Genomic DNA, 56,965 nt, shown 5'->3' on the forward strand with positions numbered 1-56,965 from the left:
CGCCTTTCTCTCGCCTTTCTCTGCCGTTGCATCGATGGCGACGTTCGTTTGGAGCGGGGAGCGCGCCCCTTGCCAATCTCCCCCCTTGAGGGGGAGATGTCCCGCAGGACRGAGGGGGGTATCCCGCAYGCCAGCGCCTTGCGACAACGCCTTGCGCACCCTGACCCGCTCGAAAATCTCATTCTCATTGCTGGGATCATCAGCCCAGCCAATGCCGCGCTCAACCAGATAATCCCGAATCTCCTGACGCCCTACCCCCAAAAACGGCCGCAAAACCCACACGTGGCGATCATAAAGCACCGCATCCGAAATCCCCGCCTCCGCCTGCGGATTGCGCATCCGCCGCATGGCCATTGTCTCGGCCTGGTCATCATCTGTGTGCGCCGTCACGATCAGATCGGCGCCGATCTCCTGCGCCAAATCCCCAAGCAGCCGATACCGCGCCTCGCGCGCAGCGGCCTGGACGCCGGATTGCGGCTTGCCACCCTGCCAGGTCAGTACATGATGAGGAATGGAAAGTTTTTCGCACAACACACCGGCGGCATGCGCTTCTTCCGTCGAGCCAGGTCTCAAGCGGTGATCGACGGTGGCGGCGATCAGCGAGACACCCGGTTCGGCCTTCGCCACGGCGGCAAGGGCCGCGAGCAGGCCGGTGGAATCACCGCCGCCGGAATAGGCGACGAGCAGGCGGCAGGGCCTTTTCAGGCCGTCCAGAAATTCGCGCGCCGCCTCGACAGGCAGGGCCTTGCTCGACGCGGATTGCGGAGCAGGCCGGCCGGGAAGCGGCTCGGCCATGTCAGCAGGCAAGCCGCTTCTGCTCGCTCGCAACCTTGGTGATGATCGACCGCGAGGCTTTCGGATAGGCTTTCGGCACTTCGCGCAGGGTCGCGCAGGCGGTGTCCTTGCTGTCGAGCTTGGCAAGCGACATGGCGAGCTTCAGCAGCATATCCGGCGCCTTGGGCGATTTTCCGTAGGCCTTGTAGCCTTCCAGGAACGTCTTGGCGGCATCGGTGAACTTGCCCTGGGAATATTGCGCCTCACCGAGCCAGAAATGCGCGTCCGACGCCTTCTTGGCATCCGGATGCGCCTGGATATAGGCCGCAAAGCTGCTTTCCGCACCGGCATAGTCACCAGACAGGATCTGCTGGTAGGCGGCATTGTAGTCCGGGTCATTGCCGGTTTCGAGTGACGCCGTCTGATTGTCAGCATTGGTGTCGGGCGGCGGCAGGTTGGTCGTGTTGACGCTGTCCGGGTTCTGGTTCTTGTCGGCGCCGACGAGATTGCCGCTCTTGTCGATCTTCAGATCGCCGAGATCGACAGGCGGATTGCCGGTGCCGTTGTCCGCCGTATTGTTGTTGTCGGCCGGCTGGTCGAGCGTCGCGGTATCATCGCTCTGGCCATTGTTCTTGTCTGCTCCCGGCGTTTGGTCGCCGGAAGCATTGGCTGTGTCACTGTTCTGGTTGGTCGGCTGGATTTCCGCCTTTTTCTTGCCGCCCTTTTCGAGCTGCTGGAAGCGGAATTCGTTGTCTTCCTGTGCCTTGCGCAGCTGTTCCTGCATCTGCAGCAGCTGGTAGCTCATATCCTCGATCTTGCCGTTGAGCGCCCGCACCTGCTCTTGCAATTGCTGCACCTGCATTTCGGCATCGCTCGACTGCGCCAACACAATCGGCGCCTGTTGCTTGACATGCTTGCCGGTCAGAAAGTCGAGCGTGAACGCACCCGACGGAGACGCCCACAGCGCAGTGCCGGCGAGCGCGAGCATGCCGACCATGACCTTTGTTCTCATTGATCCCATCCATTCATCCAAGAAATTTGCGCGAAGCGGCGCAACACGGCACTCATTTCAATTTTGCGGCAAAAAAGCAACAGAGTCAGGCCAAAGTAAGGTGCCGGAGGGACGGCAGGCCGCAGTGGGGAGAAAAAGCTGGGGGTGCATGAGAGGAAATGCGCTGCAAGCCCCAAAACAGCAAAGCAGCCTGCGATCCCCTCGCAGGCTGCTTTGAATCGTCCCCGATCTCAGATCGGCAATCAGCCGGCCGGGCCGCCGCGCAGCACGGTCACGCCGCGGCGGTTCTGCGACCAGCAGGAATCCTCGTCGCAGGTGGCGACCGGCTTTTCCTTGCCGTAGGAGATCGTCTTCATGCGGTTGCTCGGGACACCCTGGGCGGCGAGATAGTCGCGGGTGGCTTCGGCGCGGCGGGCGCCGAGCGCCAGGTTATATTCGCGCGTGCCGCGTTCGTCGGAATGGCCTTCGACGGTGATCGCATAGTTCGGATATTTGCCGAGCCACTGCGCCTGCTTGGCGAGCGTCTGGGCCGCATCGGCACGGATCGAAGAGGAATCGGTGTCGAAGAAGATGCGGTCGCCGACATTGATGGTGAAATCCTGCGGCGAGCCCGGCGTCGCGCCATTGGTGTTGAGGCCGAGATCGCTCGGATCGTTCAGCTTCTTGTTCTTGGCGCAGCTTGCCAGCGCAAGGCCCGCGACGAGCGCGATCACGAAGGGATTGCGCGCAATCTTTGCCATACGGCCGGGCTGGTAAGTTGTTGTATGGCTCATGGCCTGCTCCTAGTTCTTAATATTTACGGTTTCCAGACTCTAACCCGATGGGGTTAACCCTGATTCAACATTCATGGTTAACAAACCGGAAATCGCACCGAATCGGCACAATTTCCGGCGTCGCCGCTACTCCAGAAGTGGCGACCAGGCCGGGTCCGAGGCGAAAGCCGGGGTCGGGATCCGCTGTTCGTTATAGCCCGTCAGATCGATCGAGAAGAGCGACGGGCCGCCTGAACCAGCCGCCTGGCGGAAGAACATGATGACGCGGCCATTGGGCGCCCAGGTCGGGCCTTCATTGTGAAAGCCGGTGGTGAGCAGGCGTTCGCCGGAGCCATCGGGCTTCATCACGCCGATCGAGAACTTGCCGCCCGCCTGCTTGGTAAAGGCGATCGTATCGCCCTTCGGCGACCAGACCGGCGTCGAATAGGAACCGTCGCCGAAGGAGATGCGGTGCTGGTTGGAGCCATCGGCATTCATCACATAGAGCTGCTGGCGGCCGCCGCGGTCGCTTTCGAAGACGATCTGCGTGCCGTCAGGCGAATAGGAGGGCGAGGTGTCGATCGCTTGCGTCGCGGTGAGCCGCGTCGTGGTGCGCGAGCGCAGGTCCATTGTATAGATATTGGCATTGCCCTTTTCCTGCAGGCTCATGATCACCCGCTGGCCATCGGGTGAAAAACGCGGCGAAAAGGTCATGCCGGGGAAATTGCCCACGACTTCGCGCTGCCCGGTTTCGAGCTGCAGCAGATAGACACGCGGATTGTCGCCCTCAAACGACATATAGGTGATTTCCTGCTGGTTCGGCGAAAACCGCGGCGTCAGCACGATCGCCTTGGACTTGGTCAGGATGCGGACATTGGCGCCGTCCTGGTCCATGATCGCCAGTTGGCGGACACGGTCGGTCTTCGGGCCGTTTTCCGAGACGAAGACGACGCGGGTGTCGAAATAGCCCTTTTCGCCGGTCAGCTTCTCATAGACGGCGTCGGCGATGATATGGGCGACGCGGCGCCAGTTTTCCGGCCGGGTGAAGAACTGCTGGCCGATCAGCTGCTTGCCGCCATAGGTGTCCCACAGGCGGAACTCGGCGCGCAGGCGGCCGTCACCTTCCTGGGTCACGCGGCCGGTGATCAGCGCCTGCGCCTTGATCGACTTCCAGTCGTCGAAGCGCGGCACGGCATTGGGATCGGTGATCTTCTGGATGAAGGCCTGCTTGTCGATCGTCTTGAACAGCCCAGAATGCTGCAGGTCGGCGGTGATCACCTGCGACACTTGCTGGCCGAGCTGGCCGCTCGATTGCAGGTCTGTGATGGCGATCGGCAAGGGTTCGACATTGCCTTTGCGGATATCGATTGTCACGTCGGCGCGCGCCGGCATCGCGGCGACGGCTAGAAGGCCGGCCATCACGATCAATGCCTTGAGAATCGGGTGTTTCATCATCCTCTATCAGCCTTTCAGCCTACTTGTTCTGGTTTTTTGCGGGTGACATCCCCGCTAGGGTGTGATTCCGGTCACATCATGTCACTGGGTGTGAAATTGACGGTAACGACCTTCCACGTGTCGTACTTGTCCTTGGGCAGTTGGTCGAAGGGCGCGGACCGCATCACCGCGCGCACGGCACCGCCTTCAAGCACCTGCAACGAATCTGCATCGCCGCCAGTGCCCTTGACCTCGGGATCGCCGACGACCTGGCCGTTTTCGTCGAGGTGAAACTTGACGGTGATCATCACGCCATTGGTCTCGGTGCCCGGCATGATCGACCAGTTCTTCTCGATCATGCCCTTGAGCGCATCCATCTCGCTCGGCGACAGTTTTGCCGCTGTACTATTGGTGGTCTCCGCACCCAGCGCCTTGTCCTTGGTGCTGCGGCGCGCGCCGCCCGGATTGTTGTCGACCTTGTTGAGAAGCTCGGCGATCTCGGTTTCCTTGGACTTGAAGTCGGCGTCCTTGTTGGTCGTCGTCTTCTTGGCCTTCTTGTTTTCCTTGTCCTTCTTCGCCTTCTTGTCCTTGTCGGACTTGGCCTCGGTGACCTCTTTCTTCTCCTGCTTCTTTTCCTCGGTCTTCTTCGGCTCGTCCTTCTTCTCTTCGGTCTTCTTTTCCTCGACCTTCGGGCGTTCCACCGGCACCGGCACGTCGTCCGGCGTCGGCTCCAGCTTGGCCTCCTCGACCGGCTTGTCCTCTGCCTTCTTCACATCCGGGCGCGGCTCGGGCGTGACATCGGCGGCCGGCGTGCTGTCGGCAGTGTCGTCGGTGCTGGGATCGACGGCCGTGTCTTCCTTGACGTTATCGGTGGATTTCTGTTCCTCGGTGTCGTGCTGGGCGACATCGTCGGTCTTTTCGGCCGCCGCCGCCTTCTCGACATTGGAGGGCTTGTCCATCGGCGTCGGCACGCTCTTCAGGTCGAAGTCATTGTCGCCGCTGTTGAGCGCGTTTTCGACCTTGGCCTCGCGTGTCGTCTTTTCCTTGGACGCCTCTTCCTTCTTCGGCGCCTGCTTGTCGCCCTGCTGCAGCTGGCTCGTATCGGTGACCAGTTCGACAGGCAGCGCTTCGCCGGCGGTCACCTCCAATGGGGTGGCCGCGCCGAGCGAGATCAGCAGCCAGGCAAGCACAAGCCCGTGCAGCACGATCGATGTGATAACGCTACCCTTCATCGCCTTCTCTACTCAGAGCCTACTTTTCCGGCTGGGTGACAAGCCCGATATTCTTGTAACCAGCGTGCTGGATGCGACCCATGACATTCATGACAGCGCCGTATTCGGTGCCGGCATCGGCACGCACGAAAATCCGCTGATCGGCGCCGGCCTTGGCGATCGCTGTCAGCTTGGGCTCAAGCTCTTCGATCGGCACCGCCGCCTCGGTCTCGTCGCCCATATAGATCTCACCGGTCTTCTTGATGGAAACGGTGATCGGCTTGGTGTCCGAGTTCAATTCCTTGGCCTTGGTCTCGGGCAAATCGATCGGCACGCCCGTGGTCATCAAGGGTGCCGCGACCATGAAGATGATCAGCAGCACCAGCATGACGTCGACCATCGGCGTGACGTTGATCTCGCTCATCGGTGCACGCTTGCTGCCGCCCCTGCGCCGGCCACGTCCGCCGCCTGACCCTGCCTGTGCCCCTGCCGACATACCCATCTCAAACGCCCCCTGCTCTTACTGTGCCGCCTGGCGTGGCTGCAGTCTCTCATCAATCTGGCGCGAGAGTATGGCGGAGAATTCGTCCGCGAAGGCTTCCATGCGGGCGACCAGCTTGCCGGCATCGCCGGAAAACTTGTTGTAGGCGATAACCGCCGGGATAGCGGCAACGAGGCCGATGGCGGTGGCGAGCAGCGCTTCGGCAATACCGGGTGCGACGACCGCGAGATTGGTGGATTTCGACGCGGCAATGCCCTGGAACGACGTCATGATACCGATGACGGTGCCGAAGAGACCGATGAACGGGGCCGCCGAACCGATCGTCGCCAGCGAGGCAAGCCGCGCTTCGAGCGTTTCCGATTCACGCGCCAGCGACACATCCATGGCGCGGTCGATGCGCATCTGCAGGCCGATCGGCGAACGGGCGCCGCGCTCGAAGGATTTCTTCCATTCGCGCATGGCCGAAACGAAGATTGCCGCCATGCCGGTTGTCTGGCGTTCGGAGAGCGTCCGGTAGAGCTCCTCCAGCGACTGGCCGGACCAGAAAATCTGTTCGAAACTGTCGAACTGCTTGCGGGCGCGGGCATAGGAGACGACCTTGTCGACCACCATGGCCCAGGTCCATACGGAAGCACCGATCAGGCCCAGCATGACCAGCTTGACGACGATACTCGCCTGCAAGAACAGCGACAGCAGGCTCACATCCGCACTCGCGGCGGGCAGGTCCGTGACCTGCGTTGCCGCCTGCGCGAACATCGACCAGAGGCCGGTGTCGGAGGCAGCCACAGTCAGATTGGCAAATTCCATATTGTCCTAGTCCCCGAATCCAAACACCCGCCTTGATCGCAACCAAGCCGGGCGGCGTTCATTTTAGTCCGTCGCTAATCAGCTGGTTTTGCAGCCTTTGGCCTCGACCGATCGTAAAAGCTCCAATAACAAGCCTTCTTTACGCCAAATTTGGTGAAACGAAGGCGTGCAGTGCACAAAATCTGAGTGAAACCAGTAAGACTCTATTATGGTTAAAAGAGTGTTGACGAAACTTAGAACTTCTGCGGTTTGGGCGGGAAAGATTGCCTGAAATTACAGTAGAGCGTTCGGGGATGATCCTTCGAGGCCGACGCCGCTTCGCGGCATTGGGAACTCAGGATGAGGGGGAGATTGGAGCGCCGCGGATGCCACAAACTCCCCTCACCCTGAGGCATTTTTCGACGTAGTCGGAAAAGCCTCGAAGGATCCTTCGTCCCCCCCTGCATTAGGACCACTAGCCGCCGAGCCTTGTTCTCGACATCGAGCTTCACATAGATTTGCCCAGGATGCTTGTTTACAGTCCGCGCGTATCGGGAGCTTCGAAATTCTGCTCGAAAATTGGCGCCGTCAGATCGAACCCGTTTGGGATAATCACCGATCCACGCATGAAGCCATGGATATTTCGGATCGCATCTTCCCGACTCTCAGGCGGCATGAGCACAGCGACCGGCCTGCCCCGCTTGGTGACCACCAGGCGACCAATCTCGTTTCGCTCAAGACGATCGAGAATGTCGAAATACTTGGCGCGGAATTCGGAAGCAGTGATCGTTTGCATGTCCATAAGCGCCCCCGGCGGCTCTTTGAAGAACGGTTATAGCACGACTGATGCCGAAGACCCACAGATCACTTTTCATAGTGAAACCGACACTGGATTACCTCAAGCTGCTGCGCGGCCCCAGCCCCCGAAACGCGGTAAACGAGCCTGTGGTCACCCGTGATACGCCGGGACCAAAACCCAGCGAGGTCGCCTTTCAACGGTTCAGGTTTGCCCAATCCGACAAAAGGCGCTCTTTTCGCGTTTCTGATCAGGTCGTTGATCTTTGCGACCATGTTCATGTCGTTCTGTTGCCAGAACTCGTATTCTTCCCAGGCGTTTGGAGTCCACACCAACTTCATGTCAGAGCGTTGGGTCTTTTTCTATCAATTCCCCCTGGCGAAGCTGATCAAGGCTTTCACGGAGCCGGCGCGCATTAGCGGGAGTAGAGAGCAGATGCAGTGTTTCCTGCATGCTTTCGAACTCCTCTTCGGCTATGACCACCACAGACTCCGCACCCTGGCGTGTCACATGCAAAGGAGCGCGCGATTCTATGACGGCATCGTAATAGGTCGCGATATTCTGCCGAAACTCCGTCAAACGGACATGGGCCATCTAAATACCTCCTCGCGCCAGAACGTACGGATTTATGTACGTTACTCTGTCAAAAAATCAAGTATTTTTTTTCGGTGGAAGCCTGTCCGTCAGCCAACGCGTGCGGTTTATCCCTGCATCAACACATTCGCCGCCTTCACCGCCGCCGAGGCGCGGTTCTCCACCCCGAGCTTCACATAGATCTGCTCGAGATGTTTGTTGACCGTCCGCGCCGAGAGCCCAAGAATCTCGCCGATGTCGCGGTTGGATTTACCCTTGGCGATCCAGAGCAGCACGTCGGCCTCCCGCGCCGTCAGGCCAAAATGCTGGCGCAGCCGTTCGCCGTCGCTCGCCTGCGTCTGGCTGGTGAGGCGAAACAGGTGCTCGTCCTGGCCGATCGAGCCGAGGAAGGAGAGCGCGAGAGTCGCCTCGCCGCCGGTGTCGACAGTGAAGCCCGGATCGCGCGGGCCGGCGCCGGTCTTATGCTCGCCCATCCAGGCGAGGATGCGCCCCGCCACGAGGTCAAGGCCCTCGTCGCTGCCGGTGGCGGCATTGATCAGCCGCGTCGCCTGCGGTGTCGACCACAGGATCTTGCCATTGCCGCGCACCGCAAGCAGATGCCGGCCGGCGGCGTCGAGCGCCACGCGGGCACTCTGCGCCGAGCGCGCATTGGAAAGGTGCACGCGGATGCGCGCCCGAAGCTCGTCGACATTGATCGGCTTGGTCAGATAGTCGACACCGCCCGATTCCAGCGCCCGCACAACATGTTCGGTCTCGGTCAGCCCGGTCATGAAGATCACCGGCACCTGCGCCACACCCGCCGATGCCTTGAGCCGCTGGCAGGTTTCGAAACCGTCCATCGCCGGCATCACCGCGTCGAGCAGGATGAGGTCGGGCGTGATCCGGTCGACGATGGAAAGCGCCGAGGCGCCGGACGTGGCGATCAGCACCGAATAGCCGGATTGCTCCAGCGCATCGGTGAGGAAGGAAAGCGAATCCGGGCTGTCATCGACCAGGAGGATGATGTCGCGCGGTTCCTGCTGGGCGGCGTTCATGACAGGCTCTCCTCGCGTTCGAGCTTGCGCAGGTCGGCCAGATAGGCGTCGATATTGAAGGCTTTGATATGGGCTGTCATCACCTCGGTGAAATGCCGGTTTTCGCCTTCTTTCGCAAGGGCGCTAAGCTTGGCTTCGATACCACGCACATAGCCGATCTCGCCGAGCCGGATGAGTTCCTGCAGATGGCTGCCGCCGGGGCTTCTCATCTCCGGTGCGGCCTTGACACCATTTTCCGGCACAGCCAGGGCATAGACCCAGTCGAGCCCCAGCCATGAAGCAAGCCTGTCATGCAATTGGCGGAAATCCACCGGCTTGGCAATCAGGTCGTTATGGTCGCCGCCGGCCGGAATGCCGGCCGCGCCGTCGCCGATATTGGCCGACAGCATCAGGATCGGCGCCGTCTGGCCAATCTCGCGCAGCTTGGCCGTCAGCTCCCAGCCGTTCATCACAGGCATGGAAATGTCGACGAGATAGATGTCGGGCCTGATACCTTCGATCAGCGCCAGGCATTCCGGACCGGACGTGGCGGTCAGGACGACAAAATCCAGTGGCGCCAGCGCCTCGCGCATCAGTTCGCGATGTTCCTCGTTGTCGTCGACCACCATGATCGTCCGGCGCGAGCCGGTATAGGTGAGAATCTTGCGATCGGTCGCCGCCGCCGGCCGATGCAGCCGGTAGAGCATCAGCCGCACGCGAAACGTTGTCCCCTCGCCCGGTGTGCTTTCCACCGTGATCTCACCGCCGAGCGTCTGGGTGAGCAGCCGGGTGATGGTAAGCCCGAGGCCAAGACCCGGCGCCAGTTTCGACTGTTCGCCGGAGCCGCGCTGGAACGGCTCGAAAATCACCGGCAAGTCGTCGGCCGGAATGCCGGAGCCGGTGTCGCGGATGGTGAAGGTCGCGACCTGGTTGCGGTAGCCGATCTCCACTTCGACATGTCCCTCTGACGTGTATTTCACTGCGTTGGAGAGCAGGTTGACGAGGATCTGCTTGAGCCGCCGCTCGTCGGTGCGGACATAGGCCGGCAGCGCCGGGTCGCGCGACAGGGTGAAGCTCAGACCCTTGGCTTCGGCCTGCGGCCGGATCATCCCGCTGATCTGGTCGAGGAAATCCACCATGTTGATCTCGTTCGAATAGACCTGTAGCCGCCCCGCCTCGATGCGGGAAATGTCGAGCAGGCCGTCGATCAGGCCCGACAAGTGGTCGGCACTGCGCTTGATCACCTTGATCGCCGAGCGCTTGGCGTCTGGGATCGCCTCGTCGCGTTCGAGCAGTTGCGCATAGCCGAGCACGGCGTTGAGCGGTGTTCTCAGTTCATGCGTCAGCCCGACGACATAGCGGCTCTTGGCGCGGTTGGCGGCCTCGGCCGTCTCCTTGGCGTGCTGCAGCGCCGCATCCGTCTTCTTGTGGGCAGCGATTTCCTTGAGCAGTAGCGTGTTCTGCCGCGAGCTTTCCTCTTCGGCAACGACACGGCTGTCATGCGCCAGCACGAAGAACCATGTGGCGATACCGGTCATCACGGCGAAGACGAAGAACACCAGCAGCGCCGTGGCGTTGACCACTGACGCCGTCTGCGGCGAGGCATGGCCGGCCCTCAGCGCGATCATCCAGAGAATGGCGCCGATGCTGAACAGCGCGCCGGTGGTGATCATCGCATAGCGGCCAATGCGTGTGCCGAGCTTTTCGATCACCGCCTCCGGCATGAAGGTGCGGGCCACTTCGGTCGCCTGGTATTGCAGCCGGGCCTTGGGTTTGCAGAGATCGTGGCAGCGGCTGTCGAGCGAACAGCAAAGCGAGCAGATCGGCGCCGCATAGGCAGGGCACCAGGCCATGTCCTCCGGCTCGAACGGGTGCTCGCAGATCGAGCAAGTGATCGAGGCAAGGGTCTTCCACTGATGCCGCGGCTTGCGGGCTAGGTAGAATTTGCCTTTCGTCGCCCAGGCCAGTGTTGGCACCGTGGTGAAGGCAAGGATCGGCACCAGATAGATGGCGAGCGATGCGGCATAGTCGCCGAACAGGCCGAAATGCGCCGAAAGCGCCACCGCCGCGGTGAGCGCCATGCCGCCGAAACCAACCGGGTTGATGTCGTAGAGATGGGCGCGCTTGAACTCGATGCCGGGTGGCGCCAGCCCCAGCGGCTTGTTGATGAAGAGGTCGGCGGAGACGGCGCAGAGCCAGGCAGAAGCGACGATCGAGAACACGCCAAGCGTCTCCTCCAGCAGCTTGTAGATGCCGAGCTCCATCAAGAGCAGCGCGATCGCCACGTTGAAGAACAGCCAGACGACGCGGCCCGGATGGCTATGCGTCAGCCGCGAGAAGAAATTCGACCAGGCAAGCGACCCAGCATAGGCGTTCATCACATTGATCTTGAGCTGCGAGACGACGACGAAGGCCGCTGTCAGCACCAGCGCCAGCGTCCGGTTCGGCACCATATAGCCGAAGGCGGTGACATACATATGTGCCGGATCGGCTGCCTGGCTTACCGGGATGCCGGAGCTCAGCGCCAGCACGACGAGGAAGGAGCCGGCCAGCAGTTTCGGTGCCCCGACCACCACCCAGCCGGGGCCAGCGAGGAAGCGCGCCAACCGCTGCCACCCGTTCGCCGGCTTATGGTCGGCCGGCAGGAAGCGCAGGAAGTCGACCTGCTCGCCGATCTGCGCCATCAGCGCGAGAATCACCGCAGAGGCGGCGCCGAACATGGCAAGATCGAAGGGCGCGATCGTGCCGAGCTCGCCCGACTGGTGCCCCCGGCCGGCAAAGCTGAGCCAGAACTGGATTTTCGACCAGTCGGACGTGGCGATGAAGATGAACGGCAAGACATTGAGCACGATCCAGACCGGCTGGGTGATCAGCTGGAAGCGCGAGATCATCCTCACTCCATAGGTCACCAGCGGGATCACCGCTACGGCGCTGACGATATAACCGATCCAGAGCGGGATGCCGAACACCAGCTCCAGCGCCCCGGTCATGATTGACGCCTCGATGGCAAAGAGAATGAAGGTGAAGCTCGCATAGATCAGCGACGTCACCGTCGAGCCGAGATAACCAAAGCCGGCGCCCCGCGTCAGCAGATCGATGTCGACGCCGTGACGGATGGCGTAGCGGCTGATCGGAATACCGATCAGGAGCAAGAGGATCGAGGCGGCGATGATGGCGAAAATGGCATTGGTGGTGCCATAGGAGAGCGTGATCGCCCCACCGACGGCTTCCAGCGCCAGGAACGAGATGGCCCCGATTGCCGTCTGCGAAATCCGCGACGGCGAATATTGCCGTGCGCTCTTGGCGGTGAAGCGCAGCGCATAATCCTCGAGCGTCTGGTTGGCGACCCAGCGGTTATAGTCGCGGCGGACGGGAATGATGCGCTGGCGTGCGGTCATCGGCGCTGCACCTTCACAGCGCAAATGCTCAAAAATGCACCAATCATAGAACTTGAGTAAAAAACGTTCATAGTGCATCAAAAGCACGGATTGGCAGGTGCTCGCAAGTCCATTTACAAAGGCAGATGCGGCCAACTTCTCGTGGAAAGTTTACGGCGCTTGCGATAGGAGTTTCCCGTCATGACGGTTTCACGAAGAGCAGCCCGTGCCCAATCCATCAGCCAATGATCAACTCGCCGGCAAAACCGGAGACGTCTGGTTCGTCTATGATGGCGATTGCCCAATCTGCTCCGTTGCAGCGCGAGGCCTGAGAATCCGCAAAGCGGTCGGCAGTCTCAACCTGGTCGATGCGCGGACAGAGACCGATCACCCGATCCTGCAGGAAGTGCGGGATAAAAAACTCGATCTCGATCAAGGCATGGTGATCAAGTTCGGCGACACCTGCTACCATGGCGCGGACGCCTTGCAGGTCATGGCACTGCTCGGCACCGGCCAGGGCTGGTTCAATCGGATGAACGCGCTGCTGTTCCGCTCGAAGTCTCTGTCGCGGATCTGCTACCCATCAATGCGGGCGACGCGCAATTTACTGATCCGCCTGCGAGGCGTGGACAAGATCGACAATCTCGGAAAGACGGGCTGAAAGTCGCTTTAGCCTATATGCGCTCGGTATTTCGCGAGGATGCTAGCAACATGCTCATCGCTCGCGAATTCGCCACGATCCGCCTCCGCCAGTCCGGCCTCGATTTCAGCCAGTTGCCATTCTTCGCGTGCAACGAAATCCTCGATCGCCCGCTCCGCAAGATCCGATTTGGAGCAATCAAGCTTCTGCGCCAGGCGATCGAGGCGAGCATCGATCTCTTCGGAAACACGTACTGTGATGGCGGCCATCAAAGTTCTCCTGACGCACGCGCGAAACGCGAAGCAATTGTCATCATAGGCTGCTCGTCCGTCAACCATAGCGGTTCGCGTCTGTAGTCTTCTTGCACCGCTATACTCTTGAGCAGGAACAAACGCACCCGTTCGTCTCGTGCACCATCCTTCCCCCTTTCCCCCTGCCCGGTACGTCATATGACGTATGTCGCAGTGCACAATCTCGCACGATAGTTCCCGCCAGACAACGGCTTTAACCCAATCTTAACCCGTTGCCTCACGCTCAAAAGAGAGGGGAACAAGATGAAACTCAAGAACATGATCACCAGTGCATTGCTGGCAGGCGCCATGTCGCTTTCGGCCGTGCATGCCTTCGCTGAGGATACGATCAAGGTCGGCATCCTGCATTCGCTGTCCGGCACCATGGCGATTTCCGAGTCGACGCTCAAGGACGTCATGCTGATGCTCATCGACGAGCAGAACAAGAAGGGCGGCCTTCTCGGCAAGAAGCTCGAAGCCGTCGTCGTCGATCCGGCTTCGGACTGGCCGTTGTTTGCCGAAAAGGCCCGCGAGCTGATCCAGAAGGACCATGTCGCCGCCGTGTTCGGCTGCTGGACCTCGTCGTCGCGCAAGTCGGTTCTGCCGGTCTTCGAAGAGACCAACTCGATCCTCTTCTACCCGGTCCAATATGAAGGCGAAGAATCCTCGCGCAACATCTTCTACACCGGTGCCGCTCCGAACCAGCAGGCGATCCCGGCTGTCGACTACCTGCTCAACAATGAGAAGGTGAAGCGCTTCGTGCTCGAAGGCACGGACTATGTCTATCCGCGCACCACCAACAAGATCCTCGAGGCCTACCTGATTTCCAAGGGTATCCCCAAGGAAGACATCATGATCAACTACACGCCGTTCGGCTTCTCCGACTGGCAGACGGAAGTGGCCAAGATCAAGGATTTCGGCTCGGCCGGCAAGAAGACCGCCGTGGTCTCGACCATCAACGGCGATGCCAACGTGCCGTTCTACAAGGAACTGGGCAACAAGGGCATCAAGGCCACCGATATCCCGGTCGTCGCCTTCTCGGTCGGCGAAGAGGAACTTGCCGGCCTCGACACCAAGCCGCTGGTCGGCCATCTCGCCGCCTGGAACTACTTTGAATCGGTCGAAAGCCCGGCCAACAAGAAATTCATCAAGGAGTGGCACGCCTATACCAAGGACAAGAAGCGGGTGACCAATGACCCGATGGAAGCCGCCTATATCGGCTTCAACGCCTGGGTCAAGGCCGTGCAGGCCGCCGGCACGACCGACACCGACAAGGTGCTCGACTCGATCATCGGCGTGACCGTTCCCAACCTCTCCGGCGGCTATGCCACCGTGATGCCGAACCATCACATCACCAAACCCGTCCTGATCGGCGAAATCCAGGCCGACGGACAGTTCACCATCGTCCAGCAGACGCCGGAAGTTGTCGGCGACGAATGGTCGGACTTCCTGCCGGACTCCAAGGACCTGATCTCCGATTGGCGCAAGCCCCTCAACTGCGGCAACTTCAATGTGAAGTCCGGCAAGTGCGGCGGCAAGGGTTCCTGATATCGGTCTAAAACATCTCCTGGTGTGAAACCCCAACAACACACCAAGATCACTTCCGTCCGGGCTTGCCCGGGCGGAAGCCCGGTTGAACCAGCGCTGCGAGGCGCTGCGCCGATCGCAAGATTGCGGTGATCGGCGGTGAATGAGGCGAAAAGCCGATGAATCGCGCCCTCAAGATTGTTTTCATTGCTTTTTGCCTGATGGTTTCGGCACTCGCCAGCACCGTTCGCGCCCAGGAAGACGACAAGATCCATACGCTGGTCAATGCGCTCGGCGTCGGCGGATTCCCCGAACGCGAGGCTGCCATCAAGGCGCTCGCCGCCTCCAGAGACCCGCATGTCGCAAAACTCCTCGACGCGTTGAGCAATGGCCTGCTCTATGTCAGCGAGGATGGCGGCCCGGTGCTGCTGCAGCAGGGCGACGATGACAATCCATCCTTCGTCGACCCGATCACGGGCACGCCCGTGGCTGATGTCGATCCCGACACGATGAGCAAGGTCAAGATCAACAATTCCGTGCGCGCGGTGATTGACGATGTCAGCGCCCAGATGACGTTGCTGTCGCCCGACCGCAGTGCCCGCCTTGCCGCCGCCCAGGGCATGCTGAAAGACGCCGACCCATCCAACCTCGATCTCCTCAACTCCGCCCTCAAGCAGGAGCAGGACGGCGAGGTCAAGGGCGTCATGGAAGCTGCCCGCGCCGTCATCATCCTGAAATCCGACGCCAAGGCCGACGACAAAAAGGCGGCCATCGACCTGATCGCCGCGCATGGCGACCGTGACGCGCTGACCATCCTTTCCATGGCGATGCAGACCGCGCCGGCCGATCTCAAGCCGATCATCCAGTCCGATATCGACGGCATCAATCATTCACTGGCGCTCTGGGATGTCGCCCAGAATGTTTCCTACGGCGTTTCGCTCGGCTCGATCCTGCTGCTCGCCGCCATCGGGCTCGCCATCACCTTTGGCGTCATGGGCGTGATCAACATGGCGCATGGCGAAATGGTCATGATCGGTGCCTACACCACCTACGTGGTACAGCAGGCGATCGGCGCCTGGGCGCCGGAGCTCGCCGATTATTCACTCGCGATCGCCGTCCCGTCCGCCTTCCTCTTCACCGGCTTCGTCGGCCTGGTGATCGAACGGCTGGTGATCCGCTTCCTGTATGGCCGGCCGCTCGAAACCCTGCTCGCCACCTGGGGCATATCGCTCATTCTGCAGCAGGGCGTGCGCACCATTTTCGGCCCAACCAACCGCGAAGTCACCAATCCGTCCTGGATGTCCGGCTCCTTCGATGTCGGTGGCCTGACATTTACCTGGAACCGCACCTGGATCATCGTCTTCGCGCTCGCCGTTTTCGCCGCCCTGCTGTTCATCCTCAAGCAGACGCCGATGGGGCTACAGATGCGCGCCGTCACCCAGAACCGCCGCATGGCCTCGTCGATGGGCATTCGCACGCCCTGGGTCGATGCGGCCACTTTTGCGCTCGGCTCCGGCATTGCCGGCATTGCCGGCGTGGCGCTCAGCCAGATCGACAATGTCTCACCCAATCTCGGCCAGGGCTACATCATCGACAGCTTCATGGTCGTGGTGTTCGGCGGCGTCGGCAATCTCTGGGGCACGCTGGTCGGCGCGTTTTCGCTCGGCATCCTCAACAAGTTCCTCGAACCCTATGCTGGCGCTGTTCTCGGCAAGATCCTGGTTCTCGTCCTCATCATCCTCTTCATCCAGAAGCGGCCACGCGGCCTGTTCGCCCTCAAAGGAAGGTCGGTGGAAGCATGATAACCGCTTTTCTCCTGCGCTCGCTGGACCGCAAGATCGTCGTCGCCGTGCTCGTGCTGCTGGCGCTGGCGGTGCTGGTGCCGGTCCTCAACCTGATGACCGGCCCAGACAGCGCGCTGCATGTTCCGACCTATATCATGTCGCTGTTCGGCAAATATCTCACCTATGCCATGCTGGCACTGGCGCTCGACCTCGTCTGGGGCTTCTGCGGCATTCTCTCGCTTGGTCACGGCGCCTTCTTCGCACTCGGCGGCTATGCGATGGGCATGTATCTGATGCGCCAGATCGGCTCGCGCGGCGTCTATGGCAATCCGCTGCTGCCGGACTTCATGGTCTTCCTCAACTGGAAAGACCTGCCCTGGTTCTGGCATGGCTTCGACATGTTCTGGTTTGCCGCACTGATGGTGCTTGTGGTGCCTGGCCTGCTCGCCTTCATTTTCGGCTGGTTCGCCTTCCGCAGCCGCGTCAACGGCGTTTACCTGTCGATCATCACCCAGGCGATGACCTATGCGCTGCTGCTCGCCTTCTTCCGCAATGACATGGGGTTCGGCGGCAACAATGGCATGACCGATTTCAAGGACATCCTCGGTTTCAACATCCAGGCCGACGGCACTCGCGCCGCTCTCTTCGCCGCCACCGCGATCTTGCTCGCCATTGCATTGCTGCTCGCCTCGGCAATCGTCCGCTCGAAATACGGCAAGGTGCTGATTGGCGTGCGCGATGCCGAAAGCCGGGTGCGCTTCCTCGGCTTCCGCGTCGAGAACATGAAACTCTTCACCTTCGTCGTCTCGGCGATGATGGCCGGCATCGCCGGCGCGCTCTACGTGCCGCAGGTCGGCATCATCAATCCCGGCGAATTCGCTCCGGCCAACTCGATCGAAGTCGTCATCTGGACGGCAGTCGGCGGCCGCTCGACGCTGATCGGGCCGATCATCGGCGCGATCCTGGTCAATGGCGGCAAGACCATCTTCACCGGCCTTTTCCCCGATTACTGGCTGTTTGCACTGGGCGGCCTCTTCGTGCTCACCACGCTCCTCCTGCCCAAGGGTATCGTCGGCACCATCCAGCAGTCGATCAAGACCCGGCAATCCTACCGTATGGCGGCAGCCCGCGAAAAGGCGGCCATGATCCCCACCGGCGCCGAACCCGAAGCCGCGGAGTAGACCCATGCCCCCGATCAACGCACCCGAAAAACCCACCAGCATCCTCTACCTGAACGGCGTCTCCGTCTCCTTCGATGGCTTCAAGGCGCTCAATTCGCTGTCCTTCGTCGTCGAACCGGGTGAGCTGCGCGCTATTATCGGCCCAAACGGTGCCGGCAAGACGACGATGATGGACATCATCACCGGCAAGACCCGGCCCGACCAGGGCGAGGTCTTCTTCAACGGCACGATCGACCTGACCAAGAAGGACGAGGCCGACATCGCCCAGCTCGGCATCGGCCGCAAATTCCAGAAGCCGACCGTGTTCGAGAGCCACACCGTCTGGGACAATCTCGAACTGGCGCTCAACCGCAACCGCGGCGTCTTCGCCACACTGTTCTATACGCTGACGCCGGCCGATAAGGCCCGCATCGAGGAGATCCTCGAAACGGTGCGGCTCACTGCCCGCAAGGATGACTATGCCGCCAATCTCAGCCACGGCCAGAAGCAATGGCTGGAGATCGGCATGCTCCTGGCGCAGGAGCCGAAGCTCTTGCTGGTCGACGAACCCGTTGCCGGCATGACCGACGCGGAGACGGCGGAGACGGCTATTCTGCTCAAGGAAATTGCCAAGACCCGTTCGGTCGTGGTGGTCGAGCACGACATGGGCTTTATCCGCGATCTCGGGGTCAAAGTGACGTGTCTGGCGGAAGGCTCGGTGCTGGCGGAAGGGTCGATCGATTTTGTCAGCAACGACCCGAAGGTGATCGAGAACTATCTGGGGCGATGAAGATGTCAACGTTGGAATTCTTGGTACCCCCCTCTGCCCTGCCGGGCATCTCCCCCTCAAGGGGGGAGATCGGCAAGAGGCACCGTCACGATCTCATCAGAAACCTAGCGGTCAGGCCGAGCGGCCGCCTCGGGTCAATCTCCCCCCTTGAGGGGGAGATGYCCGGCAGGACAGAGGGGGGTAACCCCGGAAAACAGGGGCTCCCCACATGCTGACCGTCGAAAACGCCAACCTCCACTACGGCGCCGCCCAGGCCCTGCGCGGCATCTCGATGAAAGCCGAAATGGGCAAGATCACTTGCGTGCTCGGCCGCAACGGCGTCGGCAAGTCCTCGCTGCTACGCGCCATTACCGGCCAGCATCCGCTCTCGGCCGGCACCGCCTCCTTCAACGACAAACTCATGAACGGCATGCCGCCCTATGCCCGCGCCAAGCTTGGCATCGGCTATGTGCCGCAGGGCAGGGAGATCTTCCCACTGCTCACCGTCAAGGAAAATCTCGAAAGCGGCTTTGCGCCGCTGAAGCGCGCCGACCGCTCGATCCCCGACGATATCTTCAGCTTGTTCCCGGTGCTGCAGACCATGCTCGGCCGTCGCGGCGGCGACCTGTCGGGCGGCCAGCAGCAGCAGCTCGCCATCGGACGCGCTCTGGTGACGCGGCCGAAAATCCTCGTTCTGGACGAGCCCACCGAAGGTATTCAGCCGTCGATCATCAAGGATATCGGCCGGGCGATCCGCTACCTGCGCGACAGTACCGGCATGGCGATTCTGCTTGTCGAACAATACCTTGATTTCTGCCGCGAACTCGCCGACCATGTCTACATCATGGATCGCGGCGAGATCGTCCACGAGGGTCCAGCCGAGACGCTGGACACGCCCGAGGCGCGCCGGCATTTGACGGTGTAGCCTTTGAACGTTTGCATGCGCGAGTTACCCCCCTCTGCCCTGCCGGGCATCTCCCCCTCAAGGGGGGAGATTGGATGGGGCGCGCTCATCAGACTTCACCCACCTAGAATTCGGCGATGCTTGGGGCAGGCACGCGCCGCGAATCAATCTCCCCCCTTGAGGGGGAGATGCCCGGCAGGGCAGAGGGGGGTTTGACCGATGCTCGCCCCCAATCCCGAAATCGCCATCCTCCCCCAGCGCGCCAAGGGCGCCGCCCGCCTCGTCACCAAATCCGCCGGCAACAAAACCAGGCTCGACGTCTTCTTCCAGGAGAGTGCCGCCAAGATCCGGATCCCCGAATCCTATGATGGCCGCATGGAAGCCGTGCTGATCAACACCTCCGGCGGCCTCACCGGCGGCGATCGGATTGCCTGGCAGGTCGAGGCCGGCGCGGAGACCCATGTCACCGTCACCACCCAGGCCTGCGAGCGCGTCTACAAATCCTCAGGCGGCCATGCCGAGGTCGCCACCACGCTCAAGGCCGGCGCCAATGCCAGCCTTCACTGGTTGCCGCAGGAAACCATCCTCTTCGACCAGGGCGCGCTTCGCCGCACGCTCGACGTCGATCTCGCCGACAGCGCCGAATTCATCGGCCTCGAAGCCGTGCTCCTCGGCCGCAAGGCGATGGGCGAAATCGTCGAGACCGGCCTCTTCCGCGACCGCTGGCGGGTGCGCCGGGGTGGCTGCCTGATCCATGCCGAGGACGTTTGCCTGTCAGGCGATCTCCGCAGGCTGGTTGCCAAGTCGCCCGTGCTCCAGGGCAACCAGGCCTTCGCCACCCTGATTTATTGCGGCACCCGCGCCGAGGCGCTGATCTCGCCGCTCAGAAAACTCTTCGGCGACGCCACGACGGGCGTCAGCGTCTGGAACGGCAAACTCCTGATCCGCTTCGTTGCCTCAGAAGGATTCGAGCTCAGAAAAATGCTGATCCCGGCAATTTCGCTCTTGCGAAATGGCGATCCCGCCCCGAAAGTGTGGAGCCTTTAACGGCCTGCGTCATTTGCCGTATTGCCGGCCGATGACGACTGATTTCTTATTGAAAAGACTGGGCTTACCGCGGAGCAATCGATGAATCTCTCCCCCCGTGAAAAGGACAAGCTGCTGATCTCGATGGCGGCGATGGTGGCGCAACGCCGGCTTGAGCGCGGCGTCAAGCTCAACTATCCCGAGGCGATCGCGCTGATCTCCGATTTCGTCGTCGAGGGCGCCCGCGACGGCCGCTCGGTGGCCGATCTGATGGAGGCCGGCGCCCATGTCATCAGCCGTGACCAGGTGATGGAAGGCATTGCCGAAATGATCCACGACGTGCAGGTCGAGGCAACCTTCCCCGACGGCACGAAACTCGTCACCGTCCACGAACCGATCCGCTGAGGCCTCGATGCTGGAACTCCGCCCCAACTGCGAGTGCTGTGACAAGGACCTGCCGCCCGAGAGCGCCGAGGCCCGCATCTGCACCTTCGAATGCACGTTCTGCGCCGATTGCGCGGAAAATACGCTCGCCGGCACCTGCCCCAATTGCGGCGGCAATTTCACCGCCCGTCCCATTCGCCCCGCTGCGATGCTAGCCAAATATCCCGCTTCCACCAAACGTATCCTGAAAGCCGAAGGCTGCCAGCCCACCAAGGCCGCGTGAGAAAGGACCGACCATGATCCCCGGTGAACTCATCCCCGCCAAGGGCGAGATCGAACTCAATGCCGGCCTGCCGACCGTGACTATCGACGTCGCCAATACCGGCGACCGGCCGATCCAGGTCGGCTCGCACTACCATTTCTTCGAGACCAACAAGGGGCTGGATTTCGACCGGGAGAAGGCCCGCGGCATGCGTCTCGACATTCCCTCCGGCACGGCGGTGCGCTTCGAGCCCGGCCAGAAGCGCACGGTGCAGCTTATCCCGCTCTCCGGCAAGCGCGAAGTCTACGGCTTCCGCCAGCAGGTGATGGGAAAATTATAAAAATCAGGAGGAGATGCATGAGGAGAGCGGCAATCGCAGCAGTGTTGCTGTGGAGCAGCGTGGGTCTTGCCCATGCGCAGCAAGATGGCAACGATGACGACCAGAATATCGACTGCAAGAATGCCGAGACGCAGGCCGACATGAACTCTTGCGCGGCGATGGATTACGAGAAGGCCGACAAGCAGCTCAACGTCGTTTACAAGGAGGCGCTGAAGAGCCAGGCGGATCTCGACAAGCAATCGGCCGAGATCAATCCTGACTATGTCGGCGCGGTGCAGGCGCTGAAAAAGGCGCAGCGCGCCTGGATTGATTACCGCGACGGCCAATGCGAGGGCGTCGGCTACCAGGCCGTTGGCGGCTCGATGCAGCCTATGTTGATCAATGGCTGCGAGGCCGACCTGACCAACAAACGCATCAAGGAACTGCAAGACCTGATCAAGGGCGCGGGCTGAGCCGGAGGACTTATGCGACTTTCCATTCTGACACTTTGCACCATGCTTCTCTTCCTCCCGACCGTGAATCAGGCCCTGGCCGAGGACCAGCCGCAGGTCGATTGCTCCAATGGCGGCAACACGACGGTGGAAATGCAATATTGCGCCGAGCAGGACTATGACAAGGCCGACAAGCAGCTGAACGCTGTCTACAAACAGGCGCTCAAGACCGAAGCCGATCTCGACTCCCAGGCGCAGAGCAAAGCGCAGGCCGGAGCTGTCGCTTCGCTCAAGGCAGCTCAGCGCATCTGGATCCAGTATCGCGACGCCCATTGCGACACTGTCGGTTACGAGGCGCAGGGCGGCACCATCCTCGGCCAGTTGCTGCTGAGCTGCAAGACCGAGATGACCAACGACCGCATCAAGGCATTGAAAGGCCTGATCAAAGGTCTGGGTGAATGACGACACGCAGCATCATGATCGTCGGCAATGGCGAGATCGATCCCGGCTTGGCCCGGACGATCGACGCGGCCGACGTCGTCATGCGCTTCAACGACTGCCGCTCGGCCGGCAATGGCGGCACGAAGACCGATATCGTCACCGTCTGCAACACCGGTCGGCCGGGCAAAGCCATGACCGAGGACTCGGAGTGGAAGACCAATCCCTTCGTGCTCGCCGCATCTGCCATCTGGTGCGTCCGCGATCCCCATAAATTCGCCGCGATGCGGCCATCGATCCTCGCCGAACATCCGGAACTGGATGATTTCTGTGATGACTATACGGATGGCTTTCGCGACTTTGCCCGGGAGACCGGCAAGGCCTTCCATGTCGTCCCCGCAGCCACCCAAGAGCAGCTGGACGCCGAACTCGCAGCCTACCATCCCGGCCCCTATGTCGTGCCTTCCACCGGCCTCGTCGCCATTGCCGAATTCCTCACCCATTTCAGCCAGAAGGGCGATCGCGTGACGCTCGTCGGCTTCGGCCATCAGGGCTGGGAATGGCACCCCTGGCAAGCAGAGGAGCAGTGGGTGGAAGATCGCGTGAGGCAGGGGAGACTGGAAAAGTATGGGAATTCGTGATATGTATGAATTTTCTGAAAAGTAGGGAATTCATGGAGCGCGCAACGGGCAGGTTTGATGCCAGAACGTCGACAAAGGGACAGGCGACGATTCCCATAGAAGTCCGCAGGGCGCTCGGTCTGCCGCCGGGCGGCTCGGTGCAGTTCATCATCGGCGATGATGGCAAGGTATCGGTGATCGCCAAGAAGAGCGGCCTGCGGCACCTGAAGGGCATTTTCAACACGCCAAGCGAACCGGTCGACATCGAAAACGCGATTGCTGAAACCGTTCAGCTCAGAACCGACATCGATCGCAGGGAGGAAGACCCTTGATCGGCATCGATACAAACATCCTGTTGCACTATCTCCTAGACGACGACCCGATCTGGTCGCCCGTTGTGACGGATTTCGTCGACAATCGGCTGACCACGGAGCAGCCGGCTTACGTCAATGTGATCACTCTGATTGAATTGGTCTGGACGCTGCGGCGCAGGCCGGAATACGATCGCTCGCGGCTGACTTCGGTCGTCGAAAGCCTGCTTTCATCCGACGTCATCGTGCTCGCCGAAGCATCTGCCATCGAGCGGGCGCTGTCATCCTTCAAGAAGGGCACAGCAGGATTTGCCGACTACCTGATTGCCGAACTGAACGAGGCAGCCGGCGCCTCGCCTACCATCACGATCGACCGCAAGGCCGGAAAAACCTTTCCGTTCACTCCCCTCTCCCAAGGAGCCTGACCCCATGTCCTACAAGATGTCCCGCGCCGCCTACGCCTCGATGTTCGGCCCGACCACCGGCGACCGGCTGCGTCTCGCCGACACGGAGCTCTTCGTCGAGGTCGAGAAGGATTTCACCACCTATGGCGAAGAAGTAAAATTCGGCGGCGGCAAGGTCATCCGCGATGGCATGGGCCAGAGCCAGGTGACGCGGGCGGATGGCGCAGTCGACACCGTCATCACCAATGTGCTGATCATCGACCATTGGGGCATCGTCAAAGCCGATGTCGGTCTCAAGGATGGCCGCATCGCTGCCATCGGCAAGGCCGGCAATCCCGATACGCAGCCGGGGATCACGATCATCGTCGGCCCCTCGACCGAGGCCATTGCCGGCGAGGGCAAGATCCTTACCGCCGGCGGCATGGATGCGCATATCCACTTTATCTGCCCGCAGCAGATCGAGGAAGCGCTGATGAGCGGCGTGACCTGCATGCTGGGCGGCGGCACCGGTCCCGCCCATGGCACGCTCGCCACCACCTGCACCGGCGCCTGGCATATCGAACGCATGATCGAAAGCTTCGATGCCTTCCCGATGAACCTCGCGCTGGCCGGCAAGGGCAATGCCTCGCTGCCCGCCGCACTCGAGGAAATGGTGCTGGCCGGCGCTTCGAGCCTGAAGCTGCACGAAGACTGGGGCACGACCCCGGCGGCGATCGATTGCTGCCTGTCCGTTGCCGACGCTTATGACATCCAGGTGATGATCCACACCGATACGCTGAACGAATCCGGATTTGTCGAGGATACGATCGACGCCATCAAAGGACGCACGATCCACGCCTTCCACACCGAAGGGGCCGGCGGCGGTCACGCGCCCGACATCATCAAGGTCTGCGGCTCGCTCAACGTCATCCCGTCGTCGACCAACCCGACCCGCCCCTATACGGTCAACACGCTTGCCGAGCACCTGGACATGCTGATGGTCTGCCATCACCTGAGCCCGTCGATCCCGGAAGATATCGCCTTCGCCGAAAGCCGCATTCGCAAGGAGACGATCGCCGCCGAAGACATCCTGCACGATATGGGGGCTTTCTCGATCATCTCGTCCGACAGCCAGGCCATGGGCCGCGTCGGCGAAGTGGCAATCCGCACCTGGCAGACGGCTGACAAGATGAAGCGTCAGCGGGGCAGCCTGAAAGAAGAGACCGGCGACAACGACAATGTCCGGATTAAGCGCTACATCGCCAAATATACGATCAATCCGGCCATCGCCCAGGGCCTCAGCCACGAGATCGGCTCGGTGGAAGTCGGCAAACGCGCCGATCTGGTTCTCTGGTCACCCGCCTTCTTCGGCGTCAAGCCGGACATGGTCCTGCTCGGCGGCTCGATCGCCGCGGCCCCGATGGGCGATCCAAACGCCTCGATCCCGACGCCGCAGCCGATGCATTACCGGCCGATGTTCGCGGCCTATGGCAAGCTGCGCACCAATTCCTCGGTCACCTTCGTCTCGCAGGCTTCGCTCGATGCCGGTCTGCAAAAAAGGCTCGGCGTGGCGAAGAAGCTGCTGGCGGTGAAAAACACCCGTGGCGGCATCTCGAAGAAATCGATGATCCACAACGACCTCACCCCGCATGTCGAGGTCGACCCGGAAACCTACGAAGTCCGCGCCGACGGCGTGCTGCTCACCTGCGAGCCGGCAACGGTGCTGCCGATGGCGCAGCGCTACTTCCTGTTCTGAAATGTTCTGGTCGACGAAGCCGACGCTGAGCGATGACGATGTCGAGTGGCAGCTGGGCGCGTGGGCCTGGCTGCTGGAAAATCTCGGCGGCATTGACCGCCTGAAATCGCTGCCGTCGAAATATCCAAGACAAGCGGACTTCCCGCGCTCAGGCCTTTCGGGGCATGCGCATGTGGAATTCGTCTTTTCCCAGGTCTGCGGCCAGCTCGGCGTCGATCCGAGCAATTTCGAGCTCGTTGCCCAGCAAGCAGCGATCGATCCCCATGTCGGCCATCTGGCGATCGTCAAGAACGCGCCGCGCGACCCGGCCGGCACCTACAGCAGACAGGACAATCGCCAGGTCATCACCTACGAGCCCGGCAGCGCCCGCGATTTGGAACATCTCATCGCGGTGCTGGCGCATGAACTTTGCCACGGCATCCTCCATTCCATCCCGGCGCGTCCGGATGATTGGGGCGACAACGAGGAGTTCGCCACCGATCTCGCCACCGTGTTCTTCGGCTTCGGGCTGTTCGGCGGCAACCAGTCGTTCCAGTTCAGTCAGTTTAACGACGTCGGAAGCGGCACGCAGGGCTGGTCGACCCGGCGGCTGGGCTATCTGACACAGGCTGAGTGGGGATTTGCGCTTGCCGTGCGGGTGCTTCTGACCGGCGAGGATATCGAGCCGGTCAAGCAACATGCAGTGGATGCGTTGGGCTCGCATTTCATCAAGAACCATCGCTATTTGTTGAAATATCGCGACAGGCTTGAACCACTGGCCGACATGATGGGGTGACCCTAAGCGAAAACCTGAGAATGTTGCCGCACTCGGAACACTCTTCCGTGTTCCAAGTTGCAAAATCTGGCGGCACGCCTATTCCTCATGAGATTTGCTGGAGCATCGCATGGTGGCTGAAGAACAAACGGAGCTGAGGCTGAATCACCTGCATGGGATTCGCGACCATGTCGATGATATCAAGCTTTGGCTGAGCATCGCGCATTGAGAGCCATTCTGCGTTGGATCATCCGCCTTCTGGTTCTGATCGCGGTTTTTGTCGCGGCGGGCACCTTCATCCCCCGCCCGCTGCTGCAATCGGCGAATGCGGACAGTTCGAATGAAGCCCCCCGCCAAATCCTCCTCCTCTCCAACCCCATCCACACCGACATCGCCATCCCGCTCGACGATGCACTACGCACCCGCTTCGCCTTCCTCATCGAAGCCGGTATACCGGTCGACAATCCCGGTGCGAAATATCTGGTCGTCGGCTGGGGCGGTCGCTCCTTCTATTTGGAAACGCCGCATTGGGCCGACATCAAGCCGCTGCCGGTGTTCCGGGCGCTGACCGTCGATCGTTCGGTGATGCATGTCTCCGTCGCCGGCACGATCCGGCAAGACGATCCCGGCGTGACGCGGCTGAGCGTCAGCGACGCAGGCGAAAACCGCATGCTTGATTTCATTCTCGCCAGCTTCGCGCTTCAGGACGATAAACCGGCACTGATCCCCGGTGCGCGTTACGGCCGCGACGACGCCTTCTATGAGGCCAACGGCGTCTTCAACGCATTGATGGGCTGCAACACCTGGACGGCGCGTGCGTTGCGAGAGGCAGGTCTCCGCACAGGCATGTGGAACCCGGTGCCGCAGACGCTTGCTCTGTCGATCCGGCTTTTTGATTAAAACTTGTCGAGGATTGCAGCGGCCAGCTCCGATCGGTCAACTCGATTGGAGTTGATTACGCCGACCCCGCCAGCGACGGCGTGAACCGGGCGATCAGTTCGTGGCTTGACCCCAGATAAGTCAGCCGTACATGGGTGAGAAACGCGCCGTTCATCGATGTCCGGCGCTCGACCACCAGACAGGCAGCGCCGACCGGAATATCCAGGGCCGCCGCGATATCCTCATCCGCTTCGACCGCCATGATCCGGTGTTCGGCCGCACTCCACGGCACCTGTTGCAACAGCCAGGGGCTGGGTGCAGTCCGCTCGAACTTTTCCTCGGCCGCCCCCGGCACGGCGGCGAGGTTGATGATGCGGTCTTCGAGGCAGAACACCCGATCGCCGGAATAGTGCAGGCCGGTGATCGCCAGCACCGGCGAGTTGACTGCAACGGCCAGATGGGCGCGATCCTCCAGCGTCGCCTTGCGCTTCTTCCGCTCCGAAAGTTCGTAGCGATAGGGCTTGCCCAGGCTTTCGACTTCGAGCTTGATGTCGCGGATTTCCAGCACTGCCGACTGCGAATGCGGCTGGGTGACGAAGGAGCCGGATTTCTTGCGCCGCTCGACCAGGCCGGCGCGCGCCAGCTGCGTCATGGCCTTGTTCACGGTCATGCGCGAACAATTGTACTGCGCCGCCAGGTCGAGCTCGAACGGGATGCGCTGCCCCGGCGCCCATTCGCCGGAGAGGATCTTGCCCTCGATATCGTTGACGATCCGCTGGTGCAGCGACAGCTCCGGATCGGCGAGAAGAGCGGCTGAGACGACCATCACATACCTTCGACGAGCTCCGTCATCACGCGCTGAAAGCGCCGGGTGACACGCTCGCTCGCACTGTGCCGCCCTTCCGAAACGTGTTTCACGCCGCGGACCCACACGCAATCGATATCGGCTCCATGGGCGAAAAGCCAGCGGTCCAGCAGCCGATCGTCGGCGAAATCCACATCGCGCGGCTTGAGGCTGACGAAATCGGCCGGGTTGCCAGCCGCGAGCCCCGCCTTGGTGCCAAGCGCCTGCGCCCCACCGGCAACCGCCGCATCGAAAAGCCGTCGCGCAGTGGACCCATTCGGCCGGGCGACGACATTGCGGGCGCGATGCGCCAGCCGCTCGGAATATTCGAGCTGCCGCAGCTCATCCGAAAGCCCGATCAGCACATTGGAGTCCGAGCCGACGCCCCAGGCACCACCGGCCTGCGTGAACGGAAGAATGGCAAAGATGCCGTCGCCGAGATTGGCTTCGGTGATTGGGCAGAGGCCGGCAACCGCACCGCTCTGGCCCATGGCGCGGGCCTCCTCCCGGGTCATGTGCGTCGCATGGATCAGGCACCAACGCGCATTGAGCTCGACATTGCCGAGCAGCCATTCGACCGGCCGTGCGCCCGACCATTTCACGCAATCCTCGACCTCCAGCACCTGTTCGGCCACATGGATGTGGATCGGCGCATCCGGCGCCAAGGTCGCCACGACTTTCAATTCATCCGGCGTCACGGCGCGCAGGCTATGCGGCGCCACGCCGACGACTGAGCCATCCAGCGACCCGGTGACATTGCGGCAGGCTTCGAGCAGAAGGCCAAAGCTGTCGAGATCGTTGATGAACCGCCGCTGCCCATCGGCCGGCGCCTGGCCGCCGAAGCCGGCATGCGCATAGAATACCGGCAGCAGCGTCAGCCCGATGCCGGTCTCGCCGACGGCCGCGGCGATGCGGCCCGCCATTTCGCCGATATCGGCATAGTGCGCGCCGTCCTTGTCATGATGTAGATAGTGGAATTCGCCGACGCGGGTGAAGCCGGCCTCCAGCATCTCGACATAGAGTTTTGCCGCCACTGCCTCAACCTGATCCGGGGTCATCGACAGCGCGAAACGATACATGACATTGCGCCAGCTCCAGAAACTGTCGTCGCCGGGGCCGCGGGTTTCGGCGAGGCCCGCCATCGCCCGCTGGAAGGCATGGCTGTGGAGATTGCCCATGCCGGGTACGAGGATAGCGTGGACCTCATCGTCCCCAGCTGGCTTCTGCCCGGTCCGGAGGCTCTTGATTGCCCCGGCATCGATCTTGAGGCGGACATCGTCGAGCCAGCCATCCGGCCCCAAAGCGCGCTTTGCGAATAGTGATTTCAACGCTAATCTCCCCTTGCCTTTCCAATCATTATGTATATACATATTCGCAATTGCCGGCACATGCAAACAAAAGCTGAGACTATGGGGAAGCCTATTTCAATTTTGCGCAATGCGCATCTGGCAACGCTCGCTTCGGGCGCAGAAGGCATGGGCGTTGTGGAAAACGGCGCTGTGGCCATCGAGAACGGCCGCATTGTCTATGCCGGCCCGGAAGCCGGCCTGCCCACGCTGCCGGGGTCGGAGAGTGTCGATCTTGGCGGCCGCTGGGTCACGCCGGGCCTGATCGACTGTCACACCCATATCATCCATGGCGGCAACCGCGCCCGCGAATTCGAGATGCGGCTTGCGGGCGCGTCCTATGAAGAGATCGCCCGCGCCGGCGGCGGCATCGTCTCTTCGGTCAAGGCCACCAATGCGCTGTCCGTCGACGGCCTGGTCGAAACCGCGCTGGCCCGCATCGACACGCTGCTCGCCGAGGGCGTGACGACCATGGAGATCAAGTCCGGCTACGGCCTGTCCATTGAGGGCGAGCTCAACATGCTGCGCGCCGCCCGCGCCGTCGAAAAAGTCCGGCCCGTGCGTGTCGTCACCTCCTATCTCGGTGCGCATGCGACGCCGGTGGACTACAAGGGCCGCAACGGTGACTACATCACCGATATCGTCCTGCCGGCCATGGAGCAGGCGAAGGCAGAAGGCCTCGCCGATGCGGTCGACGGCTTTTGCGAAGGCATCGCCTTTTCGACGGCTGAAATCGCCCGCGTCTTCGATCGCGCCAAGGCGCTCGGTATTCCCGTGAAGCTGCATGCCGAGCAGCTTTCCAATCTCGGCGGCACCAAACTCGCCGCCTCCTATGGCGCGCTGTCGGCCGATCATCTCGAATATCTCGACGACCAGGGTGTCGATGCCATGGCCACGTCCGGCACGGTGGCCGTGCTGCTGCCCGGCGCGTTCTACGCCATCCACGAGAAGCAGAAGCCGCCAGTCGATGCGCTACGCAAGGCCGGCGTGCCGATCGCCATCGCTACCGACAGCAATCCCGGCACCTCGCCACTGACCTCGCTGCTGCTGACCATGAACATGTCGGCGACGCTCTTCGGCCTGACCGTCGAGGAATGCCTGGCCGGCGCCACTCGCGAGGCGGTCCGCGCGCTCGGTCTTGCCAGTGAGACCGGCACGCTCGAAGCCGGCAAGTCCGCCGATCTTGCCATCTGGAATATCGAGCGGCCTGCTGAACTCGTCTACCGCATCGGCTTCAACCCATTGCATGCCCGCTATTTCAAGGGCGAAAGGATTTCGCGATGACCGTCACTCTCCATCCCGGCTCAGTGTCGCTCAGGGAACTGGAAGCCATCTACTGGAACGGCGAAAGCGCTCGCCTCGATCCCGCTTTCGATGCCGGCATCCAGAAGGCCGCCGACCGCATTGCCGAGATCGCGGCCGGCAACGAGGCCGTCTACGGCATCAATACCGGCTTCGGCAAACTTGCCTCGATCAAGATCGACGCCGCCGACACCGCCACCCTGCAGCGCAACCTGATTCTCTCGCATTGCTGTGGCGTGGGCGCGCCCCTGCCCGACAATATCGTACGGCTGATCATGGCGCTGAAGCTGATCTCGCTCGGCCGTGGCGCCTCCGGTGTGCGGCTCGACCTCATCCGCTTGATCGAAGCGATGCTGGACAAGCGCGTCACGCCGGTCATCCCGGAAAAGGGCTCTGTCGGCGCCTCGGGCGACCTCGCGCCGCTCGCTCATCTCGCCGCGGTGATGATGGGCGAAGGTGAAGCCTTTTTCGAAGGGGTTCGCATGTCCGGCAAGGCCGCGCTCGACAAAGCCGGCCTCACCCCGGTCGTGCTCGCCGCCAAGGAAGGTCTGGCGCTGATCAACGGCACCCAGACCTCGACGGCGCTGGCGCTGGCCGGCCTCTTCCGTGCCCACCGCGCCGCCAATGCGGCATTGATCACCGGCGCCATGTCGACCGATGCCGCCATGGGTTCCTCATCGCCCTTCCATCCGGATATCCATACGCTGCGCGGCCACAAGGGCCAGATCGACACTGCCGCTGCCTTGCGCGGCCTGCTCGCCGGCTCGGTGATCCGCCAGAGCCATCTCGAAGGCGATGAGCGCGTCCAGGACCCCTATTGCATCCGCTGCCAGCCGCAGGTCGATGGCGCCTGCCTCGATCTGCTCCGCTCGGTCGCCCGCACGCTCGAAATCGAGGCCAATGCGGTCACTGACAATCCGCTGGTGCTCTCGGACAATTCCGTCGTCTCCGGCGGCAATTTCCACGCCGAACCGGTGGCCTTCGCCGCCGACCAGATCGCGCTGGCCGTCTGCGAGATCGGCGCCATCGCCCAACGCCGCGTGGCACTCCTGGTCGACCCCGCCCTCTCCTACGGCCTGCCGGCCTTCCTGGCGAAGAAGCCGGGTCTGAATTCCGGCCTGATGATCGCCGAAGTCACCTCGGCGGCGCTGATGAGCGAGAACAAGCAGATGTCGCATCCGGCCTCGGTGGATTCGACGCCGACCTCGGCCAACCAGGAAGACCATGTCTCCATGGCCTGCCACGGCGCCCGGCGATTGCTGCAGATGACCGAGAATTTGTTTGGCATTATCGGGATCGAGGCAATCACGGCGGCCCAGGGCGTGGAGTTTCGCAGTCCGCTGACGACCAGCGCGGAATTGCAGAAGGCGATTGCGGCATTGCGGCAGGTGGTGCCGACGCTGGAAGTCGATCGCTATATGGCCGGCGATCTTGCGGCGGCGGGGACGCTGGTGGGGTCGGGGGCGCTGAATGCCTCGGTTTCGGCGGGGATTCTGCCGGCGTTGGGGGTGTGAGTGACCGTCGCTCCTCGCTCAGTCACTGCCCCTCCGCAAGGTCGCATTCACCCCTCACCAAGTGCGCCCAAGCGATCGGCTGCGCCTCTCGCGGGCTTACTACCCTCTCCCGCAAGGGGCGAGGCAGGGTGCCACAAGTACCTGCCTCACTTGGGGCAAAGCGGCGCCGCGGGTTTTTCCTCGCCCCTTGCGGGAGAGGATACGCAGGCCGGGCGAGCTCTTGCGAGCCCTTGGGCGAAGTTGGTGAGGGGTGAAATGACCCACCCACACCCGACACCACGGAATTTCCTTTTCGTTTCTCAGGAGACAACCCCATGACCAACGACCCGCGCCACAATATCCGCGACGTGCGTTCCCCCCGCGGCCCCGAAATCACCGCCAAGAGCTGGACGACAGAAGCGCCGATGCGCATGCTGATGAACAATCTCGATGCCGAGGTCGCCGAGCGTCCGCATGAACTGGTCGTCTATGGCGGCATCGGCCGCGCCGCCCGCACCTGGGACGATTTCGACCGCATCGTGGCAACGCTGAAGACGCTCTCCGAGGAAGAGACGCTGCTGGTCCAGTCCGGCAAGCCGGTCGGCGTGTTCCGCACCCACAAGGACGCGCCGCGCGTGCTGATCGCCAATTCCAACCTGGTGCCGCATTGGGCGACCTGGGATCATTTCAACGAGCTCGACAAGAAGGGCCTGGCCATGTACGGCCAGATGACGGCCGGGTCGTGGATCTATATCGGCACCCAGGGCATCGTCCAGGGCACGTACGAAACCTTTGTCGAGGCTGGCCGGCAGCATTATGACGGCAGCCTCAAAGGTAAGTGGATCCTGACCGGCGGCCTCGGCGGCATGGGCGGCGCGCAGCCGCTCGCCGCGGTCATGGCCGGCGCCTGCTGCCTCGCCGTGGAATGCGACGAGAGCCGCATCGATTTTCGCCTGCGCACCCGCTATGTCGACGAAAAGGCCAAGACGCTCGACGAAGCGCTGGCGCTGATCGACAAATGGACCAAGGCCGGCGAAGCCAAATCCGTTGGCCTGCTCGGCAATGCCGCCGAAATTTTTCCGGAACTCGTCAAGCGGATGAAAGCCGGCGGCCCGCGCCCGGATATTGTCACCGACCAGACCTCGGCCCATGATCCGCGCAACGGCTACCTGCCGCTCGGCTGGACGGTCGAGGAAGCCCGCGCCAAGCGCGAGAGCGACCCGAAATCCGTCGAGACCGCCGCCCGCGCCTCGATGAAGGCGCATGTCGAGGCCATGGTCGCCTTCTGGGATGCCGGCGTGCCCACCCTCGATTATGGCAACAATATCCGCCAGGTCGCCAAGGACGAAGGCTTCGAAAACGCCTTCGCCTTCCCTGGCTTCGTGCCGGCCTATATCCGGCCGCTGTTCTGCCGCGGCATCGGCCCGTTCCGCTGGGCGGCCCTGTCGGGTGACCCGGAAGACATCTACAAGACCGACGCCAAGGTCAAGGAATTGCTGCCCGACAACAAGCACCTGCATCGCTGGCTCGACATGGCGCGTGAGCGCATCGCCTTCCAGGGCTTGCCGGCGCGCATCTGCTGGGTGGGCTTGGGCGACCGCCACAAGCTCGGCCTCGCCTTCAATGAGATGGTGAGGAACGGCGAACTCAAGGCGCCGGTCGTCATCGGCCGCGACCATCTCGATTCCGGCTCGGTCGCCTCGCCCAACCGCGAGACCGAAGCGATGAAGGATGGATCGGATGCCGTCTCCGACTGGCCGCTGCTCAACGCCTTGCTCAACACCGCGTCGGGCGCCACCTGGGTGTCGCTGCATCATGGCGGCGGCGTCGGCATGGGCTATTCGCAGCATTCCGGCATGGTGATCTGCGCCGACGGCACCGATGACGCCGCCCGCCGGCTCGAGCGCGTGCTGTGGAACGACCCTGCCACTGGCGTCATGCGCCACGCCGATGCGGGCTATGACATCGCCCTGGACTGCGCCAAGGAAAAAGGCTTGCGCCTGCCGGGCATTTTGGGCAACTGATCGATCAGGGCGTTTCCCGGTCAGACAGGCCGGGAAGCGCGATTTCGAGAATGCCAAGAGTGAGGGGGAATGCAGCGTCTTCGTCGTGCCGGTTATAAGCGCATGCCATGGAAGAATGGCCAGGGTTCCACCGAGGAGGTGATCGCCTTCCCGCCCGGCAGCGACGTGGCATCCTTCGGCTGGCGGCTCTCGATCGCCCATGTCGCAGCCGACGGACCGTTTTCGGTCTTTGCCGGCATCGACCGGACGATCGCGCTCTTGGATGGCGCCGGCCTCTTCCTCGACCTGCCGGGAGAGACCGTCGAACTCGGTACAAAGACGGACCCGTTCGCCTTCTCAGGCGATCTCACGATTTCAAGCCGCAACAAGGGCGGCGCGACCGTCGACCTCAACATCATGACTCGCCGCGGCCAGTTCCGCCACAGGATGAGCCGCATCCGCGGCGGCATCATCGAGATTGCAGTGCCGGGCACGATCCTCGTCTTCAACGAGGCCACCACGCTTTATTGCGGCGACCAGACCATCGACGTCGATCGTTTCGACACCCTGATCGCCGACCCGGTCGACGGCGAACTGCGCATCCCCCCGGGCATGGACATGCTGGTGATTGAGATCACTGCGCTGCCGCACTGAGCGGCTCGGCAAACAGCGCATCCGCAGCCGCCAAGTTCCGGCGAACAATATTCCACCCCGCGCCTGACTCTGTTAGATGCTCTCATGGGCCCGACCGGAACTGGCCCGACCGGAACTGGATGGACGACAATGAAGCCAATGACTGCGTCGCGTTGTTTTCTGACGGTCTGCGCAATTTTCCTGCTCACCTCGGCCGCCAGGCTTCCGGCTTCTGCCGCCGACAATGGCAGCAGCCTGTCGATCCCGCTGATGTTCGATCTGCGCGAGCGCATCCCGAAACCCGATCTTGCCGCCGTGCCGCGCATCCGCTTCCTGACCACCGTCGATTTTCCCCCATTCAATTTCATCGACCAGTCCGGAAAGCTGTCGGGCTTCCATGTCGACCTGGCGCGCGAAATCTGTCGCGAGCTCGACGTACTGGAGCGCTGCCAGATCGAGGCGGTCGCCTATGCGGACCTGCAGCAGAAGCTGGACAAGGGCGACGGCGAAGTCGTGATCGCCGGCACCAGGATCACCCCGGATCTCCGGCAGGACCACACATTCTCGCGCGTCTTCATGCAATTGCCGGCGCGCTTCGTTATCACCAAGCCAGCCGCGAACTCGATAAAGTCGCCGGACGAGTTGCAGCCGAACGAAGTCGGCGTGGTCAAGGACACCGCCCATGCCGAAATGCTCAAGGCCTTTTTCCCGGCCCTGACGCCGAAACTCTATGACGACAGGATCAAAATGCTCGCGGCGCTGAAGACGGGCGAGATCAAGGCCGTGTTCGGCGATGGGCTGCAACTGTCCTTCTGGCTCGAATCCAGCGACGCCGGCAATTGCTGCGCCACGCTCGGCGGTCCCTATTATTCGCAACTGTTCTTTGGCGATGGCCTGGCAATGATGACCCGCAAGAACACGCCGCAAATCACCCAGGCGCTCGACCACGCGCTGATCGCGCTGGCCCGCAACGGCCGCCTCAACGACATCTATCTGCGCTATTTCCCCAACGGGCTGTGATCGCCCCCCGGGCACTGACCGCCCGGCTTGCCTCGACGGGCGACGGAGGCTACAGAGCACCATCCGCCGGGCTTGCCGGCACCCCCTACGCGACAGGAATGCTGCGATGAAAGCAAAGCCGATCGGCAAGGAAGTCCGCGAACGCAAGCTGACCTTTCTGTCGCCGAAAAAGATGAAGAGCCTGCTCAACGCCGCCGATTCGGTGGTGCTCGGCGAGGTGCCGGGCGATTTCCTTGAATTCGGTGTCGCACTTGGTGGATCGGGTATCTGCCTCGCATCACGCCTCGACGATGGCCGCCGCTATCTCGGTTTCGACGTCTTCGGCATGATCCCGCCGCCTTCCGATGCCGATGGCGAGCCGGTGCAGCAGCGTTACAAGAAGATCGCCGAAGGCAACGCCAAGGGCATCGATGGCGATCAATATTACGGCTATGTCGAGAACCTCTACGACAAGGTCTCCGAGAGTTTTGCTTCGCTCGGCATGCCCGTCGACGGCGAGCGCATCCTGCTGGTCAAGGGCCTGTTCGAGGAAACGGTCCATGCGCATGAGGGCACGACCATCGCGCTCGCCCATATCGACTGCGACTGGTACGATCCGGTCAAGCTCTGCCTCGAATTCGTCTGGCCGCGGCTGTCGGAAGGCGGCCAGGTGATCATGGATGACTATAATTTCTGGGAAGGCGCCCGCAAGGCAACCGACGAATTCCTCGCCGCTCATCCCGATGCGAAAATATTGCGGCGACAGCCCGGGGTGGTGCTGGTCAAGCCGTTCAGCTGAGGCGGCTTCGCTGGGGGTGAGGTTGTCGCTTGTGCACCAGCTCTTCTGCCCACAGGCAGGAGCAAGCCCTGCTTTTATCCCCACTTCCGCTTTTACGCATTGCACCATCGGCGAAAATGGCTTCAATTGCCGATCCGCATCCAGCATATCGAGGCCAGAACCATGCCCTTCCGCTCCACCAAGATCGCCAAGCCCGGTCCGCATATCAGCGCGACGCCGGTCGGTATCGTCGTGCTCACCCACGATCAGAGGCATATCCGCAGGAAACTCCTGCACATGACCCATGACGACGTCGTCATGCTCGATCTCAGGCAGCCGGCCGTGCTGGAGCACGGCGACCTGCTGGTGCTCGAAGACGAGGCCGGCTATGTCGAGGTCGTGGCCGCCGACGAGCCGCTGCTCGAAGCCAGGCCGCGCGACCGCATGCACCTGGTCGAGCTCGCCTACCATCTCGGCAACCGCCATCTCGCCGCCCAGTTCGATGAAGACCGCATCCTCCTGGAACGCGACCATGTGATCAAGGCGATGCTCGAAGGGCTCGGCACCGCCGTGGCAGAAATCACCGCCCCTTTCAGCCCGCTGCACGGTGCTTATCACGCGCATGGCGGCCACGATCATGATCATCATGACCACGATCATGACCACGGGCATGACCATGATCACGGCCACGACCACCATGACGATCATGACCACCATGATCACGACCACGATCATAAGCATGGACATTGACGGCCAGGCACTGATCCGGCTGATGACCTGGCTGTCGCCGGCCTTTCCGGTCGGCGGCTTCGCCTATTCGGGCGGGCTGGAACGCGCCGTGCATGACGGGCTGATCGGGGATGCAGCGGCACTCGCCGATTGGCTCGAGACCCTGCTCCAGCACGGCGCCTGGTGGAATGACGCGGTGTTGCTGGCCGAGGCATGGCGCGCCGCCGATGATGGCGACCGCCTTGCAAACGCCGCCGAGCTGGCCGAAGCGCTGGCCGGCTCGGCCGAACGGCATGGCGAGATCATGACGCTGGGCCAAGCGTTTGCCGCAGCAGCTTCCGCCTGGCCGCATCCGGTGCTCGACGCGCTCGGCGAGCGTCCGCCCTATGCGATTGCCGTCGGCGCGGTGGCCGCCGCCCATGGCATCGCGCTGGAAAGGACCGTCGCCGCGTTCCTGCACGCGCTCGCGTCGCAGGCGGTGTCAGCGGCGATCCGGCTCAGCGTGCTTGGCCAGAAACAGGGCGTCGCCGTCCTCGCTGGCCTCGAAGCCATCATCGTCAAACTATCCGCCGAAGCGACCCAATCGTCACTTGACGATCTCGGCAGCGCCGCCATCATTGCCGATCTCGCTGCAATCCGCCACGAGACACAGCATTCCAGGCTGTTCCGCTCCTGAGCGGGACGACCCGATCACATTGTAGAGAATAAAGGATGGAGATCATGAGCTCACGAAACGGCCCCTTGCGCATCGGCATCGGCGGCCCGGTCGGATCAGGCAAGACCGCGCTCACTGAAAAGCTCTGCAAGGCGATGCGACAAGATTTTTCCGTCGCCGTCGTCACCAACGACATTTACACCCGCGAGGACGCCGAGGCGCTGGTGCGCATGCAGGCGCTCTCGTCGGATCGAATCGTCGGCGTCGAGACCGGAGGCTGCCCGCACACGGCAATCCGCGAGGACGCCTCGATCAATCTGGCGGCCATCGCCGATCTCAACCGCAAATTCCCCGATCTCGACGTAGTCTTCATCGAGTCGGGCGGAGACAATCTCGCCGCCACCTTTTCCCCCGATCTTGCGGACCTGACGATCTACGTCATCTCCGTCTGCCAGGGCGAGGAAATCCCGCGCAAGGGCGGGCCCGGCATTACCAAGTCCGACCTTCTGATCATCAACAAGAAGGACCTGGCGCCGCATGTTGGTGCCGATCTCGACGTGATGCAGACCGACGCGACCCGCATGCGGGCCGGCAAGCCGTTCCTGTTCTCGGATATGAAGCGCGGCGAAGGCGTGGGAGAGATCGTCGCCTATCTCAAGCAATATGGCGGGCTCGAGCAGATCTCGCGACAGGGGGAGCCGGTTTCGGTATAGGCGGAGAAAGCAGAGGACGAAGCGTCGGGCGCGGGATTCGAAGAGGGCGATGCGCGCTCGCCGCGTACTGACCCTTATTCGAACCAGTCGTCGTGGCGGATGCTTTCGAGCAGTTCCTTTTTCTGGCGCTCGCTCAGCGGGGTATAATTGTCATTGCCGCGCGCCTGCTTGCGGCGCTTCGGCAGGACCTTCGCGGGCTGTGCGACCCTCCCGACCGGCAACGCACCGAAATGCAGCGCAATACCGGAGAGAAAGTGCAGACCCGAAGTCAGAGCAGTCATGGCGGCCTCCTTGGCCCTAGGCGCAGTATCCGGTAGCTAACCTTTCCGTTTACACTGCGCTGTTCCGCGGGTGTCTTTCTTCTTCCCGCAGTTAACGTGGATGTGGGGATAGCGTTCCCTATTTTCAATCGGACTTGACTTCAGGGGGCGATCCCGACCGCTGGATGGGTCAGAAAATACCGACGACGAAGAGACCGACAAACAGAAACGCGGCTGCGGCGCAGCCAGCCATCAACAGCCTCTCGCCAAGATGCGAGCGCTTGCCGATAACGGCGCGATGGGTACTGGCTGAAACAGTAGATTTAAGCAAAAATGCGGTCATGCCTACATTGCCTCATCAACAAAAGTTGACTCTTCGTTAACGGTCGTGAACAGCCTCGGGTGGGACAGGCTCATATAGGGGATCGGCGGTGCCGAAAGGCTGCATGAACGTGGCGGCTGTCTACCGTTCTTCAATCGCATATATGGTTTTTCTGCAAAAGAAAAGAAATTCTATCATTTTGGTCGATATTTAAAAAGTTCGTTCGAATCTGGGGCTCCGACGTCTCGCCGAAAGAAGGCAGAATGACTCGGAGCACTCCCACCCGCGTCAAATATTGTTGCTGTGAATGCTCGAGAGAGATGGGGCAAACGGCGCCCCATCCATTCTCACACCGTGTTGCGCGATGTCCGACCGAACCGGGGGTGCGACAAAGTGACGACGCGGGCGGCGACCGCCCGCGTCCCGGCAATCGCTATTTCAGCGCCGCAACCATCGCCCGAAGTTCAGCCTCGAACAGTGGCCGGATATCCGGCCGGTCGAGCGCGAAGGCGATATTGGCCAGGATGAAGCCATCCTTGGCGCCGGTGTCATAAGTCGTGCCCTTGTAGTGATAGGCGGTGAACGGCTGCTGCTTCAAAAGCTTCAGCATGCCGTCAGTCAACTGAATCTCATTGCCGGCGCCCCGTTCCTGGGTTTCCAGGACCTTGAAGATTTCCGGCTGCAGGATGTAGCGGCCGTTAATGAAGAAATTCGACGGCTGCGTGCCCGGCGCCGGCTTTTCCACCATGTCGGTGATCTTGTAGCCCTCGCCGACGCGATCTGAAATCGCCACGATGCCATAGCGATGCGCCAGTTCCGGGGCACATTCCTCCACCGCGATGATATTGCCGCCGGTCGAATCGTAGAGTTCGACCATGCCCTTCATGCAGCCGGTTTCCGACTTCATGATCATGTCCGGCAGCAAAAGTGCAAACGGCTCGTTGCCGACGATGTCGCGCGCGCACCAGGCGGCATGGCCGAGGCCGAGCGGCTCCTGCTGGCGGGTAAAGCTGGCCGTGCCGGCCTTGGGCAGGATCGATTCGAGCAGCGACAGTTCGGCTTTCTTGTTGCGCGCCTTCAGCGTCGCTTCCAACTCGTACTGGATGTCGAAATAGTCCTCGATCACGCTTTTGTTACGGCCCGTGACGAAGACGAAGTGTTCGATGCCAGCTTCAATAGCTTCATCGACGACATACTGAATAACCGGCTTGTCGACGACGGTCATCATTTCCTTCGGAACGGCCTTTGTTGCCGGCAGGAAGCGCGTTCCTAAGCCGGCGACGGGAAAGACTGCCTTCTTGACCTTCATTTCTTTCTCCAGGTGCCAATTTGTAACCATATTTTTCGTGCGGGTGTAATTTCCAATCCCTATTTTTTTTCTAAAGAAGTGACGTCCCGATCAGCCCATGGTAAAGACTTTATTGACCTCGCTTCTGTATTTTGTCGGTTTAGCCGGCCGCACCGGCGTCCAGGAACCACAGGACCGGATCGCATCCATGCAGAATGACCGCAAGCTTAGTTTGATTCGAAGCCTTCTGCCATTCATCGCTGCGGGCTGCCTGCTGATCGCCGCGCCGGCCCGCGCCGACGACGGTTTCGTGCGTTGGATCAATGCCTTCTACGCGACCGCCGCCAAGGCCGGTATCAGTAAATCGACCTATATACAGGCCTTCAAGGGCGTCACCGAACCCGATCAGGAGGTGATCGACAAGGCGCGCTATCAGCCCGAATTCCGCGATAACATTTGGGAATATCTCGACAGCCGCGTCAACCCCTACACCGTCGGCATCGGCCAGGACATGCTGAAAAAGGACGCGCGCACGCTGAGTGCGCTCGAAACGCATTTCGGGGTCGACAAGCATATTCTTCTCGCAATCTGGTCGATGGAGAGCAATTACGGCGCAGTGCTGGATAAACCGGAAAAATTGCACAATGTTCCGCGTGCGCTCGCCACGCTCGCCTATGTCGACAAGCGCCGTGCGGCCTATGCCCGCACGCAGCTGATCGCGGCACTGAAAATCGTCCAGGCCGGGGATGTTTCGGCCAAGAACCTCATCGGCTCCTGGGCCGGCGCCATGGGGCACACGCAATTCATCCCCACCAGCTACCTGATCTACGGCTTCGACGCCGACGGCAATGGCAAGCGCGACATCTGGCACTCGGTGCCGGATGCGCTGGCGACATCGGCCAATCTCCTGATGAAGAACGGCTGGCAGCCGGGCAAGACCTGGGGCTACGAGGTGCAATTGCCCGCCAACGCCGCCAAGCTCGCCGGCCGCAGCAAGACGCTCGCCGAATGGGCCAAGCTCGGCTTCGTCCGGCCCGGCGACAAGGGGTTCAAGAACGGCAAGGATCGCGCCACGCTGAAAATGCCGGCCGGCCCGAATGGCCCCGGCTTCCTGATGATGAAGAATTTCTATGTGCTGAAAAAATACAATGCCGCCGATTCCTATGCCATGGGCGTTGGCCTGCTCGCCGACGAGATCGCCGGCTATAGCGGCCTGAAACAGGCCTGGCCGCGCCCCGAAGGCACGCTCGACATCAAGCAGAAATTCGAGCTGCAGACCCGGATGAAGGCGCTCGGTTATTACGATGGCGAGATCGACGGCAATTTCGGCTCCGGCTCCAAGACGGCGATTACCGCTATCCAGCGCCAGCTCGGCATGGAAGAAGACGGCCGGCCGTCCGCGAAGCTGCTGCGCGCCTTGCAGAAATAGGCATTTTCGCCGTAAACTGCGGATAGTGTGACGAGGCCGGGCAATGCCCGGCTTAATCCATTGTCGCCGTCTCGGAGGAAAGATGCCAGGACTGCCCCAAAGACACCTGCTCTTGCGGCTTGTCATGGCCGGCCTGATCGCGCTCGGGCTCGCTTTGCCGCTCATTCCGGTGACACCCCTGGCGACTGGGGCCTATGCCCAGGAAGTGCGTGAACGGCGCTCGATCATCGACCTCCTCTTTGGCCGCACACCGAAATATGAACAGACCCCGTCTTATGTGCGGGTCAAGAAGAAGAAGCATCGGCCGGCTTCCGACAAGCCGAGCGATACGGCAGCGGCGGCGGCCGAGGAGCCGACGGTCGCCAAGACGCCGGATGCCAAGAAGGTGCTCGTCATCGGCGACTTCATGGCCGCGGCGCTTGCCGACGGCCTGACCATGGCAACCGCCGAGGATGCCAATCTCCAGATCGAAAAAGGCAGCGACGGCTCGTCCGGGCTGGTGCGCACCGACCATCTCGACTGGCCGAAGACGCTCAAGCAGCAGATCGACAGCATGCATCCGGCGCTGATCGTCATCATGCTCGGCAGCAATGACCGCCAACAGATGACCGTCGACGGCGTCAAGCAGAAATTCCGCACCGAAGCCTGGAACAATGAATATGAGCGCCGCATCAGCCAACTGATCGACGTGGCGAAGAGCAACAAGATACCGTTCATCTGGACCGGCCTGCCCTCGTTCCAGCAGCCGTCGCTCAGCGTCGACGCCGCCTCGCTCAATACGCTCTACCGCGAGAAGGTGGAGGCGGCCGGCGGTGTTTTCATCGATATCTGGGACGGTTTTGCCGATGAGGAAGGCAAGTTCATCGCCACCGGCTCCGACATCAACGGTCAGCCGGTGCGCCTGCGCGGCTCCGATGGCCTGAGCCTGACCAAGGCCGGCAAGCGCAAGATGGCCTTTTATCTCGAACGCGACCTGCGCCGCCTCACCGGCACCGACGAAATCGCCAATCTGATCCGGTTGGACTCCGCCGACCTGCCGAACAAGCCGGCAAGCACAACGCCGACCGTCACCAGCATCCTCACCGTCCCGCCGATGAGCCTCGCCGACCCCGAACTCGATGGCGCCAAACAATTGCTCGATTCCAACCTCCTGCCGAAGACCAGCGGCACGACACCGCGCGATCTGCTGATCGAAAAGGGTGAGACAGAGGCCGCGCCGGAGGGCCGGGTGGATGATTTCCGATGGAAGGGCGAGAAGCCGGCGGGCTGAGTTACCCTTCCCTATCGTCCGCCGGTTCCTCGGCGGCATTTCCGCGCATAGCCTAAAACAGCCTACCGCTCCCGGACGGAGGTGGTAAAATGCTACCTGCTGCACCGAATTCACCTGGACAAAGTAATTCCGCAAAGGACATCAGCATGAAACTTCTTACTGCAATTGCCGCCACTGCAATCCTTGCTTTCGTGGCCACGGGTTCGATGGCGCAGACCACCACAACGACGACCAAGCCTGCCGCCACAGCGACCACGGACAAGGCGCCGACTGACAAGAAGGCCATCTCGAAAGCCTGCTCGACACAGGCAGACGCCAAGGGTCTCCATGGCAAGGAACGCAAAAAGTTCCGCAACGACTGCAAGAAGAACGGCGGCAAAGCCTGATAGCCGACAGGCTGGGCGCATTCGGATGGTCGGCGGTGACTATGGAGACCGTTTCCGCCGACTGTCCTTGACCCAGGGGCGGATGGCTTGCCGTGAGAACCCATGGCGGGGTCGGTTCCGGCAGGGGGCGAAAAGACACCCTAAGCGGCGCGCTTACCTTAGAACATCGGGCCGGAGTAACTGGTCAGCCCCAAAATTAATGTGCATGAAGCCAGTCGAGCCACCCGCCCGCTGGTGAAATCCGATCGTAATTAAGCCACGCGAATGCTGGATTTTCGCCCGGCATCAATTGGCCGATGATCTCCGGCATGATAGCCATTCCGTTGGAGCCATTCGTAAAAACAACAACGGCTGACTGTGTTGCGACAGAGCCGACCACGAATGCTTTAAATCCTCCATTGTCGCCCCAATGGAAAAACAAGCCTTGATCGGGTTCAAGCCCCCAGCCCAAGCCCCAGGCAACGTGCTGATCCGCATCCGGCGTGTCCAACTGGACACATTCGATGCATCGCTGATGAAGCCTGATTTTCGGTTTTAGCCATTCGGCTGCCGTGGCGGGTTTAAGGCGCGCACCTGATAGAACCGCTTGCAGGAAGCGCGCGTAATCTGCCACCGTAGTGTGCAGCGTCGAGGCGACCAGGGGTTTGGCTGGTCGCTTTTTATTGCCGGGATTCAATTGTGCATCATGCGGCGTCGCATAGTCTGCCTCAAAATCGGAACGCCAGATGTAGCTCGATTGCTTCATTTCAAGCGGATCAAACACCAAGCGTGCCATCAGATCGTTTAACGTTTCGCCAGTGATCGCAACGACCACACGCTGAAGCCAAATAAATCCTTCGCCAGAATAGCTAAAGCGGCTACCCGGCGCGAAATAGGTTTTCAAAGGACTCGTCTTGCTGCGCCAATTCTGCAAACCGGACGTTTGACTGAGCACATCACCCACGGTGACCAGGGCGGCGCGCGGATCGTCCTTGACATAATCAGGGACATATTTCGATAGCGGGTCATCCAGCGATAGAACCCCAGAATCGACAAGCTGCAGAACGGCATATGCGAAAACAGGCTTCGACAGGGATGCCGCCTCAAAGACGGTGTTCTCGTCGACCGGGTTCCTAGACGACGCGTCACGCACACCAAACGCCTTCAGATCGACAATTTTGCCGCCACGGATAACAGCATAGGCGAGCCCCGGCACGTGGCTATTCTTCAACAATTGCTCGAGATCGGCGGCTTGACATGGAACAAACAAGGCTACGCATAGCCAAGCGCAAACACAGATGATGATAGCCCAACCCGAATTAAACGACGAGAACCGCATTTAGAAGCACCTTGAGCTGTGTTGCTAAAGGGCGATCTTGCCGGTGGAACGTGGCATTTCCAAGTGCTGTCGCCTTCCGCAAGCATTGCGCACGCACTCAAGAATGCGTTGCGCATCGGTCGCCAAGGCGAAATCCGTGACCGCACCTCTGAGGGACAGCACTACCGGATTGCCGGGCTCAACTTGCTCGCCGCAATCATCATTTACTGGAATACCGTTCATCTCGGTCGCGCTGTCGCTGCGCGGCGAAACGAAGGACATGATGTCCCGCCTGAGCTTCTGGCGCATATCTCGCCGCTGGGCTGGGCGCACATACTATTGACCGGCGAATATCTATGGCCCAAGGGAGCCAGCGCTTAGGGTGTCATTTCGCCCCCAGCCGGAGCCGACCGCATGGCGGGGATGCGGCCATATCGGGCCATGGCAACGATGGCGAACAGGGTAACTTCGGCGATTGGCTTACCCCGTCTGCCGGGCAGAAGGGGGGTGAGCCGCATGCGGTTTCTGCGGTGTGATCACCGCGGCAGCGTCGATTCCCCCATCAGCGCCTCGTCGATCGCGCGCGCCGCCTGGCGGCCCTCACGGATCGCCCAGACGACCAGCGACTGGCCGCGGCGCACGTCGCCCGCCGTCCACAGCTTGTCGACCGAGGTCTTGTAGTCGCTCTCGTTGGCAACGACATTGGTCGAGCCGCGCTTGTCGGTGCTGAGCGTCAGGCTGTCGCCGAGTTCGGCGATCAGGCTCGTCTGGAACGGTCCGCGGAAGCCGATGGCGATGAAGGCGAGGTCGGCCTTGATGATGAAGTCCGTGCCGGGGATCGGCTTGCGGCGTTCGTCGACCTGGCAGCATTTCACGCCCGTGAGAACACCATCCTCGCCGACGAATTCCAAGGTCGCGGCCTGGAACTCGCGCACCGCGCCCTCGGCTTGCGAGGAGGAGGTGCGCATCTTTGTCGCCCAATAGGGCCAGACGGACAGCTTGTCTTCCTTTTCCGGCGGCTGCGGCCGGATGTCGAGCTGGGTGACACGCACCGCGCCCTGGCGGAAGGCCGTGGCGACGCAGTCGGATGCCGTATCGCCGCCGCCGACCACGACGATATGCTTGCCGCCGGCCAGGATCGGCGAAGACGGCCAGCCGACGCTGTCGATATTCTCGCGGCCGATGCGGCGGTTCTGCTGCACCAGGTAAGGCATGGCGTCATGTACACCGGCAAATTCGACGCCGGGAATGCCGGCATCGCGCGGCGTCTCGGAGCCGCCGCAATAAACCACCGCATCGTGCTGCGCCAAGAGGGACTCGATCTTGACGTCGACGCCGACATTGGTGCTGCACTGGAAGGTGACGCCCTCGCCCTTCATCTGCTCAACGCGGCGGTCGATGAAATTCTTTTCCATCTTGAAGTCGGGAATACCATAGCGCAGCAGGCCGCCGGGACGGCTTTCACGCTCGTAGACGGTCACATCGTGGCCGGCGCGCGCCAATTGCTGCGCTGCCGCCATTCCGGCCGGACCGGAGCCGATGACGCCGACCGATTTGCCGGATTTCACCGTCGCCGGCTGCGGCACGATATAGCCCATCTCATAGGCCTTGTCGGCAATCGCCTGCTCGACGGTCTTGATGGCGACCGGAATGTCTTCAAGGTTGAGCGTACAGGCTTCCTCGCAGGGCGCGGGGCAGACACGGCCGGTAAATTCCGGGAAATTGTTGGTCGAATGCAGATTACGGATCGCTTCGTCCCATTTGCCGTTGAAGACAAGGTCGTTCCAGTCCGGAATCTGGTTGTGCACCGGGCAGCCGGTCGGCCCGTGACAGAAGGGAATGCCGCAATCCATGCAGCGGGCGGCCTGTTTCTCCACTTCCTGATCCGACATCGGAATGGTGAATTCGCGGAAATGGCGAATTCGGTCCGAAGCCGGCTGGTACTTGCCAACCTGCCTGTCGATTTCAAGAAAACCCGTTACCTTGCCCATCGTCCCTTACTGCCCTTTAAGCGCCTGCCAAAACAGGCCCGTTAGTCGTTTTCCCAATCGGAAATGGGGTTGAACCTTTCCCACATGGCTTCCCGAGCGGCAGGCTCTGCCGGATAGATCGTGATTGCCCCATCTTTTTCCTGGCGGATGACAATCTCTTCACCCTCCAGGAAAAACTTTTCGGGAATAGTGACGATCCGGCGACCGTCAACTCTTTCGATCCTGCCACTCACTTCAATCGTTCGCCACATGAGCGCCTCCAAAGCTGGACGCGCCCGCATAGCACAGGCGGCCGGCTTCGGCTACTCCGCCGCCTCCTGCATCTTCATCCGCTCCATGTCCTCGAGCGCGCGGCGATATTCCACCGGCATCACCTTGCGGAATTTCGGCCGGAAGCTGGTCCAGTTGTCGAGGATGTCCTTAGCGCGGATCGRGCCGGTAAAATGGGCGTGGTTGGAAATCAGCTGGAAGAGCCGTTCCTCGTCATGCTTCGTCATGTCGCCGGAGACGTCGACCATGCCCATATGAGCGATGTCACCGCCGTGGTGATGCAGCTTTTCGAGCAATTCGTCCTCTTCCGGCACCGGCTGCAGTTCGACCATGGCCATGTTGCAGCGGCGGGCGAAATCGCCGGCCTCGTCGAGCACATACGCCACGCCGCCGGACATGCCGGCGGCAAAATTGCGGCCCGTCTCGCCGATAACGACGACGACGCCGCCTGTCATATATTCGCAGCCATGGTCGCCGACGCCTTCGACGACGGCGATGGCGCCCGAGTTACGAACAGCAAAACGCTCACCGGCAACGCCGCGGAAATAGCACTCGCCGGCAATCGCGCCATACATGACGGTGTTGCCGACGATGATCGACTTCTCCGCCACGATCCGCGAGTTTTCCGGCGGCCTGACGATGATCCGCCCGCCCGAAAGACCCTTGCCGACATAGTCATTGCCATCGCCTTCGAGTTCGAAGGTGACGCCGCGAGCGAGGAAGGCGCCGAAGGACTGGCCGGCCGTGCCCTTGAGCTTGACGGTGATCGTGTCGTCGCGCAGGCCCTTGTGACCAAAACGCTTGGCAACTTCGCCGGAGAGCATGGCGCCGGCGGTGCGGTCGACATTCTTGATCTGGGCTTCGATCATCACCGGCTGGCGTGCTTCCAGCGCCGGCATGGCTTCGGCAATCAGCTGGCGGTCGAGGACCGTGTCGATCGGGTGCTTCTGCCTCATCGTCCAGTGGGTCTCGGATTCGGGCGCCGCGACCTTGTGGAAGATTTTGCTGAAGTCGAGACCCTTGGCCTTCCAATGATCGATCGCGCCGTTGCGGTCGAGCAGCTCGGACTTGCCGACGATCTCGTTGAGGCTGCGATAGCCCATCGCCGCTAGCATTTCGCGCACATCGTTGGCAACAAAGAAGAAGTAGTTGATCACATGTTCCGGCTCGCCCTTGAAGCGCTTCCTCAGCACCGGGTCCTGTGTGGCGACGCCGACCGGGCAGGTGTTGAGATGGCACTTGCGCATCATGATGCAGCCCGCCGAAATCAGCGGCGCGGTCGAGAAGCCGAATTCGTCGGCGCCGAGCAACGCGCCGATGATCACGTCGCGGCCGGTCTTGAGACCGCCATCGACCTGCAGCGCCACGCGGCTGCGGAGCCCGTTGAGCACCAGTGTCTGCTGGGTCTCGGCGAGGCCGATTTCCCAGGGGCTGCCGGCATGCTTGAGCGAAGTGAGTGGCGATGCACCCGTGCCGCCGTCATAGCCGGAAATGGTGATATGATCGGCGCGCGCCTTGGCGACGCCGGCGGCGACCGTGCCGACACCGACTTCGGAGACCAGCTTGACCGACACATCGGCCGTCGGGTTGACGTTCTTCAGGTCGAAGATCAGCTGCGCCAGGTCTTCGATCGAGTAGATGTCATGGTGCGGCGGCGGCGAGATCAGTCCGACGCCCGGCGTCGAGTGCCGGGTCTTGGCGATCGTCGCATCGACCTTGTGGCCCGGCAGCTGGCCGCCCTCGCCGGGCTTGGCGCCCTGCGCCACCTTGATCTGCAGCATGTCGGCATTAACAAGATATTCGGCCGTGACGCCGAACCGGCCGGAAGCGACCTGCTTGATTGCCGAGCGTTCGAGCGGAAGGGTACCGTCGGGCTTGCGCAGATAGCGCTCGCTTTCTTCGCCGCCTTCGCCGGTGTTCGACTTGCCGCCGATCTTGTTCATGGCAATAGCAAGCGTCGTGTGCGCCTCGCGGCTGATCGAGCCGAAGGACATGGCGCCGGTGGCGAAACGCTTGACGATATCCGCCGCCGGCTCGACTTCGGAAATGTCGATCGGGGCGCGGCCGGCATCTTCAGCCATCCTGATCTTGAACAGGCCGCGGATGGAATTCATCTTGACTGAGGATTCGTTGACCAGTTCAGCGAACTCACGATAGCGGTCTTCGGCATTGCCGCGCACGGCATGTTGGAGTGCGGCCACAACATCCGGCGTCCAGGAATGCGCCTCGCCGCGCATGCGGTAGGCATATTCGCCGCCGATATCGAGCGTGCTCGTGAGAATCGGGTCGCGGCCGAAGGCGGCAACGTGCCGGATGAAGGTTTCACGCGCCACCTCGTCGAGGCCGACGCCCTCGATGGTCGTCGCCGTGCCGAAGAAAAACTTGTCTACAAAGGCCGAGGACAGGCCGACGGCATCAAAGATCTGCGCGCCGCAATAGGACTGGTAGGTCGAGATGCCCATCTTGGACATGACCTTGAGGATGCCCTTGCCCACCGCCTTGATATAGCGATAGACGACTTCGTCCTGCGACACTTCCTTGGGAAATTCGCCGCGCTTGTGCATGTCGATCAAGGTGTCGAAGGCGAGATAGGGATTGATCGCCTCCGCGCCATAGCCGGCGAGACAGCAGAACTGGTGCACTTCGCGCGGCTCGCCGGTTTCGACGACAATGCCGACCGAGGTGCGCAAGCCCTTGCGGATCAGGTGATGGTGCACGGCCGCCGTCGCCAGCAGCGCCGGGATCGCCACGCGATCCGGCCCGATCTGGCGGTCGGAGAGCACGATGATGTTGTAGCCGCTCTTCACCGCGGCTTCCGCCCGTTCGCAGAGGCGATCGAGCATAGCCGGCATGGCCTCGGCGCCGCGCTCGACATCATAGGTGAAGTCGAGCGTCTTGGTGTCGAAACGGTCTTCGGTATGGCCGATCGAGCGGATCTTTTCGAGATCGCCATTGGTCAGGATCGGTTGGCGCACCTCAAGCCGCTTGGCGCGCGAGGCGCCTTCATGGTCGAGAATGTTCGGCCGCGGCCCGATGAACGAGACCAAGCTCATCACCAGTTCCTCGCGGATCGGGTCGATCGGCGGATTGGTGACCTGGGCGAAATTCTGCTTGAAATAGGTGTAGAGCAGCTTCGACTTATCCGACATGGCCGAGATCGGCGTATCCGTGCCCATCGAGCCCACGGCTTCCTGGCCGGTGGTCGCCATCGGTGACATCAACAGCTTGGTGTCCTCGATCGTGTAGCCGAAGGCCTGCTGACGGTCGAGCAGCGACACGTCGCGGCGTAGCGCCCTGGGCTCGACTTCGTTCAGGTCTTCGAGGATCAACTGCGAGCGTCCCAGCCACTCGTGATAGGGATGCTCCGCCGCCAATTGCTGCTTGATGTCGGCATCGGAGATGATTTCACCCTTCTCCATGTCGATCAGCAGCATTTTGCCTGGCTGCAGCCGCCACTTCTGCAGAATCAACTCTTCCGGCACCGGCAGCACGCCGGCTTCGGAGGCCATGATCACCCGGTCGTCGGAGGTGACGATATAGCGCGCCGGACGCAGGCCGTTGCGGTCGAGCGTTGCGCCGATCTGGCGGCCATTGGTAAAGGCGATCGCCGCCGGGCCGTCCCACGGTTCCATCAGAGCGGCATGATATTCGTAGAACGCCTTGCGCTCGGGGTCCATCAGCTGATTGCCGGCCCAGGCTTCCGGGATCAGCATCATCACCGCATGCGCCAGCGAATAGCCGCCGCGGATCAAAAATTCGAGCGCGTTATCGAGACAGGCCGTATCCGACTGGCCTTCATAAGAGATCGGCCAAAGCTTGGAAATGTCGTCGCCATAGAGCGGCGAGGACACCGATGCCTGCCGCGCCGCCATCCAGTTGACATTGCCGCGCAGCGTGTTGATTTCGCCGTTATGAGCGACCATGCGATAGGGATGCGCCAGACGCCAGGACGGGAAAGTGTTGGTCGAGAAGCGTTGGTGGACGAGCGCCACCGCGGTTTCGAAGCGCGGATCGGCGAGGTCCTTGTAATAAGCGCCGACCTGGTAGGCCAGGAACATGCCCTTGTAGACCACGGTCGTGGTCGACAGCGACACGACATAGAAACCCTTATCGTCGCCCTTGCCCTCGTCATAGATGCGGTTGGAGATCACCTTGCGCAGCACGAACAGCCGGCGCTCGAACTCAGCATTGTCGGCGACAGCAGCGCCTGCGCCGATGAACACCTGCAGATGGAAGGGCTCGGTGGCGGCGATATCCGGCGCCTTGGACAGCGACGAATTATCGACCGGCACTTCGCGATAGCCGAGGAGAACCTGGCCCTCGTCGGCGATCACCTGGGTGACGATGTCCTTGAAATGGGCACGCACTGCCTCATCGCGCGGCATAAAGAGATATCCGACGGCATATTCGCCCGCCGGCGGCAGGGTGACGCCCTGCCCCGCCATTTCCTCGCGGAAGAAGCGATCGGGGATCTGCACCAGGATGCCGGCGCCATCGCCCATCAGCGGATCGGCGCCCACGGCGCCGCGATGAGTGAGGTTTTCGAGCATGAACAGGCCGTCACGGACGATCTGGTGCGACTTGACGCCCTTCAAATGGCAGGCAAAGCCCACGCCGCAGGCATCGTGCTCGTTACGCGGATCGTAAAGACCCTGCTTTTGGGGCAGGCCGGCATTGAAAGAGGCGGTTTTCAGCGCAGTTTCAGACGCAAGAGTCTCAAACTCACCGAATACGCGTGACGAGGCATGGTCCGTCATCTCAAATCCTCCTGCCGTGTGCCCAAACGGGCGCTCTTGTGGTCGCGCAAAGCCGCGAGTGCCGCCCTGCGCACAAAATCTTTTCGCATTTTCCTGAACAGGCTGCAATTGTCGGGCCAGTTCGGCGCCGTCACGCAGCTGCCGGCTTCTGCCCTCGCCCGCTTTCCCCAGCAGTGTCGAAGGCCGGACCGCTCTCAGTAAGACCGAATAAATTCCGGCTTCCAGGATCCATGCAGCAAAATAGGACAGCATGACTGTCCTAATTCCGCTATTCTATGACAGAGATCGACCCTGTCTGCAAGGGCCAATACACCAAAAATATGACAAGTGATGGACCGGGAATTTCATTGAAGCCTCTAGCATTTCCCGGCTTTTTAGCCCCGCTATAATCGCCTATAAGCGACCGACCTCAAGACGGAGTCCCGCCTCATGATTTTCGCTTCCGACAACTGGGCCGGCGCCCACCCCCTGATCGCGCAAAGACTGTCGGAGGCGGCGGCCACCCATGCCGTGCCCTATGGTGAGGGCGAGGCTGACCTGCGCGTCGAGGCAAAGCTTTCGGCCCTGTTCGAGCGCGATCTCAGCGTCTTCTTCGTCGCCACCGGCACGGCGGCCAATTCGCTGGCGCTCGCCTCGGTGTCGAGGACGGCACCGCTGATCTTCTGCCACCCGGCAGCACATGTCATCCATCACGAAGGCGGCGCGGTCGAATTCATGACCGCCGGCGGCAAGCTCGTTCCCGTGGACGGTGACGGCAAGACCCAGGGCAAGATCGACCCGGAACGGCTGCGGAAGGCGATTGCCCGCTATCCCGCCACCGATGTGCATATCGGACAAAAGGTCGCGCTGACCATTTCGCAGGCAACGGAAGCCGGCACGATCTACACGATCAACGAGCTCGCCGAACTCTCCGCCATCGCCCACGAGGCCGGCATGAAGGTCCATATGGACGGCGCCCGCTTCTCCAACGCGGTTGCCGCCCTCGGTGTGACCCCGGCGGAAATGACCTGGAAGGCCGGTATCGACATCCTGTCGCTGGGCGGCACCAAGAACGGCTGCTGGTGCGCCGAATCGATCATCTATTTCAACAAGGACGACGCCGCCGGCCTGCCGCATCTCAGGAAACGCGCCGCCAACCTGTTCTCCAAGTCGAATTTTATCGCCCAGCAATTCGACGCCTGGCTCGACGGCAGTCTCTGGCTGGATCTGGCAAAACACGCCAACCGCATGGCCGACAAGCTCGTCGCGGCGGTCAAAACATCGAAAGACGTGCGGCTTGCCTGGGAAACCGGCTCCAACCAGATTTTCCTGATCATGACCGACGCCAAGGCCGAAGAACTGCGCGCCACGGGCGCCCGCTTCTACGACTGGGGAACGCCGGCCGGCCTGGAACATCTCCTCGGCGAAAACGAGCAGCTCCGCCGTTTCATCACGTCGTTTGCGACGAAGGAAGAGGATGTCGATACAGTGGCAAGGCTGCTCTGAATGTAGGTCAAGCGCTTCACGGGCGACGGTGCATCGCGTCAGGCTCCTCCCCTGGAAGAGGTGAAGGAATTTGAGGTGAGAGTGGCTTAAGCGCCGGGCTTTAGCTTTGGTGTCGCTGCCGGTTTAGGCGGCACAAGACACGCGGTTTCRGTCATAAGTGAGTTTAACCGCCACTTGCGCAAGCATGAAGCGGCTGGCTTCGAAGCGGTCAGGAGAGAACGGTCTCGTACCGTTTCGGTAACAGCCTTCGATCACTCCATCGACAGCGGCCATTTCGCTCTCAGGCAGATCTTTCGGGTAGGCAATTGCGCAGGTCTCCTCGGGAATGGCGACCATATAGTCTTCCCCGAAAAAATCGTTAAGGAAGTCGGGAATCAGCAGCCGCGACGGCCCGATGCCGTCGTCATTCAACATGGCGACAATCGTCGTCCGGCCGTTTTCATCTATTCTGCGGCGGCCCTTGGGACCTGCTTTTGCCATCCTTGTCAGGTTTTCCATCGCCTTTCCAGCCCAGTCCACACCACTGTCCTCCCAATACTGAGCCATCTCATAACTTACATAGATCAGTATGTGCGGAGCACTCCAAACCGCCCAGACGATGGAAAAAGGGAGGTCGGCCAACGGAACAATTGGATGTGGGTAGCGGCCATCCAGCCAGTCGTAGGGACATATGATAGGCACAATCGAAGAAGTATCGTGCTCGTGTGGCTGGCGGGCAGCAGCAATTTCATACAGCCTCTGAATATCTTCACTCGTGATGGAACTGTCCACTTTAATATCGTCCTCTTCTCTAACTCGGTCATCAGCGACAGCCGTGCGGCACGGCTTAAATCGAACCAATATCGCCAACACTATAAGACGTTGGCAATCCGGGCTGACAAGCCCGAATGCAAGATGTTTTGGTCGGACGCTCATCGGGACATCAGTCGGCCAGTCGCGGGTGCCACGCCTTAACTTTAAACCCAACCACCGTCGCAAAAGGCGATGTAATGGCACCGCGATACTCCTTCTGCCCGCATCAGGCCGTGCCAGAAAAGCTTGCAGATCGAAGCAATACAGCCGGCGATTTGCTGAGAGGATGTTTGCTGCACAAAAAGCCCCTCCGGCCGGCGGGACCGAAGGGGCTTTCCAATCACTGAGAGGGAGGAGTGATTGTGCTTGTCGTGATCAGCTGTTGACGACCTGCGCCTCGATGGTCCGGGCGGCTTCGGCGGTCGGGGCGGAAATCTCGATCTTGCGGGGCTTCATGGCTTCCGGAATTTCGCGCAGGAGGTCGATATGGAGCAGGCCGTTCTTGAGATGGGCCGCGCGCACTTCGACATGGTCGGCGAGCTGGAAGCGGCGCTCGAAGGCGCGCTTGGCGATACCGCGATAGAGAACATCGCCGTTCTCGTTCTTCTCGTCGGCCTTCTCGCCCTTGACGGTCAGGATGTGCTGGTTGAGCTCGATGGTAAGCTCGGTCTCGTCGAAGCCGGCCACCGCCATCGAAATGCGATAGGCGTTGTCGCCGGTCTTTTCGATATTATAGGGCGGATAGGTGGGCTGTTCCGGCTGAGCCAGGCTGTCGAGCATGGTGAAGACGCGGTCGAAACCGACGGTGGAACGATAAAGCGGGGAGAAATCGAAATGACGCATAGTGTCCTCCTTGGAGCAACGTTGCGATTGTTGTTTTGGAGACTGCCGCCCTGATTGACAGGCGCTGGCTGCTCCGCTCATCGAGACCCGACATCGGCGCCTCGCACGACATGAAGTGGTTAGAGCCCAAAAGCGTTTCAAGGGCGCATCGCAAAAAACCGAATGAAAACACCGGCGCCTGGAAATGAACGGCAGATGAACGCAGAGTTCGGAATGCGTTCAGCAAGGCCCTGCTAATCCTTGGACCATTGGGAGGTTCCCTCCCTCGGCTGGTGTGAAACGTCCCTTCCATTCCAGTCTAAGCTTCGGGCCGGAACCCCGCGTCACCTTCGGCGCAGTGTGGTTTCCGGCTCTTTTTATTGGCAGACTTTCGCCATTGTCGCTGCAGGTCCCACAGCGCCGCCGCAGCGCACGCAAATATTCAGTCCACCGCTCCATACTGCGTATCGGTCACTTTCTCCATCCAGTCGACGACCTTGCTGTCGAGGTTCTCCTGCAGGGCGATATGGCTCATGGCGTTGTTGGGCGCCGCACCGTGCCAGTGCTTCTCGCTGGGTTCGAACCAGACGATATCGCCCGGGCGGATTTCCTCGATCGGGCCGCCTTCGCGCTGCACCCGGCCGAGGCCCGCCGTAACGATCAATGTCTGGCCGAGCGGATGCGTGTGCCAGGCCGTGCGTGCGCCGGGCTCGAAGGTGACCAGCGCACCCGCCGCACGGCGCGTGCCGTTGGCCTGGAACAAAGGATCGACGCGCACGGTGCCGCTGAACCAGTCGGCGGGGCCTTTGCCTGACGGCTGCGCGCCGTTGCGAATGATATCCATGAGTTTTCTCCTTATGCTTTTGTTTGCGGCGATCGCGCCACGCCGACTGCGATCACGCTCGAAGCCAGAAACAGGATGCCGCTGAAAGCAAACGGGCTCCACCACCCGCTGCTGTCGAACAATATTCCGCCAATGAAGGCACCGCAGGTTATGGCGAACTGGATGAGGGCCACTTGCAGCCCGCCGCCGGCCTCGAGTTCGCCAGGAATGACGCGGGTCATCCATGTGCTCCAGGCCACCGGAACGGGCGTGGTGAAAAAACCGAAGAGGAAAAGCATCGCCGCGGTCGCCATGGCAGATGGCCCAAGCGGTATCAACAGCCCCGCGATCACCATCAGCGCCGCCGGGAAACCGACCAGCACCGCGCTGAGATGCGAGCGCAGAACGAAGCCGATCAACGAAGTTCCCGCAAGTCCGGCAAAGCCGATCCCAAGAAGCACCAGCGATAGGCTGTTGATCTCAAGGCCGGTCACGCCGCCCAGGAAGGGCCGCAAATAGGTGGACAGCGCGAACTGTCCGGCGAAGAAGAACGTCATCGCCGCCATGCCGATGGCGAAAGTGCGGTTGCGCAGCAGGCCGAACGTGGCGGTAACGGACCCGCTCGCGCTGCCCGGCATGCGCGGAAGCATGACTGCCTGCCATATCAGCGCGACGATCCCGATCGGGACCAGGATGAAGAAGGCACCGCGCCATCCGATCAATCCGCCCAGAAAACTGCCCAGAGGTGCTGCGATGATGGCGGCCAGAGCGGTGCCGCCCTGCAGCATGGCCAGCGCCTTCGGCAGGTCGCTGCCGGAAGCGATGCGCGCCAATATGGCCGTGGACAGCGACCAGAAGCCACCGACGGACACGCCGATCAGCGCTCGCCCCAGCATGAAGACCAGGTAGTTCGGCGCAAACGTGATCGCCAGTCCCGAGGCCACGAGCACGCCGGTATAGGCGAGGACCACGGTGCGTCGGTCCAGGCGTGCCAGCAGCGCATTGCTGAACAGGCTGGTGACCACGGCGAAGAAGCCCGAGATGGAAATCGCCTGGCCGGCTTGTCCCGTACTGATGCCGAGATCATCGGCAATGGGCGTCAGCAGGCTGACCGGCATGAACTCCGAGGCAACGAGCACGAAGGACATCAGCGTCATGCACAAGACCGTGCCCCAAGGATTGGCCGTGGTCTCGATGCGGTTATTGTACGTGGCTTCCATAACGCTTTCCCTGAGGGGTGTTGACCGCATCCGGCGACGGCTTGCCATCGGGCTTTGCGCCGCGGGAATTTCGCGTTCCGCAGCGCGGGGCGCGCTCACATCCGCAACAGCGCTTTGATCGCGCTGCGCTCGTCCATGGCCTTGTAGCC

Annotated in this window: 58 protein-coding genes and 1 pseudogene (1 of these 59 cut by a window edge); 32 read left to right on the plus strand and 27 right to left on the minus strand. The window is 61.6% G+C overall.

Going from position 1 to position 56,965, the window contains the following annotated elements:
- The 12 genes from tilS to AC1D06_RS21180 all read right to left on the minus strand — a co-directional run.
- Positions 1–795 (minus strand): tRNA lysidine(34) synthetase TilS (tilS, locus tag AC1D06_RS21125; RefSeq protein WP_477987788.1); only part of this gene is annotated, 795 nt, incomplete at its 3' end.
- Position 796: 1 nt separating this feature from the next.
- On the minus strand, positions 797–1,786 hold the full coding sequence (gene ybgF / locus AC1D06_RS21130) for a tol-pal system protein YbgF (protein ID WP_477987790.1): 990 nt from the start codon (positions 1,784–1,786) through the stop codon (positions 797–799).
- Between the two features lie 242 nt (positions 1,787–2,028).
- A complete protein-coding gene (pal, locus tag AC1D06_RS21135; RefSeq protein ID WP_477883916.1) occupies positions 2,029–2,559 on the minus strand; it encodes a peptidoglycan-associated lipoprotein Pal in 531 nt (176 codons plus the stop codon).
- Positions 2,560–2,685: 126 nt separating this feature from the next.
- Positions 2,686–3,993 (minus strand): Tol-Pal system beta propeller repeat protein TolB, encoded by a 1,308-nt coding sequence (tolB, locus tag AC1D06_RS21140; protein WP_477883914.1) that lies wholly within the window; start codon positions 3,991–3,993, stop codon positions 2,686–2,688.
- A gap of 71 nt (positions 3,994–4,064) precedes the next feature.
- Positions 4,065–5,204, minus strand: coding sequence for a cell envelope integrity protein TolA (gene tolA / locus AC1D06_RS21145; RefSeq protein ID WP_477883913.1), 1,140 nt, complete (start codon positions 5,202–5,204; stop codon positions 4,065–4,067).
- Positions 5,205–5,223: 19 nt separating this feature from the next.
- The gene (gene tolR, locus AC1D06_RS21150; protein ID WP_477883911.1) at positions 5,224–5,685 is read right to left on the minus strand and encodes a protein TolR; all 462 of its coding nucleotides are present in this window, start codon (positions 5,683–5,685) and stop codon (positions 5,224–5,226) included.
- Positions 5,686–5,703: 18 nt separating this feature from the next.
- Positions 5,704–6,441, minus strand: coding sequence for a protein TolQ (gene tolQ, locus AC1D06_RS21155; RefSeq protein WP_477883929.1), 738 nt, complete (start codon positions 6,439–6,441; stop codon positions 5,704–5,706).
- A gap of 565 nt (positions 6,442–7,006) precedes the next feature.
- Positions 7,007–7,273 (minus strand): type II toxin-antitoxin system Phd/YefM family antitoxin, encoded by a 267-nt coding sequence (locus AC1D06_RS21160; RefSeq protein ID WP_477883910.1) that lies wholly within the window; start codon positions 7,271–7,273, stop codon positions 7,007–7,009.
- Between the two features lie 62 nt (positions 7,274–7,335).
- A complete protein-coding gene (locus tag AC1D06_RS21165; RefSeq protein WP_477883909.1) occupies positions 7,336–7,608 on the minus strand; it encodes a Txe/YoeB family addiction module toxin in 273 nt (90 codons plus the stop codon).
- Position 7,609: 1 nt separating this feature from the next.
- Positions 7,610–7,861, minus strand: coding sequence for a type II toxin-antitoxin system Phd/YefM family antitoxin (locus AC1D06_RS21170; protein ID WP_477883907.1), 252 nt, complete (start codon positions 7,859–7,861; stop codon positions 7,610–7,612).
- 107 nt (positions 7,862–7,968) lie between these two features.
- Entirely contained in the window at positions 7,969–8,895 is a 927-nt protein-coding gene (locus AC1D06_RS21175; protein ID WP_477883905.1) for a response regulator, read from the minus strand.
- Positions 8,892–12,272, minus strand: a complete 3,381-nt coding sequence (locus tag AC1D06_RS21180) for a hybrid sensor histidine kinase/response regulator (RefSeq protein WP_477987791.1) — start codon at positions 12,270–12,272, stop codon at positions 8,892–8,894. The genes AC1D06_RS21175 and AC1D06_RS21180 overlap by 4 nt, the downstream gene beginning before the upstream one ends.
- Before the next feature lie 205 nt (positions 12,273–12,477).
- Between AC1D06_RS21180 and AC1D06_RS21185 the strand changes: the two genes are divergently transcribed.
- Complete coding sequence (locus AC1D06_RS21185) at positions 12,478–12,912, plus strand: DCC1-like thiol-disulfide oxidoreductase family protein (RefSeq protein WP_477987792.1); 435 nt, start codon at positions 12,478–12,480, stop codon at positions 12,910–12,912.
- Between the two features lie 8 nt (positions 12,913–12,920).
- On the opposite strand, the gene AC1D06_RS21190 is transcribed toward AC1D06_RS21185, so the two are convergent.
- A complete protein-coding gene (locus AC1D06_RS21190; protein ID WP_477987793.1) occupies positions 12,921–13,163 on the minus strand; it encodes a CopG family ribbon-helix-helix protein in 243 nt (80 codons plus the stop codon).
- A gap of 282 nt (positions 13,164–13,445) precedes the next feature.
- On the opposite strand from AC1D06_RS21190, the gene urtA reads away from it, so the two are divergent.
- The 17 genes from urtA (at position 13,446) to AC1D06_RS21275 (ending at position 26,930) form a co-directional block, all read left to right on the plus strand.
- Positions 13,446–14,729: an urea ABC transporter substrate-binding protein gene (gene urtA, locus AC1D06_RS21195; RefSeq protein ID WP_477987794.1), complete on the plus strand. Its 1,284-nt coding sequence runs from the start codon at positions 13,446–13,448 to the stop codon at positions 14,727–14,729.
- 158 nt (positions 14,730–14,887) lie between these two features.
- Positions 14,888–16,510 (plus strand): urea ABC transporter permease subunit UrtB, encoded by a 1,623-nt coding sequence (gene urtB, locus AC1D06_RS21200; protein WP_477883174.1) that lies wholly within the window; start codon positions 14,888–14,890, stop codon positions 16,508–16,510.
- A complete protein-coding gene (gene urtC, locus AC1D06_RS21205) occupies positions 16,507–17,673 on the plus strand; it encodes an urea ABC transporter permease subunit UrtC (RefSeq protein ID WP_477987795.1) in 1,167 nt (388 codons plus the stop codon). The genes urtB and urtC overlap by 4 nt, the downstream gene beginning before the upstream one ends.
- 4 nt (positions 17,674–17,677) lie before the next feature.
- A complete protein-coding gene (gene urtD, locus AC1D06_RS21210) occupies positions 17,678–18,442 on the plus strand; it encodes an urea ABC transporter ATP-binding protein UrtD (RefSeq protein WP_477987796.1) in 765 nt (254 codons plus the stop codon).
- Between the two features lie 208 nt (positions 18,443–18,650).
- On the plus strand, positions 18,651–19,346 hold the full coding sequence (gene urtE, locus AC1D06_RS21215; RefSeq protein ID WP_477987798.1) for an urea ABC transporter ATP-binding subunit UrtE: 696 nt from the start codon (positions 18,651–18,653) through the stop codon (positions 19,344–19,346).
- 198 nt (positions 19,347–19,544) lie between these two features.
- Positions 19,545–20,372: an urease accessory protein UreD gene (locus AC1D06_RS21220; RefSeq protein ID WP_477987799.1), complete on the plus strand. Its 828-nt coding sequence runs from the start codon at positions 19,545–19,547 to the stop codon at positions 20,370–20,372.
- Between the two features lie 81 nt (positions 20,373–20,453).
- On the plus strand, positions 20,454–20,756 hold the full coding sequence (locus AC1D06_RS21225) for an urease subunit gamma (protein WP_477883164.1): 303 nt from the start codon (positions 20,454–20,456) through the stop codon (positions 20,754–20,756).
- A gap of 7 nt (positions 20,757–20,763) precedes the next feature.
- Positions 20,764–21,018 (plus strand): DUF1272 domain-containing protein, encoded by a 255-nt coding sequence (locus tag AC1D06_RS21230; protein ID WP_477987801.1) that lies wholly within the window; start codon positions 20,764–20,766, stop codon positions 21,016–21,018.
- 13 nt (positions 21,019–21,031) lie between these two features.
- Positions 21,032–21,337 (plus strand): urease subunit beta, encoded by a 306-nt coding sequence (locus tag AC1D06_RS21235; RefSeq protein WP_477883160.1) that lies wholly within the window; start codon positions 21,032–21,034, stop codon positions 21,335–21,337.
- 17 nt (positions 21,338–21,354) lie between these two features.
- A complete protein-coding gene (locus AC1D06_RS21240) occupies positions 21,355–21,789 on the plus strand; it encodes a lysozyme inhibitor LprI family protein (RefSeq protein ID WP_477987802.1) in 435 nt (144 codons plus the stop codon).
- 12 nt (positions 21,790–21,801) lie between these two features.
- On the plus strand, positions 21,802–22,230 hold the full coding sequence (locus AC1D06_RS21245; protein WP_477987803.1) for a lysozyme inhibitor LprI family protein: 429 nt from the start codon (positions 21,802–21,804) through the stop codon (positions 22,228–22,230).
- The gene (locus AC1D06_RS21250) at positions 22,227–22,847 is read left to right on the plus strand and encodes a Urease operon accessory protein (RefSeq protein WP_477987804.1); all 621 of its coding nucleotides are present in this window, start codon (positions 22,227–22,229) and stop codon (positions 22,845–22,847) included. Before AC1D06_RS21245 ends, AC1D06_RS21250 begins: the two co-directional genes overlap by 4 nt.
- A 5-nt stretch (positions 22,848–22,852) precedes the next feature.
- A complete protein-coding gene (locus tag AC1D06_RS21255; RefSeq protein ID WP_477987805.1) occupies positions 22,853–23,158 on the plus strand; it encodes an AbrB/MazE/SpoVT family DNA-binding domain-containing protein in 306 nt (101 codons plus the stop codon).
- A complete protein-coding gene (locus tag AC1D06_RS21260) occupies positions 23,155–23,562 on the plus strand; it encodes a PIN domain-containing protein (RefSeq protein ID WP_477987806.1) in 408 nt (135 codons plus the stop codon). Before AC1D06_RS21255 ends, AC1D06_RS21260 begins: the two co-directional genes overlap by 4 nt.
- Before the next feature lie 4 nt (positions 23,563–23,566).
- Positions 23,567–25,276, plus strand: a complete 1,710-nt coding sequence (gene ureC / locus AC1D06_RS21265; protein ID WP_477987811.1) for an urease subunit alpha — start codon at positions 23,567–23,569, stop codon at positions 25,274–25,276.
- A gap of 1 nt (position 25,277) precedes the next feature.
- Positions 25,278–26,051, plus strand: a complete 774-nt coding sequence (locus AC1D06_RS21270; protein WP_477987812.1) for a hypothetical protein — start codon at positions 25,278–25,280, stop codon at positions 26,049–26,051.
- 204 nt (positions 26,052–26,255) lie between these two features.
- A complete protein-coding gene (locus AC1D06_RS21275) occupies positions 26,256–26,930 on the plus strand; it encodes a TIGR02117 family protein (RefSeq protein ID WP_477987814.1) in 675 nt (224 codons plus the stop codon).
- 55 nt (positions 26,931–26,985) lie between these two features.
- Here AC1D06_RS21275 and hutC read toward each other — a convergent pair whose 3' ends face one another.
- The gene (hutC, locus tag AC1D06_RS21280) at positions 26,986–27,735 is read right to left on the minus strand and encodes a histidine utilization repressor (RefSeq protein WP_477987816.1); all 750 of its coding nucleotides are present in this window, start codon (positions 27,733–27,735) and stop codon (positions 26,986–26,988) included.
- Positions 27,735–29,081: a formimidoylglutamate deiminase gene (locus tag AC1D06_RS21285; protein ID WP_477987817.1), complete on the minus strand. Its 1,347-nt coding sequence runs from the start codon at positions 29,079–29,081 to the stop codon at positions 27,735–27,737. The genes hutC and AC1D06_RS21285 overlap by 1 nt, the downstream gene beginning before the upstream one ends.
- Positions 29,082–29,141: 60 nt before the next feature.
- Between AC1D06_RS21285 and hutI the strand changes: the two genes are divergently transcribed.
- The 9 genes from hutI (at position 29,142) to ureG (ending at position 38,404) form a co-directional block, all read left to right on the plus strand.
- Complete coding sequence (gene hutI, locus AC1D06_RS21290; protein WP_477987820.1) at positions 29,142–30,383, plus strand: imidazolonepropionase; 1,242 nt, start codon at positions 29,142–29,144, stop codon at positions 30,381–30,383.
- Positions 30,380–31,915 carry a histidine ammonia-lyase gene (gene hutH / locus AC1D06_RS21295; protein WP_477987822.1) on the plus strand — a complete coding sequence of 512 codons (1,536 nt, stop codon included), beginning with the start codon at positions 30,380–30,382 and terminating at the stop codon, positions 31,913–31,915. Before hutI ends, hutH begins: the two co-directional genes overlap by 4 nt.
- 314 nt (positions 31,916–32,229) lie before the next feature.
- Positions 32,230–33,918 carry a urocanate hydratase gene (gene hutU / locus AC1D06_RS21300; protein ID WP_477987823.1) on the plus strand — a complete coding sequence of 563 codons (1,689 nt, stop codon included), beginning with the start codon at positions 32,230–32,232 and terminating at the stop codon, positions 33,916–33,918.
- Between the two features lie 69 nt (positions 33,919–33,987).
- Positions 33,988–34,551 carry a HutD/Ves family protein gene (locus tag AC1D06_RS21305; RefSeq protein ID WP_477987824.1) on the plus strand — a complete coding sequence of 188 codons (564 nt, stop codon included), beginning with the start codon at positions 33,988–33,990 and terminating at the stop codon, positions 34,549–34,551.
- Positions 34,552–34,680: 129 nt separating this feature from the next.
- Positions 34,681–35,550, plus strand: a complete 870-nt coding sequence (locus AC1D06_RS21310) for a transporter substrate-binding domain-containing protein (protein ID WP_477987825.1) — start codon at positions 34,681–34,683, stop codon at positions 35,548–35,550.
- Positions 35,551–35,656: 106 nt separating this feature from the next.
- A complete protein-coding gene (locus AC1D06_RS21315) occupies positions 35,657–36,328 on the plus strand; it encodes a TylF/MycF/NovP-related O-methyltransferase (protein WP_477987826.1) in 672 nt (223 codons plus the stop codon).
- A 162-nt stretch (positions 36,329–36,490) separates the two neighbouring features.
- The gene (locus AC1D06_RS21320; RefSeq protein ID WP_477987861.1) at positions 36,491–37,057 is read left to right on the plus strand and encodes an urease accessory protein UreE; all 567 of its coding nucleotides are present in this window, start codon (positions 36,491–36,493) and stop codon (positions 37,055–37,057) included.
- On the plus strand, positions 37,014–37,712 hold the full coding sequence (locus AC1D06_RS21325) for an urease accessory protein UreF (protein WP_477987862.1): 699 nt from the start codon (positions 37,014–37,016) through the stop codon (positions 37,710–37,712). Before AC1D06_RS21320 ends, AC1D06_RS21325 begins: the two co-directional genes overlap by 44 nt.
- A gap of 44 nt (positions 37,713–37,756) precedes the next feature.
- Positions 37,757–38,404 carry an urease accessory protein UreG gene (gene ureG / locus AC1D06_RS21330; protein WP_477883126.1) on the plus strand — a complete coding sequence of 216 codons (648 nt, stop codon included), beginning with the start codon at positions 37,757–37,759 and terminating at the stop codon, positions 38,402–38,404.
- A 74-nt stretch (positions 38,405–38,478) separates the two neighbouring features.
- Here the strand turns inward: ureG and AC1D06_RS21335 are convergent, their stop codons facing one another.
- From AC1D06_RS21335 to galU, 3 genes are all read right to left on the minus strand, one after another.
- Positions 38,479–38,685 (minus strand): hypothetical protein, encoded by a 207-nt coding sequence (locus AC1D06_RS21335; protein ID WP_477987828.1) that lies wholly within the window; start codon positions 38,683–38,685, stop codon positions 38,479–38,481.
- A gap of 169 nt (positions 38,686–38,854) precedes the next feature.
- The gene (locus AC1D06_RS21340; protein WP_477987830.1) at positions 38,855–39,007 is read right to left on the minus strand and encodes a hypothetical protein; all 153 of its coding nucleotides are present in this window, start codon (positions 39,005–39,007) and stop codon (positions 38,855–38,857) included.
- Positions 39,008–39,419: 412 nt separating this feature from the next.
- Positions 39,420–40,295: a UTP--glucose-1-phosphate uridylyltransferase GalU gene (gene galU, locus AC1D06_RS21345; protein WP_477987832.1), complete on the minus strand. Its 876-nt coding sequence runs from the start codon at positions 40,293–40,295 to the stop codon at positions 39,420–39,422.
- Positions 40,296–40,482: 187 nt separating this feature from the next.
- Between galU and AC1D06_RS21350 the strand changes: the two genes are divergently transcribed.
- The 3 genes from AC1D06_RS21350 (at position 40,483) to AC1D06_RS21360 (ending at position 43,359) form a co-directional block, all read left to right on the plus strand.
- A complete protein-coding gene (locus AC1D06_RS21350; RefSeq protein ID WP_477987833.1) occupies positions 40,483–41,703 on the plus strand; it encodes a lytic murein transglycosylase in 1,221 nt (406 codons plus the stop codon).
- Between the two features lie 82 nt (positions 41,704–41,785).
- Positions 41,786–42,973, plus strand: a complete 1,188-nt coding sequence (locus tag AC1D06_RS21355) for an SGNH/GDSL hydrolase family protein (protein ID WP_477987834.1) — start codon at positions 41,786–41,788, stop codon at positions 42,971–42,973.
- A gap of 146 nt (positions 42,974–43,119) precedes the next feature.
- On the plus strand, positions 43,120–43,359 hold the full coding sequence (locus tag AC1D06_RS21360; protein WP_477883113.1) for a PsiF family protein: 240 nt from the start codon (positions 43,120–43,122) through the stop codon (positions 43,357–43,359).
- A 196-nt stretch (positions 43,360–43,555) separates the two neighbouring features.
- On the opposite strand, the gene AC1D06_RS21365 is transcribed toward AC1D06_RS21360, so the two are convergent.
- Positions 43,556–44,569 (minus strand): serine hydrolase domain-containing protein, encoded by a 1,014-nt coding sequence (locus tag AC1D06_RS21365; protein WP_477878067.1) that lies wholly within the window; start codon positions 44,567–44,569, stop codon positions 43,556–43,558.
- Between the two features lie 198 nt (positions 44,570–44,767).
- Between AC1D06_RS21365 and AC1D06_RS21370 the strand changes: the two are divergent.
- A pseudogene (locus AC1D06_RS21370) lies at positions 44,768–45,037 on the plus strand (Tn3 family transposase); the annotation flags it as partial.
- A gap of 155 nt (positions 45,038–45,192) precedes the next feature.
- On the opposite strand, the gene AC1D06_RS21375 reads toward AC1D06_RS21370, so the two are convergent.
- The 3 genes from AC1D06_RS21375 to gltB are packed head-to-tail and all read right to left on the minus strand — an operon-like array spanning position 45,193 to position 51,674.
- Positions 45,193–46,647, minus strand: a complete 1,455-nt coding sequence (locus AC1D06_RS21375; protein ID WP_477987835.1) for a glutamate synthase subunit beta — start codon at positions 46,645–46,647, stop codon at positions 45,193–45,195.
- A gap of 41 nt (positions 46,648–46,688) precedes the next feature.
- A complete protein-coding gene (locus AC1D06_RS21380) occupies positions 46,689–46,898 on the minus strand; it encodes a hypothetical protein (RefSeq protein WP_477987836.1) in 210 nt (69 codons plus the stop codon).
- A 51-nt stretch (positions 46,899–46,949) separates the two neighbouring features.
- On the minus strand, positions 46,950–51,674 hold the full coding sequence (gene gltB, locus AC1D06_RS21385; RefSeq protein ID WP_477987837.1) for a glutamate synthase large subunit: 4,725 nt from the start codon (positions 51,672–51,674) through the stop codon (positions 46,950–46,952).
- A gap of 429 nt (positions 51,675–52,103) precedes the next feature.
- Between gltB and AC1D06_RS21390 the strand changes: the two genes are divergently transcribed.
- Positions 52,104–53,159 carry a threonine aldolase family protein gene (locus AC1D06_RS21390; RefSeq protein WP_477987838.1) on the plus strand — a complete coding sequence of 352 codons (1,056 nt, stop codon included), beginning with the start codon at positions 52,104–52,106 and terminating at the stop codon, positions 53,157–53,159.
- Positions 53,160–53,282: 123 nt separating this feature from the next.
- Here AC1D06_RS21390 and AC1D06_RS21395 read toward each other — a convergent pair whose 3' ends face one another.
- The 5 genes from AC1D06_RS21395 to AC1D06_RS21415 form a co-directional block, all read right to left on the minus strand.
- Entirely contained in the window at positions 53,283–53,930 is a 648-nt protein-coding gene (locus tag AC1D06_RS21395) for a hypothetical protein (protein ID WP_477987839.1), read from the minus strand.
- A 396-nt stretch (positions 53,931–54,326) separates the two neighbouring features.
- Complete coding sequence (locus AC1D06_RS21400; protein WP_477987840.1) at positions 54,327–54,794, minus strand: Hsp20 family protein; 468 nt, start codon at positions 54,792–54,794, stop codon at positions 54,327–54,329.
- A 421-nt stretch (positions 54,795–55,215) separates the two neighbouring features.
- Positions 55,216–55,617, minus strand: coding sequence for a (R)-mandelonitrile lyase (locus tag AC1D06_RS21405; RefSeq protein WP_477987841.1), 402 nt, complete (start codon positions 55,615–55,617; stop codon positions 55,216–55,218).
- 11 nt (positions 55,618–55,628) lie between these two features.
- Positions 55,629–56,816 carry an MFS transporter gene (locus tag AC1D06_RS21410; protein ID WP_477987842.1) on the minus strand — a complete coding sequence of 396 codons (1,188 nt, stop codon included), beginning with the start codon at positions 56,814–56,816 and terminating at the stop codon, positions 55,629–55,631.
- Between the two features lie 95 nt (positions 56,817–56,911).
- On the minus strand, positions 56,912–56,965 hold the final stretch of the coding sequence (locus tag AC1D06_RS21415) for a zinc-dependent alcohol dehydrogenase family protein (protein WP_477987843.1). 963 nt of this gene lie beyond the right edge of the window; only the last 54 of its 1,017 coding nucleotides appear in the window; the start codon falls outside the window, past its right edge; its stop codon occupies positions 56,912–56,914.

Source organism: Rhizobium sp. P2_G2 (genome assembly GCF_056403555.1).

Coding starts and splice junctions, on each gene's coding strand:
- AC1D06_RS21360 (WP_477883113.1), top strand. CDS start 43,120: ATGAAACTTCTTACTGCAATTGCCGCCACTGCAATCCTTGCTTTCGTG.
- urtC (WP_477987795.1), top strand. CDS start 16,507: ATGATAACCGCTTTTCTCCTGCGCTCGCTGGACCGCAAGATCGTCGTC.
- AC1D06_RS21405 (WP_477987841.1), bottom strand. CDS start 55,617: ATGGATATCATTCGCAACGGCGCGCAGCCGTCAGGCAAAGGCCCCGCC.
- AC1D06_RS21245 (WP_477987803.1), top strand. CDS start 21,802: ATGCGACTTTCCATTCTGACACTTTGCACCATGCTTCTCTTCCTCCCG.
- pal (WP_477883916.1), bottom strand. CDS start 2,559: ATGAGCCATACAACAACTTACCAGCCCGGCCGTATGGCAAAGATTGCG.
- AC1D06_RS21325 (WP_477987862.1), top strand. CDS start 37,014: ATGACCACCATGATCACGACCACGATCATAAGCATGGACATTGACGGC.
- AC1D06_RS21315 (WP_477987826.1), top strand. CDS start 35,657: ATGAAAGCAAAGCCGATCGGCAAGGAAGTCCGCGAACGCAAGCTGACC.
- tolR (WP_477883911.1), bottom strand. CDS start 5,685: ATGGGTATGTCGGCAGGGGCACAGGCAGGGTCAGGCGGCGGACGTGGC.
- galU (WP_477987832.1), bottom strand. CDS start 40,295: ATGAAGGTCAAGAAGGCAGTCTTTCCCGTCGCCGGCTTAGGAACGCGC.
- AC1D06_RS21240 (WP_477987802.1), top strand. CDS start 21,355: ATGAGGAGAGCGGCAATCGCAGCAGTGTTGCTGTGGAGCAGCGTGGGT.
- AC1D06_RS21375 (WP_477987835.1), bottom strand. CDS start 46,647: ATGGGCAAGGTAACGGGTTTTCTTGAAATCGACAGGCAGGTTGGCAAG.
- AC1D06_RS21220 (WP_477987799.1), top strand. CDS start 19,545: ATGCTCGCCCCCAATCCCGAAATCGCCATCCTCCCCCAGCGCGCCAAG.
- AC1D06_RS21350 (WP_477987833.1), top strand. CDS start 40,483: ATGCAGAATGACCGCAAGCTTAGTTTGATTCGAAGCCTTCTGCCATTC.
- AC1D06_RS21305 (WP_477987824.1), top strand. CDS start 33,988: ATGCAGCGTCTTCGTCGTGCCGGTTATAAGCGCATGCCATGGAAGAAT.
- AC1D06_RS21400 (WP_477987840.1), bottom strand. CDS start 54,794: ATGCGTCATTTCGATTTCTCCCCGCTTTATCGTTCCACCGTCGGTTTC.
- AC1D06_RS21355 (WP_477987834.1), top strand. CDS start 41,786: ATGCCAGGACTGCCCCAAAGACACCTGCTCTTGCGGCTTGTCATGGCC.
- AC1D06_RS21235 (WP_477883160.1), top strand. CDS start 21,032: ATGATCCCCGGTGAACTCATCCCCGCCAAGGGCGAGATCGAACTCAAT.
- AC1D06_RS21250 (WP_477987804.1), top strand. CDS start 22,227: ATGACGACACGCAGCATCATGATCGTCGGCAATGGCGAGATCGATCCC.
- ureC (WP_477987811.1), top strand. CDS start 23,567: ATGTCCTACAAGATGTCCCGCGCCGCCTACGCCTCGATGTTCGGCCCG.
- ybgF (WP_477987790.1), bottom strand. CDS start 1,786: ATGAGAACAAAGGTCATGGTCGGCATGCTCGCGCTCGCCGGCACTGCG.
- ureG (WP_477883126.1), top strand. CDS start 37,757: ATGAGCTCACGAAACGGCCCCTTGCGCATCGGCATCGGCGGCCCGGTC.
- urtD (WP_477987796.1), top strand. CDS start 17,678: ATGCCCCCGATCAACGCACCCGAAAAACCCACCAGCATCCTCTACCTG.
- AC1D06_RS21320 (WP_477987861.1), top strand. CDS start 36,491: ATGCCCTTCCGCTCCACCAAGATCGCCAAGCCCGGTCCGCATATCAGC.
- hutC (WP_477987816.1), bottom strand. CDS start 27,735: ATGGTCGTCTCAGCCGCTCTTCTCGCCGATCCGGAGCTGTCGCTGCAC.
- urtE (WP_477987798.1), top strand. CDS start 18,651: ATGCTGACCGTCGAAAACGCCAACCTCCACTACGGCGCCGCCCAGGCC.
- AC1D06_RS21410 (WP_477987842.1), bottom strand. CDS start 56,816: ATGGAAGCCACGTACAATAACCGCATCGAGACCACGGCCAATCCTTGG.
- tolA (WP_477883913.1), bottom strand. CDS start 5,204: ATGAAGGGTAGCGTTATCACATCGATCGTGCTGCACGGGCTTGTGCTT.
- AC1D06_RS21160 (WP_477883910.1), bottom strand. CDS start 7,273: ATGGACATGCAAACGATCACTGCTTCCGAATTCCGCGCCAAGTATTTC.
- urtB (WP_477883174.1), top strand. CDS start 14,888: ATGAATCGCGCCCTCAAGATTGTTTTCATTGCTTTTTGCCTGATGGTT.
- AC1D06_RS21310 (WP_477987825.1), top strand. CDS start 34,681: ATGAAGCCAATGACTGCGTCGCGTTGTTTTCTGACGGTCTGCGCAATT.
- tolB (WP_477883914.1), bottom strand. CDS start 3,993: ATGATGAAACACCCGATTCTCAAGGCATTGATCGTGATGGCCGGCCTT.
- AC1D06_RS21270 (WP_477987812.1), top strand. CDS start 25,278: ATGTTCTGGTCGACGAAGCCGACGCTGAGCGATGACGATGTCGAGTGG.
- urtA (WP_477987794.1), top strand. CDS start 13,446: ATGAAACTCAAGAACATGATCACCAGTGCATTGCTGGCAGGCGCCATG.
- AC1D06_RS21230 (WP_477987801.1), top strand. CDS start 20,764: ATGCTGGAACTCCGCCCCAACTGCGAGTGCTGTGACAAGGACCTGCCG.
- AC1D06_RS21225 (WP_477883164.1), top strand. CDS start 20,454: ATGAATCTCTCCCCCCGTGAAAAGGACAAGCTGCTGATCTCGATGGCG.
- AC1D06_RS21340 (WP_477987830.1), bottom strand. CDS start 39,007: ATGACCGCATTTTTGCTTAAATCTACTGTTTCAGCCAGTACCCATCGC.
- AC1D06_RS21255 (WP_477987805.1), top strand. CDS start 22,853: ATGAATTTTCTGAAAAGTAGGGAATTCATGGAGCGCGCAACGGGCAGG.
- AC1D06_RS21180 (WP_477987791.1), bottom strand. CDS start 12,272: ATGACCGCACGCCAGCGCATCATTCCCGTCCGCCGCGACTATAACCGC.
- hutH (WP_477987822.1), top strand. CDS start 30,380: ATGACCGTCACTCTCCATCCCGGCTCAGTGTCGCTCAGGGAACTGGAA.
- AC1D06_RS21165 (WP_477883909.1), bottom strand. CDS start 7,608: ATGAAGTTGGTGTGGACTCCAAACGCCTGGGAAGAATACGAGTTCTGG.
- hutU (WP_477987823.1), top strand. CDS start 32,230: ATGACCAACGACCCGCGCCACAATATCCGCGACGTGCGTTCCCCCCGC.
- AC1D06_RS21390 (WP_477987838.1), top strand. CDS start 52,104: ATGATTTTCGCTTCCGACAACTGGGCCGGCGCCCACCCCCTGATCGCG.
- AC1D06_RS21170 (WP_477883907.1), bottom strand. CDS start 7,861: ATGGCCCATGTCCGTTTGACGGAGTTTCGGCAGAATATCGCGACCTAT.
- AC1D06_RS21335 (WP_477987828.1), bottom strand. CDS start 38,685: ATGACTGCTCTGACTTCGGGTCTGCACTTTCTCTCCGGTATTGCGCTG.
- AC1D06_RS21175 (WP_477883905.1), bottom strand. CDS start 8,895: ATGAACGCCGCCCAGCAGGAACCGCGCGACATCATCCTCCTGGTCGAT.
- AC1D06_RS21380 (WP_477987836.1), bottom strand. CDS start 46,898: ATGTGGCGAACGATTGAAGTGAGTGGCAGGATCGAAAGAGTTGACGGT.
- hutI (WP_477987820.1), top strand. CDS start 29,142: ATGCAAACAAAAGCTGAGACTATGGGGAAGCCTATTTCAATTTTGCGC.
- tolQ (WP_477883929.1), bottom strand. CDS start 6,441: ATGTTCGCGCAGGCGGCAACGCAGGTCACGGACCTGCCCGCCGCGAGT.